The sequence below is a fragment of the Proteus cibi genome, from assembly GCF_003144405.1.
Classification (GTDB): domain Bacteria; phylum Pseudomonadota; class Gammaproteobacteria; order Enterobacterales; family Enterobacteriaceae; genus Proteus; species Proteus cibi.
Map to the genome: position 1 here is coordinate 1 of NZ_PENW01000013.1, position 54834 is coordinate 54834.

Genomic DNA, 54834 nt, shown 5'->3' on the forward strand with positions numbered 1-54834 from the left:
ATGAGCCTCATAATTTGAAGGAGCCCGCCGTATGTCCCCAAAAATAACCTTTTGGCGAATTTTCCCCAAGCTTGTCTCACTCTTAATTATCTCTTTTTTCCTTTCCGGTTGTGCCAATGCGAGTGCTTGGAGGACAAAACCGGAAAACTCCATATTGGGAGCGGGGCTTCAAGGCTATAACCACACACAATTTGAAATTTCAGGATTTTCAATTAATGAAGGTTACGGCAGTATTGGCGGCACAGTCTGTTGTGTGATGATCCCCGAAAAATGGCGCCCTAATTTAATCGCACATATTCAATGGAAAAAGGTCGATACCACAAAATTCCCACCACCTCCTGATTTTGNCGAACCTTGTAGTGTTAAAGTCCATTTTTTACCTTGTGACGAAGTGAAAATCACCACGTCTTGCTATAGCTATCACGATCCTGAATACCCAATCACTGAACCAATGAAAATGAAGGAGCCCACTGTATGTTCGAAGAAATAAAAGCAGAGCCAGTTTGGATCCCTAATCACTTCCCCGATAAAGGTCGGTTAAAATTAACGCAACAACAAATAGAGAACAACTATAAAATACGAGAACAAGAGAAACGAAATCATAATTCCAGCCTTGTTAGTGTAAAAAATAACTGCTGTCGTAATTTACATATTAGTTTCTTTTTCGATGGCACCAATAATAACCGTAAAGCGGATATGGCAATTGAGCCTAAAACCGCTACTAATATTACCCGTTTATTTGAAGCTACTAACGAAGACTCTGAAGATAAAGCTAAAAAAGAAAGAGAGTATTTTAAATACTATATGCCTGGAGTTGGTACCGCCTTTCCTGAAATAGCAGAATATAACTTCACTAATATGGGCTTAATATTTGCAACTGGCGGAGAAAATCGTATTAATTGGGCATTATTAATGTTAGCAAATACATTAATTATTGCTTCAAATCAAAAGGAATTAGTAACGTCTGAATTACGTACTCACTTAAAAGATATGGCAACCCCAACATATCTTCCTATTAGTGGTAAAGGGCGTCGCCGTGCCGTTATCCACTCTTTAGTTAATAAAAAAGAGATTATTGAAGGATTACAACTTAAACCTAACACATTAACGATTAAACTTTATGTTTATGGTTTCTCTCGTGGTGCGGCGGAAGCAAGAACCTTTGTTAATTGGGTAACGCAACTATTTGATACCCCAGAAGGAGCCGATAAACCTGTTCAAAAATTATGTGGTATTGATGTAAAAGTCGAATTTATCGGTATTTTAGATACCGTACCCTCTGTGGGTATAGTGCATTTGGCACCTTTCTTTTCGGGTCATATGGATTGGGCAAATGGCACTCAACAACTCCCTAATGAAAGGCAATTTCCTCGTTTTATTAAATGTTGTCGTCATTTTGTTTCTGCCCATGAACAACGTTTTTGTTTTCCATTAGACACAATAAGACGTCCTTATGTTTGGGATAATAAAGATAATAAACATGGTTATTATCCTAAAATACCTGATATTGAAGAAGTGGTTTACCCCGGTGTTCACTCCGATATTGGCGGGGGGTATTTGGTCGGTGATCAGGGCAAGGCATTTGAAGACCCATCCATGTTAGTTTCACAAATCGTCTTACATGATCTTTATCTTTCAGCATTTCTTACAGGAGCACCATTAAATATTACTGGTACTTCACCTAAAAATAGTAGTGGGAAAGTAATGTGTAATAACATTACGAGAGAGATCTATGAACTTTTTGAAATCAACCCAATTCTAATTCAACGCTTTAATGCTTGGCGAAAAATTACATTAGGGTTACCACCAGTGGCTGCTACTAATTTCTCAGGAAGCTTCAATGCTTGCCGTGCAAATATGTCATTAGAAAAAATCGTCGAAAAGCAGATGGCATGGATGACGGCTTGGCGTATTGATAGATATGCCGATATGAATCTTTTTAATCAAGATTTTTATAAAAATGCAGTCCAGCATGGCACTGAAAAGATAAAGACAGATAGAGAACAATGGAATAAACAAAAAGATAAGAAAGAAGAACAACAAAAAGAAAAAATAAAAAATGGTACAGACACCATATCACCAGGAGATCTTGTGGGACCTCGTATTTATGAACCCATGCTGGGTAAAACACAATTAAGAGAAGGCGCTGAAGAATTTAAAGCGGACTATTATGATGAACGAAGAGAAATCCGAAATTGGAAACAATTTTCTGTCGATAATTTACTAACGAATATAATGTGCTTATTAAATACTGATGATGAAAAAGCTGAATATTTTTATATGAAAAAAAGTGGTGATGATATTTATAAAAAAGGTGATGGATTTCCTCTATTTAAAGAAAACAATACGCCAGATCCCGAGGAATTATTAACAAAAGATTTATTTGATAACCAATTTCATGATTCTCGTGCTTGGTTTATGCATGATGCATTACAATCTAGAGAACCTTGGGCAAGCTATTTTAGCTATCGAATGATTTATGCGGGCAGTGAAACTAATAAATTTTTATCACCTGTTGCAATTGCCGGAAAAATCATTGGTGTTGCCACATTTATTGGCGGTATGGCGTATGTAGTTAAACAAAAGAATATTAAAAATGCATTAGGTGCTTTTGCCGGCACATTAGGCGTTATGTCAATGGAATATGAAGTGGTAAATGCGGTAACTGGATTAACATTACCTATTAATCCAGAGGATGTTAAACCGACTAAAAATGCAGGGCCTGTACAATCAATTGCTGTAGCCCAATCAGTTATTGAGCAAACACAAGGTGTTATTAATAGTTTAACTCAAGTTATTGATACAAAAAAAATCTTACAGATTGCTTAAATTATTATTAACAATCCTATTTATTTAAATTCGGTCTTTAAAAAATCAGGAGATTTTTCGTGAGATACCCTCCGCGTTACCCTGAATTTTCACAAGATAAACCAATAAATTGGAAAAAGTTATTAAAATGGATGCTTATCCTTATTGGTTTATCTTTATTTTTTACCAATGTTATTTCATCAAACAGTAAAGTAGAAAATAAATATTTTATTTTAATATCCAGCATTTTCATTCCCATTTTTGTTTCATCATTTTTATTTTTAATTTATCTTTTTTTAAAAACATTAAATAATCACAACAATAACTTATTTAAAAAACAATTCGATGATGATAATAAAAAATGGTGGTTATACCATAGCGCTTCAATCCCCATAAAAAACGCAATTATTATCGGCTCTCTTGGTGAGAATCAACATAAATGGCATCAAGTTTTAAAAATTAGACCTGTTTCACCACTTCCTATAATAGAAGATGGTCAAGAGCGCATTCCTTGCTCTGCACTTATCGGAAATAAAAAAAATAGAGAAGAAATGATGGCTAAATTACTGGCAGATCATTTTATAAATGGAGAAGAAAACAACATAGACAATATTAAAATCGATAATATTTATTGGAAAGGGAGTCAATCCAGCCTAAATGAATTTATTGAGCATCTAAAAAGTCACCATATTTTACCACCACTAAAAACTATATTTATTGACTCAGTAAACACATTAGATACCATTATTGATAATTATTATCTTCACTATAAAGCTAAGTATTATAACCTTGTTGGTGGTTCTAATATTTTTGATGATATCAATACAGGTAGATTGGCTGAAACCGGTTTTTTATGGACAATATTTCCAAATAAAGATGCTTACTATTTACATCGTTGTGAAGTATCAAATAATGAAAACACTAATGAGTTAGCATCTCAAATAATGAAATATTCAGGGATAGAAAACTCACCAGAAGTAAATATATCTATTGATACTCAAGCATCTTATTCTTTTTTATCAACACAACTCTATTCAGCCGATAATATCGTACAAGATTACTTTGGTAACAGTAGTTGCTCATCACCATTTTTAGCTATTTCATTTTCTGTTCTACATTGTATGAATAACGACATTAGTAGCTGTGGATGGATTTCAGGATATTATAACGATCAATATATAGCAGGGGTTATTCATAAAGATGAAAATCAATGATAAGCTTTCTTCAACTCGGGATTTATTTATTATTTATACTGTTATTCTTACAATATCCCTTTTTACATTAAGTATACTTTATTATCTTTTTGGTAATGAGATCTTAGAAACAGATTACTCCCCTAAAGAAATTATATTTTTTACTTTTTCCAGTTGGATAGCTTTATTATTAGCTTTTCCATTTTTTATTTATGGATGGAAGAAAGTTATTCCATTACTCAGTAAACCTTTCTTATATAATACAAAAACATTACCAGAAATAAACAAACAAAATAATTCATTTATTGATGATATATTTAAACAATATGGTCATCGTAATTCAAAAAATTTAATACGCATACTCCTTATCGGCACGCCCCTTTCTGTCGAAAAACACACCCCTAACCTAACAACAGATATCTGGCAAGAAAACAATGGCACGTTGCTTATTTATGGTGGTGATATCAATCAAAGTATTGATGAAAGTTTAATTCAAGATTTAAAACAACTGCGCCGACGTCGTCCGCTTGATGCGGTTATTTGGGTCTCTGAGAACAGCTTATCGCAACAACCGTTGGGTCATTCTTTATTTAATCACTTAGACCCAGCCAATACAGACACCGCAAGCCGTTATTTCCACCAGCTCTTTCGTCAATTACGCTGGCAGGCACCTATTTGGCTATGGAGTGTCAGTAATAACGGTGAAATAATTACAGATGAAACACCTACAGTGCTTTATTCAGTCCCCTTAAAAGCCACTTCTGAAACACTTTCCAATGACTTAAAAACACTTTTACCTGCATTAGTGGAACAAGGTACACACGCGGTATTACACAATCAAACACACACTTATTTATTGGCTTTAGCCCGTTTTTTACAGCATGAAGGATGCGAAAAACTCGCCAATAGCTTGACTCCGCTATTATCGGGTTATCGCTCTTTACCGTTTGCTGGCATGCTCTTTAGTACACCCACTTACAATAACGTGTCTGCAACTTCATCACAAAATAATCAATGGATTTTAAATCACCATTGGAAAGCACTCCTTACCACAAATTCACAACTCCCCTCGCAGCTAAAAGCCTCACCTTTGGGGCTAAATTCAAAACGCATTTTACAATATACTGTCGCAACAGCAATGACGTTGTGGGGTATTGGTATGGTGGTCTCTTACTTTATGAATCGCCAATTAATTACCCAAAGCCAACAACAAGCGCAATTAGCAACGGACAATCATCAATCTGAATTGGCTCGCTTACAAGCCCAATATGGCTTGCAACAAACCTTAGGGTTATTGAGTTATCGAGAACAGAATGCGGTACCATTTTGGTTACGCTTTGGCTTAAGTAGTAATAGCTCATTACTTAGTCATCTCTGGCCAGTTTATAGTCAATCCATGTTACCGTTATTACGGGATTCAACTCAGCATCATCTTGAAACTTATCTTCAAAGCTTTGTGCAACTTCCACCTGAAAGTGCTGAACGCATAGAAGGCGCTCAATCTGCTTATCAAACACTGAAAGCCTATTTAATGATGAGTGATCCGTCTCGTATCGAACCCACTTTTTTTACTGAAAGTGTACTCAATATTTGGCGTCAAAATGAAGATCTAAAAGAAGGTGAATGGCAAACATTAGGCACAGAGCTATTAACCTTCTATGCCTCTCAATTACCGTATCATAATGAATGGACTATCAAGCCTAATCGCAATTTAGTCGCCGGAAGTCGCACTATTCTTATTCGCCAAATTGGTCAACGTAATGGCGAGTCTGCGCTTTACCAAAAAATCTTACAACAGGCACAACATAACTTTGCAGAGATGACATTAGATGATATGACGGGGGATACCGATGTCAGTTTCTTACTCAGCACCTCTGAAACCATACCGGGTATTTTTACGCGTAAAGCCTGGGAAGAATCGATTGAACCGGCGATTAAAAAAGCCGTTCATGAAAGACGAGAAGAAATAGATTGGGTATTAAGTGACACACAAAAAGAGACGGAGATTGATATCTCACCTGAAAAACTGCAACAAAATCTCACCGAGCGCTATTTTAATGATTTTTCGGGCAGTTGGTTAAGTTTTCTCAATGGCTTACAGTGGCGAGAAACACAAAATTTATCCGATACGATTGATCAACTTACACTCATGAGCGATGTCAGACAGTCCCCCATTATTGCGTTGATGAATACGCTTTCTTATCAAGGTAAAACGGGTCGTCAGCAAGAAAAGCTCGCTGACTCTTTTGTGAACTCCGCCAAAGATTTATTAAACAAAGAGCAACAACCGATAATTAGCCAAAAAGCAGCGTTCACCGGGCCTCTTGAGCCTGTTTTTGCACCAATACTGGCTTTTACTGATCCGCAATCTTCAGTACAAAATAGTGATGCATTAAGCCTTCAAGCCTATCTCACACGTGTAACGCGAGTGCGTTTGAAACTCCAACAAGTGGTTAATGCACCTGATCCACAAGCGATGTCACAAGCCTTAGCCCGCAGTGTATTTGAAGGAAAAACGGTCGATTTATCAGAAACACAAGACTATGGAAGTTTAATCGCCGCGAGCTTTGGTCAAGAGTGGAATGGCTTTGGGCAAACACTGCTTGTACAACCCCTGTCTCAGGCATGGCAACAGCTATTAGCGCCGACTTCACAAGGCATCAACACCCAATGGCGAAATGCGATTGTGAATGATTGGAATAGCGCCTTTGGTGGACGTTATCCACTCAAAAATACACAAAGTGAAATCTCACTGCCTCTTATGGCGCAATATTTACGCCCTGATAATGGACGTATTCAACGTTTTCTTGAGACTCACCTTAATGGTGTTTTACATAAAGAGGGGACACACTGGGTACCCGATACCACCAATGCCCAAGGCTTAACATTTAACCCCGAGTTTTTAAAAGCCTTAGATAAATTAAGCTACTTAGGGGATGTGGTTTTTGCGAATGGTGAAGCACGTCTTTATTTTGAATTACGTCCGGGCACATCACCAAATATTATGCAAACCCATCTTATGATAGATAAACAGTCTCTTATTTATGATAACCAACAACCACAATGGCAACGTTTTGTCTGGCCAGCGGATACCGTTGCCTCTGGTGCATCACTGAGTTGGATCACAACCAATACAGGCACACGTATTTATGGCGATTATCGTGGCGTCTGGGGCATTATTCGTTTATTGGAAGATGCCAATATCACCCCTTATGCCGGTAGCACCAGCAGTTATTCTGTCAGTTGGAAAACCTTAAATGGACAATCTCTTAACTACACCTTAAGAACAGAAATGGGTGATGGTCCAATTGCACTCTTACAACTCCGTAATTTTGTGTTACCAGAAAAGATTTTTTTGGATTAAATAAAAATCACATCCCTAATATCTCAAAAGGAAATACGCTCACTATGTCCTTATTGGATACCTTAATCTCATCATGCTTTGCTGATGATACAAACAAAGTGCAACAACTTGCTCAACAACAAATCAGTTTATGGGATCGTTGGCTATTACCCATTACGCCTAATCAACCTGTGGGTGATGATCCCTGCTATGAAGATGACTTTGAGCGCATGAAAGAAGAAGTCAATAAACTCTCAGGTGCCGATACGGAGCTCATTTGCTTACTTGCTGAAAATTTACTGCTCAATTCCTGCAAAGATGTGCGCGTTGTAACTTATTATATTTGGGCTCGCTTGCACAAAGAAGGTGAACACGGACTTGCCGATTCTTTGGGGCTTTTGGCTGGATTGCTTATTCGCTATCACGACACATTATTACCGAGCCGAGCCACTAGTCGGAAATCAGCTTTAGAGTGGTTATCGGGGCAACGCGTTTTAGATAGTTTATCGCTTTATCCCGAAGTCGATCATAATGAGTTCTCTCGTATTATCGCCTTATTAGCCACCCTCGAAACAGAGCTTGAAACATGGAATGAAGCTGAAAAACCACAATTAGCAGGATTATATCAAGCACTCGAAAAACGCCTAGCTCAATCAGGCGGAACAAATTCATTAGTCCCACAAAATATTAGCCGAACTGAACCCACTTACAACAGCCCCACCTCTCCTTCGATTTCACAGAGCACACCAATAGAGACCATACAATCAGGTCGTGAATTATTAGATCAATCCAAAATGCTCGCTAATTATCTACGTAATCAATCTAATGGTTGGTTAGCAGGTCATAGATTAATGAAAGTGGTGAGATGGGATACGCTTCATCAACTTCCGCCACAAGATCAGCAAGGTTGTACTCGCCTTTCCCCACCAAGAACCGATGCAAGGGCACAACTTAAGCGCCTCTATTTACAACAAAGTTGGGGTGAACTGGCGGAGCAAGCGGATAAGCTTTTTGCAGAAGGTGTTAACCATTTTTGGTTAGATGTGCAGTGGTATCTCTATCAAGCACTTAGTAAATCCCCTGCACCTTGGAATGCATGGTCTGATATTATAAAAAACGATTTAAAACAATTTCTTACCCGACTTCCTGATTTAGAGAAACTCTCATGGGAAGATGGCACACCATTTGCCGATGAAGTCACATTAAGTTGGATAAAACAACAGGTTATGGAAGAAAACTTTGATGTCATGCAAGGGATATCAAATCATGACCCTAATCAATCTGAGGATCAATCAATACTGGCATTAGAAACCGAAGCTATCACACAAGCTGATAATGAAGGTATAGATGTTGCATTAAAATGGCTACAGCATCGCCCTGATATCAGCACTTCAAGACAAAAATGGCTATTAAACCTTATCATGGCGCGAATAGCAGAACAATTTGCTCGCCACGATCTGGCATTAAATTTATTACGCGAACTCGATAAAAAAGCGCTTTCTATGTCGTTAACACAATGGGAGCCCAATTATATTTTTGAAGTGAAAGCACGACAACTTCATCTTTTCCGAGCAAAAATTCAACGTAACACCTCAGATAAAACCCGTATAGAACAACAAATGGAGCTGTTACTCAGTGAATTAACTGCTATCGATCCCGTTCGCTCTGCAATTTTATATTCCTAATCTTTTACTCGACAATTCAAGGTATCAAATTAATGGATGATTTAACCCTTCGCTATTTTGATGCAGAAATGCGCTATCTTAGAGAAGCTGCCAAAGAGTTTGCACAAGCACATCCCGATAGAGCGGCAATGCTCGATTTAGATAAAGCAGGTACGCCCGATCCTTTTGTTGAGCGTTTATTTGAAGGTTTTGCTTTCTCAATGGGGCAATTAAGACAAAAAATTGATGATGATTTACCTGAGTTAACAGAAGGTCTTGTCAGTTTATTATGGCCTCACTATTTACAAACAATTCCATCATTATCCATTGTTGAATTAGCCCCTGATATTCAAAAAATGAAAATGACGGATAAAATACCGGCTCAATTTGAGGTTCTTTCTCGCCCTATTGGTCCTAAAAAAACGATTTGCCATTATCGAACAACACAAGATTTAACGCTTAATCCAATAAAAATTGCTGCTGTAAATTTAACTACCGAGCCAGATGGACGTTCGGCTATTCGGTTAAAATTTAAATGCAGTGAAATGATTAATTGGTCTGAAGTGAACCTTCATGCACTCTCATTTTATTTATCTGGCGATATTCCAACAACCAATGCACTGCATTTAGCATTAACTAAACAAGTTGCCAAAACCTATCTAAAGCTTCCTCAGTCAAAAGATAGAATAGCAATCCCTCTCTATTTCTCACCGGGAGGGTTTAAGAATACAGACACTCTTTGGCCTAAAGGAGATACCACATTTAGTGGCTATCAATTATTACTCGAATATTTTTCTTTTCGTGAAAAGTTTATGTTTGTTTCACTTAATGGATTAGATGATATTCATTTTCCTGAAGAAACATCTGAGTTTGAATTAGATATTGTTCTTAATACATTGTGGGATAACACTCTTACATTAAATGAGGAAAATATACGTCTACATTGCGTCCCCGTGATCAACCTTTTTAATATAGAAGCCGATCCACTGACTGTTAATAGATTGGAAAGCGAATATTTATTACGACCTCGTCGAGTTCAAGATGGGCATACTGAAATCTATAGTGTTGATAACGTATATGGTTCTCAACGTACAAATGAAGCGGTTTATGTCCCCTTTACTAGCTTTCGTCATCGTGGTGGTATGCTACGGCATAATGCACCTGAACGTTATTATCACACCCGAGTGAAACGTGGTGTTGCGGGTCTTCATGATACTTGGCTTATACTAGGAGGGGAACAACAAGAGATTGATTTAGCAACTCAAACAGAAACCCTATCATTGCAACTCACTGGCACGAATGGGCAATTACCTCGCAAAGCACTGCAAAGTACCTTACTTGATAGAACAGAACAAACCTTACAAATCCCATTAACGGTATGTAATTTGTGCAAGCCAACACTTCCTCTTTATCCTCCTTCAGAAGATCGCTTCCACTGGCGAGTACTCAGTCATTTAGGCTCTAGCTTTCTTAACATGATGGATAATGCTGAAGTGCTACGAGGCACTCTCGCACTTTATGATTGGCGAGATGATGATATGAACCATAGAAAACTCGATGCCATTATTCATGTCGAACATCATTTAATTGAACGCTTTGAGAAAGGTTTTCTACAGCGAGGTATTGATATCGAAGTCACGATTGATAGCAATGGTTTTAATGGTGAAGGTGATATTCATTTATTTGGTGAAATGCTTAATCGCTTTTTTGCACTTTATGCTGATGTTCATCTTTTTAATCAATTAACACTGATTATTTTGCCAACAGGAAAACGAATTCAATGGAAAGAAAGCCACAACCCACAGCTACCTCGCTAATTGAGACGTTAGGCGAACAATTACCTTATGTGAATTTCTATCGCTTTTGCCAATTACTTGAAAAATCCAACCCCGAATTACCTGAATTAGGAAGTTCTCATGATCCGAAAACTGATCCTATTCGTTTTCGCCCACATCGTGGTATGGGGTTTCCTGCCACAGAGATCAAAGGAACTGATCCCCTAGACAAATATCGAAAAAGCACAATACCAAGCTTACATACAACTTTTATGGGACTTTATGGTATTACATCACCACTGCCAACAACTTACCTTGACGATATTGCACAATACCGCGATGGTACAGATTCACTTACTGACTTTTTAGATATTTTTAACCACCGTCTTACTACCCAGTTTTATCGTATCTGGCGCAAATATTCTTATCCTGCGACGTTTGGAGAAGGAGGATCAGATAAAACATCGCAATATCTTTATGGCTTAATTGGTTTAGGTATTCCAGGTTGTGCTAATCATGTGCAATCACCTTTATCTCGCTTTTTAGCGCTATTAGGGATCTTACGTTTACCAACACGTACAGCCGAAGGTATTAGTGCATTAGTAAAATTATTAGCACCATCAACAAAAGTCAGTATTGTACCTCATGATCCCCGAAGAATTGCACTCGACACTCCCACAATCATGTCGTGCTCACAACCTACAACATTAGAAAATAAACCCGTTTTAGGTCGTTATGCTATAGATGTAAATAGCCAAGTATTAATAAAACTACACACTGAAAACAAGGAAGAAGCAAAAGGTTGGTTACCTGATGGCTGCATTTATCAGGATTTTATGGCATTACTTCGTGTTTATTTGGGATCAAGAGTTAATGCGAGGCTACGTTTAACATTACCTAGACATTTATTACCTGATGCAACATTGAGTACCTCTAAAAATCAAGGGGTACAGTTAGGTAGAACCGCTGTTATGCGACCTCACAGCCAGATTAAAAAAACGCGTCCCACGTCTTTTATCACCATTGGACTTGGTTTCTATCAATATCTAATACCCCGCACTCAACATTATAAAAGTGATGAATATGGCAATTATCAATTTTAAATCGCAAACATTTATTTCTTTCGCCCGCCGATTAGCACTACTATTTATCGTAACGTTTGCAATTGTAGGCTGTGGTTTAACTCAAACCATCAGTGATGGTACTGTCTCTTTAACAAAATCTATTTTTTATAAACAAATAAAAATATTGCATTTGGACTTTACCGCAAGAGAAGCACTTAATACTGATGATAATGGTTCATCACTTTCTGTCATTGTTCGAGTATTTCAACTAAAATCAGCAGATACTTTTAATAATAGCGATTATCTTTCACTGTTTAATCAAAATGATGATGTTTTAAAAACCTCTTTATTAGCACAAAAAGATTTACGTATTCGCCCGGGTGAATCTATTGCTCTCGATATGCCAATGGAAAAAGAAACTGAATTTGTCGCAATTGCTACCATGTTTCATACACCTGATGAAGCTAAAAACAACTGGCGAATTGTTATTCCTAAAAACGCACTCGATCCTGATAAAGCACGTAAAATTGTACTTGCTGAAAACACATTAATATTACGACCTTTGGATAAAAAATAACGATGTCACAACCTTCTCTCTATGAAATGCTAACGGGTTATTTTTCGGGAGGATTACCTGTTGATTCTATATCAGAAGAAGATCAAGTTATTCTTTCTGTTATGGATAATATTCGTCGAATATTAAATTCACGAGCAGGAACATTAAAACATCTACCTGATTATGGGTTACCTGATATGAGTAAAATAATTCAAGGACTACCTGGAAGTTCACATAAGGTAATGTCTATATTATCAACAACATTACTAAAATATGAACCTAGAATAAAATCAGTCACGCTCGGTATATTACCTGAAAATGAATTTGGAAAATTATGTTATTCTTTAGATATTGAGTTACATGAAAGAGGACTTATACGCTATGGTACTGAATTTTCACCTGATGGAAGAATATTTCTTCACCATTTAAAAAAGCAATCTTATTTATCATAATGTTATTTCTTGCTATTTATTCTTAATTTTCTTTATTTAGATTTGTTTTTATATTATTAAGATCGTCAGAGACCTTGAGGAAAATATGAATTCTTACTTAGATTCACTTTCAATTGGAAGTGATCCTCGTGTATTTAATCAATTTATTGCTATTAAAGAAGAACTTGATAAACGTTTTCATCCAGCTCGCCCAGATATTAATTGGCAATATGTCCATGAATTATGTATTTCTTTATTTAATCAAAATGGTGTCGATCTTCAAACCGCCTCTTGGTTTGTTGTATGTCGCCAGAATCAAGCTGGACTTGATGGTTTAAATGAAGGACTTTACCTTACTCATAAAATATTGACCCAACATTGGCAAACGTTATGGCCAGTACAAACACATACTCGTATCAATATTCTTTCGTCCTTAAGTCAACAATTAGTTTCAGGTATTCGTGGAACAGCTTTTGTTTATTCTGACTTGCCTATCCTTTATCAAATTGAAGAATTATTAAAAAGTATCAATCACCATCTTCAAATATTAGAAATTAAACATCTTGTCCAATTTGATTATCTAGAGAATTTAATTATTTCTCAAGCTAGACAATTAGAAAATGCAGACACTTTAGACAGTAATTTTAATTCTCCAGAATTACCTTCTACTATCAATAAAGAAGATGAGATACCAACTAAAATGATCGATGCCATTTTATCTACATCATCTACCACGCTTAATACTAATGAAAGTATTGCGTCACCCAAAACTTATATATCCTCCTCCATATCACTGCAATCCCCCATAAAAAAGACATATCGACAAGAGCTATGGCGCGGTGTTTTAATTGGCATACTCACCAGTAGTTTATTCTTTTTTATCCTATTTTACTTTTGGTTATCTGAATTAAAAAATAACTATCTAACAGATGCTTTTCCTTATATTCCACCCATTAATTTTCACGCTCCCTCTCTGATTGATCAACAAACTGGAAATAGTAAAAATATAGCAAAGACGCTCAATGCTGAGCAGATTGAGGTGATCCAACAACGTTTAGATGAACTCACATTACTTTCTCCCACATGGGCTCAAAGTTATGGTCTCGAAGTCATCAGCTATTTAAACGATCAGTATGACGATAATCCAGAGCTTTTATCGTTTACACAGCTTTGGAAAAATAATCTAAAAATAAATGCCACCACGGATGAACAACTCAATCAATGGTCTAAAGGTATGACTGAACTTGATGGATTAAGTCAAAGATTAGATAGCTTTGATGGCAATCCTAAAAATTACATTACAGGCTCTGAATTAAAATCTATCATTTTCAAAGCTCGCCAACATTTCAATCAAGCTAAACCTTTAGAAGAAGAGCTACGCTTACTTGAGAAACAACCAACACAAAACTCAATTTCAGACTATGAGTATCAACAAATAGACAATCATTTTAAACAATTATTAAATCGATATTCGTTATTACGTTCTAAATAAGGAAACAATATGTGTTTGATTAGGCGCTTAATACTTATTGGCTTTGTTAGATTATTAAGGGGTTGTCTTATAGATTTATCTTATTAAGCCATAATTGTAGACATAATTAAACTATCATATAAAGACAAAAAAGAATAATCCTCATTATATTCAAAAAAATGCAAGTAAAATCCCGTATATTTAATCAATAAAACGATAAATCAATTAACAAATTAATAAGATTTATCTTTATTACAAATACGTATTAATAAAAAACGTCTTACTTACATTCTGTTTCAATTACCAACACTAATAAATATTAAATTTTAATAAACTAATTGCAATCGGTTTTGTTAATTATTTATATTTTAAGGTGTTTAAATGAATATAAAAATGTTTGTTATTTCATTAGCATTAGTTTCTTTTCACGCACAAGCATGGATTATTAATGAAAATAATCCACCCGAGTATCAATCTTTTAAATCAAATTATTCTGATATGATTGAGTTAGCTAATAAATCGCGTTTGCCACATCGGGTATTCTATACTTCACCAAGCACAGGTAAAAATGCACTATGGTTTGATGCTGTAAAACAGGGTGATTTAAATGAAGTAAAAAAGATGCTTGCCAATGGCCAAGATATTGAAGCAAAAGATACAGGTAGCTTAGACCAAACAGCACTAGGCTGGGCTGCATTTATTGGTGATGAAGAGATGGTTGATTATCTTATTTCTCAAGGTGCTAGTTTATGGGCTACAGATAAAGATAATGTTTATAATGTCTTTAAGTCAGCCGTATTAGGAAACAATGTTAATGTAGTCAAAAAAATTCACACCCTAATGAGAAGCGATATAGAGCTCAATAACCAAAAGGTAGAAAGCGATGGTGAAACATTTATTATGATTGCAGCCAGTAATAATCGCCTTGATACCGTAAAATACCTTATTTCTGAAGGCGCTGATGTTAATCTTGTTACGACAACACAAGATAACTCATTGTTTTCTTATAATCACAGTGCGTTAAGCTATGCTTGCCAAAATAATCTTAAAGATATGCAGAAATTATTGATTAAAAACGGCGCCATAAATCCTATAACAGGTACAACACTCTGCCATTAAATACACAAAAGCCATCCTCAGTAAGATGGCTTTTGTGCTATTAATTATTGAGCTTTGAAAAATAGAATTTTAATTAAAACAACTAAAAAATGACTCAATATATTTATCAGAACTCAATATTAAAAATATAATATACCAATGCTATTTTAAAGCTATTTTCTTCTTTCTAAATATAACTATTTCACTTGGTTGAGTTATCGACTGTTTATCCTCAAAAACCATAAAGTCTGTTTTTTTAGCCTCTAAAATAAGACTTTGAGGAGTAACACCAAGTATATAAGAAATAGTAATCAATTGATCTACAGTTATTTTTAAATGCCCATCCTCTAATTGAGAATAATGTAGTATACTTATTCCCAACCTTTCAGACATCTCATTTTCTGTTATTTTCAATTGTCTTCTTATCATTTTTATTCTATTCCCAACTTTGGTGTTAATCATCCCTTACTCTCCTTCTTTCACTAGATGATTACATCGATAAAACACCGAATTATAGTTTATAAATCATCAAACGATAACCTTAAAACACTTAACCATTAGTTATGGAATAACCGTAACATTACTTATTTTCACTAATTCTGTTAATAAGGTTATTCCGATATTTAAAATTTAAAATAATTTACATTTCTATATGTTATTTTAATATACATCATATTTTGATTGGATTTTTAGTATTAAATACTAAAAATATAATCAATATATCAGTAAGTTAGATGATTTTCAGTTTTAATTTTCAAGAAAAGTTAAAAATTTACAAAAATAACATTGAAAATAGATTTTATTATTAAAAATATATATAAATATTTATTTAAACAAATCCATCTTAATTAATGAAATTTAATTTTCATCGTCTGTTTTTAAATTACTGATGAATTTTGTCATTTATTTTCATTAGCTTACAGTTTTATCAGAATAAAACACTCGTTATTTATTAAAAAATCACACGTATAAAAATATTAATTTATAATTTAAATTAGTCAAAAAAATAATTTTGGTAATAATAAAGAATATACAAAAAAACCCTCGATTAAGAGGGTTTTTGCATTTTTGCCTAATTAGAATCTGTAAAGGCTGAATGGTTTTGGATCTAAAACAGGTTTTTTGCCCAGTAATAAATCCGCTGTTAATTCTGCTGATACTGGGCTTTCCGTCATCCCCCAACCTGTTGCAGTATTAATCACTAAGCCTGGATACTCTTTAACTTCTGAGATAATAGGGTTTTCATCTGGTGCGATAGCCATTGCACCACTCCATTGATCAATTAATTTCGATTCTTTAAAGGCTGGGAATTCTGCTTTTAATTTTTCTAATGAAGCATTTAACTCAGGTAAATCTGGCAATGCAGTCATATTTCTAAATTGCTCAAACGGAGAAACTTCATCTAAGTTCCAATGCGTTGATTGCATAAATGAATTGATTAATTGTTCATTTAAAGAAATATGCACAGGGAAATCAGGTAAAGCCAATAATGGCAGATATTTATAACCGTAAGTAAAGGACTCTTTCACCACTGGAGCCACAATAACACGAGGAGAAGTTGCATAAGTACCATCCGCTTGTTCACGGAAGAAAATACCGCCCGGTAAAGCGACATTACCCCCCGGTGCCGTTGGTGAACCACTGATTAATTGTTGAGACTGATATGCAGGCAGTGTTGGAACATCAACATTGAGGTTTTGCATAAATAGACGCGACCAAACACCACCAGCAACAACAACTTGAGAAGTTTTGATTGCACCTTTCTCAGTCACAACGTCAGAAATCACACCCGCTTGTGTTTCTAAGCCACGAGCCGCACATTGAGTGTAAATTCTAACACCCATTTTTTTAGCGTATTCGGCCATAACAAAGGTTGCAACTTCTGGATCGAAGCTACCAGAATCTTCTTCAAAACCCGCAATTTTCCAATCTGTTGTCGCGCCACGAAGACGTTGATTTAATTCAGCACCTTCAATAATTCTAGTTTTAAATGGAATATCTGAGCCAACATTCTTACTTCTTTCATCAATCCATTTTCTTACATTGACTAAATCTTCTTCATCAAGAGGAACTTCTACACGACCTTGTGTACGATAAGTGGTATCAACACCGACTTTCGCATTCATTTCACGCCAGCGATATTTACCTAAATGGTGTAATAAAAATGTTTCGTCCGGCATTTTATAGCTAATTGCTTGACCGTAGAATCTTGAAGATTGCTCACCTGCGATATTGCCTTTCTCAACAATCACAACAGATAAACCACGTTCTACAAGGTTAATGGCTGTCATAATACCAAGAATACCAGCACCAATAACAACGACATCAGCTTGTTTTGGTAAAGCACCCTCAGTGCCTTCAACAAAGCCATGCCTTGGCGTACCCGGGACAAAACGCCCTTCGCGAGTTAACATTGGTGTCAGAATACCCGCACCAGCAGCGGCTGCCACTACTGTTCCACCAATGATAAATTTTCTTCTTGATATCGCCATTTTACACGTTCCTTTTACTCAATGAATTATTAGCATTAAAATAATCACTCTATCTTATTTCATTTGTAAACCATTAGTAAAGTATTTGTAAATCACTTCATCTGCTTTTTTCTTAAAAACCCGTATTATTTAATTTGCTTATACAAAAAAGGCGATTAATCATCATTTTGATTTTTATCGATTATTTAAGTGCATTAAGTAAAATAAAAGTATATTAAGCTAGTTGTTTTATTGCCCTTTTCATCAAAATATAAAATTTTTCACTATTAAAGATCTGCGACCCATTTGTTAAACAAGGGTTTATAACTCATTCAAATTACAAATAGATAAGTTAAATCAAATAAATTGATTAACAAATAATCCACAAGATCACCAATATTAGTAAGACAATAAATTGAGCATATAAAAAGGAGGTAATAATCAGAAATATAACAATGGATTGGTCATTGGATGCTGATTCAGAGGAAAATAAGGTGGTAGTTAAAATGGTCACACTTATAGTGATATTTATCTCTCTATATAACTAAATTTTAAGTGTTCATTTTTAAATCAATATCAAAATAAATCTTTTTTACATTACAATTATAAAAACAGCATGATTTTTCCCTTACAAATCAACGCTGTTACAATTTGAAACAAAATACACATTTTGTTACATATTAAAAATCCATGTACATTAGAACAGACTGGCTTTAGCGAGATTTCGGACATTTACGAAAGTGAATAATGTAAGTAAATACACTTATTATAAGATTCGAAAGCAGTAAATATCGTGTGAACAATTATTTTACGCAAAGTCACTTATCCTACGAGGATACAACGCCCTTTCTCTCTGCCCCTTCCTTTACTTCTTTTTGAAATTACTTAAGCTACTCTTATCAAATCGCAGTGCGCACTGGCTGATTTTTATCGAAAGGATTTCAACAAAATGATTTTGTTGATAAACGATTATTCACTGTAAATTAAGGACTTGCCATGCCAACTCCATGCTATATCTCTATCGAAGGGAAAACTCAAGGTAACATCACTGCGGGTGCATTTACCGCGGAATCCGTCGGTAATATTTATGTTCAAGGTCACGAAGATGAAATGTTGGTGCAAGCATTCTCTCACGTTGTGACAGTCCCGACTGATCCACAATCCGGTCAGCCTTCTGGTCAACGTGCTCATAAACCCTTCCGTTTCACCGTAGCATTAAATAAAGCGGTTCCTCTGCTGTATAACGCCTTAGCGTCGGGCGAAATGCTGCCGAAAATCACCTTAAAATGGTATCGCACTTCGGTTGAAGGGAAACAAGAGCATTTCTTCACCACCACATTAACCGATGCGACTATCGTCAACATCGATTGCCAAATGCCTCACTGTCAAGATCCCGCTAAATCGGACTTTACTCAGTTAATCGAAGTTTCCCTGTCTTATCGCAAAATTGATTGGGAACACACCGTTGCAGGCACTTCAGGCTCTGACGACTGGCGCGCCCCTCTCGAAGGTTAATCCTTCTTTTCACCTACACGCCTTGGTGTGTAGGTGTTTCTTTGCGTTTTTTTGATGGATACAACAAGCGGTAGCTTGCTCAGTGGATATTGGAGCGGATGATGTTTGCGAAAGATAAAAATAATAATTCGACCTCTCAACTTGGTGGATTAAAAAAGAAGGCGCTCGACAAAGCGCAAGCGTTAGCGATGGCTAAAGCAACATCAACACTTTCAGACTCCACTCAGCAAGCCCTCGCCACAGCACAAACGGCACAACAAGGGCTTTCGCAAGCCTCATCAATGGCCTCTCAAGCCTCAGCGCTTATTCCTGGCGGTGGTTTTACGGAGGGAATAAAAAGCGACGATATGCCCGGGCTCACCTTCTCTGAAGGCTTGGCTAAAAATAAAGCCTATGCACAACTGTTAGATTCGCTATTAGGTGCGGTATCACCTTCGGGTTTAGTGTTTACCTGCCAAATTGCCGGCTTACCTGAAAGCACTTTTCAAGTGACGGAATTTAATCTAAATGAAGGGTTATCACGTTTATTTTCGCTCTCTATTAGTGCGGTGACCACCTTACCTTTTATCGATTTTCAGTCGCTGTTAGGTGTCGCGTCCTCGTTAACCGTTAAACGCAACGGTAAAGAAATCCGCACCGTGCGCGGAATATTAGCCGGCGCGGTGCAAGGCAATACTGATGGTGTAAAAACGTGGTATCACTTTGATATTCGTCCTGAAATGTGGGTAATGAACCTGAATCAAGACAGCCGTATTTTTCAGCATAAAAAAGTGCCTGAGATTTTAAAAACGCTGTTAGAAGAAGCCCATATTAAAGCAGACAGCAAATTCTATCGGGATGATTTACACCAAAAACGCCCTTATACCACGCAAAAACGGGAATCCGCTTATGCGTTTTGGTGTCGTTTAGCCTTTGAAGAAGGGATTAACTTTTGGTTTGAAGAGAACCAACTGTTTTATAGCGATGAACATATGGGGATGACGGCGGGCATTAACCTGACCTATAACCCGCAAGCGGAAAGCGATATTACGGATAGCACAGCGACCACATGGCAATACGGCGAATATCTCTGTGTGGATGAAACCATTCAAAAAGACAATAACTTTATCCGTCCTTCTTACCCGTTAGCCCATCAAGCCAAATTAGAGAAAGGCGGTCAGCATAGTGTGTTTGAAAGCTATGGACGCTTTCAAGAAGATGCTCAAGCAGCACCTTTCACCGCCATTCGTTTTGAACAACTGCGCAACGGCAGTCGTGTTGGACGCGCCAGTACCAACTGTTTCGCCTTAATGCCGGGTAAGATTTTCTCGTTAAGCAACCACCCTAGTTTGCAGATGAATGATAACTGGCAAGTTATTCAAGTTTCACATCATGGTGTACAGCCGTTAGCAGATAATGGCGGTGGTGAAGGGACTCAACTGTCTAATAGCGTCGAATTTATTCCCGGTACGCAAGAATGGCGCCCGCCACATCATTACAAACCCACTGCCGATGGCGATGAAGTTGCCACGGTGGTAGGCCCTCCGGGTGAAGAGATTTACGTCAACGAAGTGGGTGCAGTAAAAGTCTATTTTCATTGGGATCGCTATGGTAAACCCGATCACAGTGCCTCGTGTTGGGTGCGTGTGGCAATGGGGTGGAATGGTAATGGCTATGGCTTTTCAGCCGTACCCCGTATCGGGCAAGAGGTGATTGTCTCTTATTTAAATGGCGATATTGATAGACCAATTATCACGGGTTGCACCTATAACGGGCGTAATGCGCCACCGTTGAAATTCCCTGAAAATATGACCCGCACCACAATCAAAACCAAAACCCATAAAGGTGACGGCTTTAACGAACTGCGTTTTGAAGATGCGGGTGGTAAGCAGGAGATTTTTATTCATGCGCAGAAGGATATGAATACCGTGGTGCTCAACAATCGCAGCACGCATGTCCTTAATAGCCACACTGAAATTATCGATAAAAATCAAGAGATGGTGGTGAAAGGGAATCGCACTGAAACCATCAATGAAAATAACACTGAATCGGTTGGTCAACATAAAAAAATCAGTGTGGGTAATACGTTAGCGATTGATGCAGGCGATGCCCTTGAACTGCGTTGCGGTGCCAGCGTGTTAAGAATGGATAGCGCAGGCCATATCACTATTAATGGTACAGAGTTTAGCTTTGAAGCCTCAGGTCCGGTGCAGATCACGGGCAAAGATGTCGATATCAACTAGGGGTTTCGGATGCTAACACACGTGATTAACCAGACTCCTTTTCCTCATTTTTCCTTTGAAAAACTGGGGTATAACGATGAGCATTGGCAAACTATTGCGGTAAAAGTGACTTGTGATTTTGATCCTCTCACGGGCAGATGTGACATTGCGGATGAGCAAAAACCGCTCATTATGGCGGATGTTTACCGCACAACGCCTGAAAATAGCAGTTTATTGCACGAAACAGATCTTGTGTCTTATAAGCCTAATGCTGAAATTTATCTTGTGGGTACCGCCCGAACATTAGATGAAACGCCTTTAGCTCAGTGGGAAACCGAGCTCTCAATCGGTCAAATACACAAAAAATTAACCCTCAGTGGTCCTCGTTATTGGGAACATCACCATGATTGGCAATTAAGCACTCCACAGCCTATTTCCGCCTTACCGCTTATTTATGAGAATGCTTATGGTGGCAAGAATAGCCTTCAAGAAGCTTATGAGAAAAACCCCGTTGGTTTAGGTTGGTATGAGAGTCGTTATCTTGATAAAGCGCTTCAATACCCAGCTCCACAAATTCACTCTCCCTTTTCAGAACAGGCATTCCACCTGAATAAACCGTGGAATGTTGCAGGCTATGGGCAATATAGCCGTTGGTGGCAACAACGCTCACAATTTGCAGGTACCTATAACGACAAATGGCTCAATCAAATAAAGCCTTATTATCCTGATGATTTTAAGTCTGATTTCTTGATGAGTACGCCAGAAGATCAGCATCAACAAGGCTTTTTTGTGGGCAATGAAACCCTCTCACTAAGCGGTTTTTTTGCTGAAATACCTCATGTAGATCTTACTTTGCCTCATATTGGTTTTGTCGCTATTCCTCATTTGTCTCATTCAAAAGCGCCCTATGAGTTATTAGCGCTAGACACAATATGTGTATCACTTGATGAACAAAAGTTATATCTCACTTGGCGTTATCGCCAATTGATCTCGACGACGGAAAGCACGCTACAACTTCAGGCTTATAAGTTGTAATAAGGATATTACTCATGACAAAAAAAATCGTCGGGAATAAAAATGCCGATTACTGCGTTATTGCCACAGGCCCTGATGTTTGCCAAGTGGGCAATGTTGTTGTTCCCTTTGACAGTTTTCAACAACTCAGTGCAGAAGAAACTTATGTTTCCACGGTACGCGTGAATGGTGTACCAACATTAACAGTAGGCAGTGTGATTAAAGGAACACAAGGCAACGCAGGCTCTGGCATTGTCTCAGGCACCAGTTTAGGACGTGGAAACTGCGTTATTACTAGTGGCTCACCAACAGTGCGTTTTTGTGGGCAATCGGCGGCTTTTCATGGCTCTGACGTTATGATGAACAACAATAATGTGCCGGGTCGCCTCTATTCTGAAGAAAAAGCCCTACAAAAAGCCAATGACGCCGCGGAAATTTCTGCTGAAGCACCACAAGAAAAAAAACGCCCAGACCAGATGACCTATCGAGAACTGAAGCACTTGATAGACGATACAGAGCATGAAGCAGAATTAATCGGTGGAAAAAACTTACCCGATACCACCATAGGCGCAGGGAAAGGCTTTTTAAATGGTTTAATTGGGTTGGTTGAAACCGTTGCCAAAGCCAATGCCGTCAGTGCCTCCTATCAAATGGGATCGCAAGCCTATGGCCCCGCGACATGGTTTATGTCAGAAGAAGGGAAACAACAATACGCTGAGACAATGACGTCACTTGCTCATGAAATGCGCAAAGAAGAAAATTTACCCCAATTTGAACGCCTTGAGTACGACAACCAAGCGCAAAAATCAGGTGCCTTAATAGAAGAAGTGGGTGAATACGTTTTTCTCACCAAAGCGGCAGCTGGCTTACTACAAAATGGCATTAAAGCATTACCTCGACTGATTAGAAAAGATCCACCTCCGCCGAAAGAAGTCACGGTATTAACCAAACCGCAAGGTGAAAACAGTGCCAATATAAAACCCAATAAATCCTGCAACAATAAAGCGGTCTGTGAATCCGATCCTGTGAACGTTGCCACAGGTGATTTTATTCAAGTTTGGGAAGTGCTCTCTCTTTCAGGGTTGTTGCCCCTTTCATTACAACGAACCTATCGTTCAACAGGTACGGCATCCGGCTTATTTGGTCCCAAATGGACAGATAACTGGTCGATATTCTTAGAAATTCGATCGGATAATATTATTTATCACAATGAGGAAGGGACGCAAATCACCTATCCTTATACAGATACTCACCTCAATATCCGTAATACTTATTATCCCCATGTTCTGCTCTCTGGTGATATAGAGGCTAACATTGGTTTATTCGATAATCGCACCCAGTTGACGCATCATTTCAACCATATCGAGGGATCTTATCGACGACTCTCCGCCATTACAGATAATAATCATCAACGCATTGATTTTATTTATAACGAACAACATCAATTAATCTCTGTGTCACGTAATGGTATTACAGCGCTTTATTTGGACTACCATTCTCATCAATTAAGCCAGATCACCTTAGCCAATAAGGTTATCTCTCAGCCTTTAGTCACTTGTCAGTATGATAAACAAGGTTATTTAAGTGAATGTAATGCCTACCAGCAGAATCACTTATGGCATGAATACACCGTCGAAGGGTTTATGTCTCGTTGGCATGATACAGACCAAACGGATTATTACCTTGAATATGACAAATATGGCAGAGCGATAAAAAACAGCTCACCCTCCGGTTATTGGTGTGGTGGTTTTATTTATGATGATGTTCATAAGATGACCACCTATTTCAACGATGAAGGGGAGCAAGCTTACTATTATTATAATGATGCAGGTCTCGTTACACATGCGATTGATGCCTTAGGGCGAGAAACCAAAACACAATGGCATAACAATCAAAAAATAAGTGAAACCAATGCATTAGGGCAAACGACTTCTTATCTCTATCATTATGATGGCAATATTGCACAAATTACCTTTCCTGATGAGCGCTCCATTGAGTATCAATATAATACTCAAGGTCAGTTAATAGAATATATCTCCCCCTTTGGCGATAAATGGCAACTGACCTACGATGACAAAGGTAATTTAACCACTGTCACTGATCCGCAAGGTCGCCAACAAGCCTATGAATACAGCCAACATGGTGAACTGCTTAAAGCTATTCAGCCAAATGGTGCACAGTGGAAGTATGAATATAACCAAGCGAATCAATTAATAAAGAGCACCAATCCTTATCAACACAGTACCGAATACCAAAGTGATGAGCTAGGTCGCTTACTGCAAGTCACCAATGCGCTAAACCACACCACTCGTTATCAGTACAGCAAAGAGCATGATGGTGTTAACGGCAGTCTCAGCGATATTTTACTGCCTGATGATATTCATCAACATATTGAATATGACAGCGAACGTCGAGTTGTTGCTGTCACCGATGGCGAAGGCAAAACCACACGCTATCGCTATGGTCCCTTTGATTTATTACTCGCCACAATACGCCCTGATGGCACGGAAATTCGTTTTGAATATGACTCACTCACACGACTGAAAAACGTCATCAACGCCACAGGCGATGTCTATTCTTATGAGCGTGATAAAGCCGGTCAAATCATTCGTGAAGTAGATTTTGCAGGACGTGAAATTCAATACCGTTACGACCGCTTAGGGCGACGTATTGCGACTCGTTATCCCGATAATCATGAACTCCGTTATCACTATGATGAGACAGGGTTAGTCACCGAACAAAGCATTTGGCTGGCTGATGGCATTGAGCATAAATGCCTTTCTACCACCACGTATCAATACAATGAACGTTTGCAGCTTATTCAAGCAACCAATCCCGATTCAGCGGTGGAATTTGAGTATGACGACCAAGGGCATTTGTGTTGTGAACGGATAAACGGACAAGAGATTCAGCATCAATGGGATAAAGAACACGATATCCTCACCCAAACCCGCTTTGGTGAGCGTGAACTTCATTATGCTTTCGGTCAACTCCATGAACTGACCTCACTGCAAGTCAATCAACATGCGCCCTTGCAATTTAGCTACAACGCCTTAGGGCAAGAGTTTTTACGCCAAAGCCAAGCAGGGTTTGCTAATTCGAGCCATTACACCGCCACTGGCTTATTAGCCCATCAACGTGCAGGCCGAGGAACGGAGTCCTTTTTACAATCATTACACGATAATCCGCTTCAACCGCCAATATCGACCGATGTTCACCGAGGTTATCAATACGATAAAGCCTTTAATCTGGTCAATATCGACGATGCTCGCTGGAACCGGACGCAATATCGCTATAACACTAACGACCAAATTGTTGAAACCCAATACAGCAACCAGTTTGAACGCCAAAGCGAAAAATTCCAGTACGATAACAATCTCAATATCACCGAACATCAATTTATTCCGTCTGATGCACAAGGTGCGTTTTTACAACTGGCGCAACAGCAACAAAAAGGCCGAGTCACACGTCGTATCACTGCCAAAGGTTATCAAGATTATCACTACGACAGTAATGGTCGATTAACGCAAAAAGTGGTTCATCAACACGGTTTTCGGGTGAAAACGTGGTATTACCAATGGAATACACTGAACCAACTTATTGCCTGTTTTAATCCCGAGGGGGAATGCTGGCGTTATACTTATGATGCTTTTGGCAGAAGACTCAGTAAACACAAAGTAGTCGATAATCGCCCTACACCACCGTTAAATTCGCCCTTTAAAGATAAACGTGTTCAACGTGTCGATTATTTATGGTCGGGTAACCAGATGGTGCAAGAAACCCCGATTTATGCCGACGGCACACCCGCTTATGATTCACAAATTCAGTGGCTTTATCAACCCAATGAAATCACCCCAACGGCACGTTATCAACGTGGAAAACTGCATTATGTGGTGACTGACCACCAAGGCACCCCGCGAGAAATCTTTAGTGAAAAAGGCATTGTCAGTTGGGCGGGACGGTTAAATACCTGGGGGCAAATAGCATTTTGGCAATCCCATGATAATTATGCCGATAACGACCTTGAATATACTGAATGCCATTTTCGGTTTGCGGGACAATATGAAGATAAAGAAAGTGGCTTGTATTACAATCGCTTTCGCTACTATGATAAGGACACTGGGCAATATATTTCGCCTGACCCCATTGGATTATTAGGTGGCTTTAATCCGTATGGGTATGTGCATTGTCCAACAGGATGGGTAGATCCGTTTGGGTTGACTCCATGTCCTCTACCAGTAATAAAAGGTACACAAGAAGGACTGCGTGCCCCCCAACAAATAGATGGTATAAAAAGAGATATGCTTAATGGAACCTTTGAGTTTGAGGAAAAAAGAATTGGCGGTTGGTTAGATTCTAAAGGAACTTATTATATTGGTGAAGGGCATCATAGAATGGCAGCAGCTCAGGAAATATATAAAAAAACAGGTGATCCTAAATATATTAATAGATTAATAAATGATGGGCAATGGACTAAAACAATCTCACCACCTGTAGATGCTAGACCAATGCCATCACGAGATTTTTTTGGTAAATTAAGAAATAAATTAAGGTTTTAATTATGAAAAAAGTTGAGATATATTCTAATATGTTATGGAGAACACTTTCCTATATAAGGAACGTGCAAACACGTCATTATTTAAGAAAGGCGTTCGATAAATCATGTTATTATGAGGCAGAGCTATTACATAATGTAGTAATGTTTATTGCTAATGAGGAAATGACATCTAATGATATATATTTCCTGAACAATCAAGCTAGATTCTATTTAGAAAAAACCAACAATGAAGAATGTGTCAATTATTATTCCCATCAAGACGATATAAAAAAGCTATTTAGCATTGTTCCAGAACACTTAAAAAAAAATCTAGAATGGGATGGCCCACAGTGAATTTAAAATATTGATAAAAATGAAAAAATTAAGCTATAAATATGATAATTAACTTTCACATTCATAGCTTAATCACATCGTATAATATATCTTGATTTTTTCTTTCATTATTACAACTAAACCTTTTAACAATAAGCTTATTTTATAGTTTTTTAAAAAAATCATTTATAAATCACTTTGTTCTCTGGCAACCAAATGGTGCAAGAAACCCCGATTTATGCTGATGGTACACCCGCTTATGATTCACAAATTCAGTGGCTCTATCAACCCAATGAAATCACTCCCACAGCCCGTTATCAAAGTGGAAAACTGCATTATATGGTGACTGACCACCAAGGCACTCCGCGAGAAATCTTTAGTGAAAAAGGCATTGTCAGTTGGACGGGACGGTTAAATACCTGGGGGCAAATAGCGTTTTGGCAATCCCATGATAATTATGCTGATAACGACCCCGAATATACCGAATGCCATTAAATCCAATAAGTTTAATCCATTGTGATATTATCTAGTTATAATAAAACTATTCTTAATAAATAATCATTGGATTAATATGGAAAACAGAATTTATAAGATTAAAGAAAAATGTGATGAAATTCTTTCAATTAATATGTAGCTTAATTTAAATGGATCTTTTTTTGCTGATTATAGAATTAATAGATATTGATAGTGGTTTCCTTATAAATTTATATAGTACAGTTGAAGATAAATATCTTGAACTCTTATATCACAACTCTGTTATCATCTCTGTTATAGGATCTACTCAAAGTGAAAGTTTTGTTAGATACATAAAAAATCAAAAAAAAATAGAATTTTATAAAAAACACTTATCAGAAACTTTTCCAAACCGTTATTTTTAATACTCTATAAATTATGAAAAAGTCGACTAATACACTAAAAAACAAATGGATAAATAATCAGCTAATCGGATTAGATCTTATTTATGCAACCTCTGGATTGATAAGATTTATCGACATTGGTTTTATTGAAAATTCTCAATTGATACATTCGTATCAGAAGGAGTATTTCCTTTCATACAACGGTGAAACAACTGTCGATAATTTACTTCAAAGTAACGATGAACTTTGGTCTAAAATTCAAATCAATAACAAAATATTGATTGATGATAAATACACCCTATTATGTGGTGAAGGTGAAATGGGCAGTGATGGTTTTATTGTAAAAACAGATATAAATAATAATATATTATGGTTTTTATATTCAACAACATCAAACCCATTTATAAGTATAGAACGAAAAGAAAATATAATTTACTTTCAATCAACTTTAAACTTTTACATTGCATTAGATTTATCTAATGATGATATTTCCATTATTAATCAAGATATCATCATTAATTAATCATTATTTTACTCACCATTACTTTTTAAGATACGCCTCATAGCAATTTTATTCTTTATTGATTAAATTACATTAAAATTATTAGCGAAAAAATACCTTATGATGCTCTATGATTAAATATGCAAAAAACAATACGATTATTATAAATAACGATATTTACTTAACCCCAACCTGTACCCTGAATGATATCATAACTTCCCTTTACCCTTGGGAAAAATGGATAACTCACTCACAGGGTGAAACTGTCGCTTATCGATTAATTTTAGGTAAGGCTAAAAACCAATACGGTCGGCTGTTTTTAATCGTTAATTTTACATTCACCTCAAATGAAAACGCCTTACTAAGCTCATGGCATCTAGCACCCGAAAAATTAATGGATGGAATACAAAATAACCCTAAAGGGAAAATAACCCACAATCTAAAACAATGGTTTCACCAAGAAACCGGAATGAAGCTCCCGATAACAAGTCAAAAAATGCATATCGGTGTCTCTTACGATCCGTGGAACTATTCAGGGTCTATCGTTTGCCACTATCGTTCAAATTTCAATAATGACATCGAGTGGAAAGCATTCCATAAACGAAATAAAAGATAATAATAACGAATAAATGATCCTCTATTAAGTAAAATAACATTATCTCTAGAAGCTATAGATAAATAATATTTTATTCCACGTTTTATCAATCATATTCAAAGTGACATAAGAGTTCTTTTTTGTTTTTATTAAATAATTTCACTTAACATCACCTCCTTATATTAAATTTAAATTTCAAGCATAACAATAACGCTATGTAACATTATTATCACTTATAATTCTGTTCTATTTTTCATCATAAAAAAAGATTAATTAAAAAAATAAAACGATTTAAACCACCATAACATAAATAAAATTATCATTAAACATCAATAAGATACGCATAGTCAAAATAAATAATTCACAATGAAATTTCTATTTTTCATATTTGCAATTTAAATTAAATATGAATTAATTTATTCCTATCAAGTTGCATAATATGAGTAAAATAGATGAAAAAACTTACTTATAAAGTTAAATCGTTATATTTAAATTAAATTCAACGCTAATTAACTGTAAAGAAAATTAAAGAACGTTAAATATTTCTTATTGACTCAAGAGCGGTTTTATATAAAACTAAATGCATATATTAGAAAAAATTACTTATTATTTTATTTTTAGTTATTATTTTATTTCTACCAGGAAAATTAAACTCATATAAGGTAATTATATTATTGCCTAGGATAGGTATTTCTTAATTTAAATTATTCATCAAGACGCTGAGTATTTAATTAAGAACTTAAGCTAAATAAGGAGCTTAGTTTAAATGAGTAAAAATACTCTTGGTAGTGTTGCGCCCAAAGAACGTATTAATATTAAATACATCCCTAATGATGGTGGTGTTCAATCCGAAGTCGAATTGCCTTTAAATATGCTTATTGTGGGCGATATGAAAGGAAAGACGGAAGAAACACCCATTGAAGATCGTAAAACCATTTCAATTAATCAGAACAACTTTAATGCTGTTATGGAAAGCGCAGGTATTAATCTTAATATTGCCGTTCCAAATGCACTAGATGAAAAAAGTGAGTCTGATCTTAACGTCAATTTAGAGATTAAATCACTACAAGATTTCTCTCCAGATAGTATTGCACGCCAAGTTCCTGAGCTAAAAAAATTATTAGAACTAAGAGAAGCGCTCGTTGCGCTAAAAGGTCCTCTCGGCAATATCCCTGCTTTTAGAAAACGTCTGCAAGAGCTTCTGGAAAATGAAGCCACACGCGAACAGTTACTCAAAGAGCTCGATATTGCTAGCCAAAAATAATGTTTACAGAGGATGACCTTATGTCTTTAGTTAATGAAGCATCACAAGAGCAGGTGACAACGTCTGGCGGTTCTTTACTTGATGAAATTATGGCGCAATCAAGAATGTCGCCAGAAACCGAAGCTTATGATATTGCCAAACAAGGTGTTGCTGCGTTTATTAGTAATATTTTTGCTAACCCATCTGAAGAAGAACCAATCAATAAGTTACTGATTGATAAAATGCTTGTTGAGCTAGACACTCAATTAAGTGCGCAAGTTGACCAAATTTTACATGCACCAAAATTTCAAGAAATTGAATCATCATGGCGTTCATTAAAATTACTGGTTGATCGTACTGATTTCCGTGAAAATATTAAAATCAATATCTTACATGCGACAAAAGAAGAGCTATTAGAAGATTTTGAGTTTTCACCTGAGATTGTACAATCCGGTTTCTATCAGCATGTTTACTCATCAGGCTATGGTCAATTTGGTGGTGAACCCGTCGCAACAGTGATTGGTAACTATGCCTTTAATAACACCACGCCTGATCTGAAATTAATGCAATACGTCAGTGCTGTGGGTGCAATGGCTCATGCGCCATTTATTTCATCCGTTTCACCTAATTTCTTAGGCATTAATAGTTATGCTGAATTGCCTGCGATCAAAGATTTGAAATCCGTATTTGAAGGTCCTGCTCATACGAAATGGCGTTCACTGCGAGAATCTGAAGATGCACGTTATTTAGGTTTAACAGCACCTCGTTTCTTAGTGCGATTACCTTATTCACCGACTGAGAATCCAATTAAGTTATTTAATTACTCTGAAGATGTGAAACAAGATCATGAACATTACTTATGGGGTAATACCGCTTTCTTATTAGCAAGTTGTATTAATGATAGCTTTGCAAAATATCGCTGGTGTCCAAATATCATTGGTCCTCAAAGTGGCGGAACCGTAAGTGATTTACCTGTTCATAATTTTGAAGCGATGGGTGAATTACAAACTAAGATCCCAACAGAAGTGTTAGTCACTGACAGACGTGAATTTGAATTAGCAGAAGAAGGTTTTATCACCTTAACCATGCGCAAAGGTAGTGATAATGCGGCATTCTTCTCTGCAAACTCAGTACAAAAACCGAAAAATTATCCTAATACGCGTGAAGGAAAATTAGCAGAAACTAACTATAAGTTAGGAACTCAGCTTCCTTACATGTTTATTATCAATCGTTTAGCTCACTATATTAAAGTACTACAGCGCGAACAAATTGGCTCATGGAAAGAGCGACAAGATCTTGAGCGTGAGCTTAATATCTGGTTAAAACAATATATTGCGGATCAAGAAAATCCACCAGCAGATGTTCGTAGTAGACGCCCTCTTCGCTCAGCGCAAATCCAAGTTCTTGATGTGGATGGCGATCCAGGTTGGTATCAAGTGGCTATTCAAGTTCGCCCTCATTTTAAATATATGGGTGCAAACTTTGAATTATCACTCGTTGGTCGCTTAGATAAGGAATAAGTGCGATGACAGCTCTATATAATTTGGAAGATAACCCCGCTTCCAGTTTATTTGAGCGCATACAAGGGAAGAGCGTAGGCTCTTCCCAACGCGCAAAAATCCAAGCGTTACTCATGTCAATTAAGCAAAATTTAAATCAAGTTTTAAACAGTAGACCTTTCGGTTGCCAAAGTACTCCCGCTTTAGGCATTCCTGATTTAAACGATGCGACATTAACAGGAGTCGATTTCAAGGTTCATTTATCCAATATTATTGCGGATTGTATTACGACTTATGAACCAAGAATAACCAATGTCACTGTTCATTTCATAGAAAATGAAGCAGAACCACTGTCACTGCAATTTAATATTACTGCTTTTATTTTATTAGAAAATCAAAAGCAACGTATTGAATTTAACGTGCAATTAGACAGCAACCGTAGATACCAATTGACACAATTTTAATATGTCTTCAAATCACTATTTTGATAATGAACTAAGCTACCTTGATAAGCTTGAACAGTATGTTGCAACTGAAAAACCGCAGCTTATTAATCAAATATCTGAAAGGGTACGTGATCCTGATGCCGCGCGCCTTTTAGACGGTATTGCTTATTTATCAGGTAACCTACGAGAACAAATAGATAGACAATTTCCTGAACTAACAAACAGTTTAGTCAATATGCTATGGCCTGCTTACGCGCGTCCATTTCCTAGCATGACAGTTATGGAGTATCGTACTGAAGCCACTCAAAAATGTGCGGTTAAAATAGCAAAGGAGCAACCTTTTGTTAGCCGCCCTCTCTATATTCAAAATGAATTAGCTGAAAATGATGAAGATAATTGGCATCAATGCCAATTTACACAGTGTCGTGATTTATGGGTACTTCCAATACAAATAACACGAGTGACTCAAAATCAAGATACATTGGATATTCATTTTTCTCTAAACCAATTACAGTCACTATCAACAGTTGGCTTAGAGAAATTGTGTATTTATCTTAATGGACTTTCTTATACAACAACGCAGTTATTTTATTTATTAAATAGCAAAGTCAAAAAAGTAAAAATAACAACCAATCAGCATCAATTTATCTTAACGCATTTTGCTGTTGAGCCTATTGGCTTTCATGCTGAAGACTCTCTTTTACCCTATCCTAAAAATAGCTATGAAGGATATCGCTTATTACAGGAATATTTTTGTTTTCCTGAAGCTTTTTTATCTCTCGCCATAAAGGGATTAGACGATATTCCTCCCGCGCTGATCTCAGATGCTTTTACATTATCCATTCAATTTGATAGCGATATTCCAGAAGCCATGTTGATCACGGAGGATTGCATAAAGATAAATTGCGTACCCGCTGTTAATTTATTTGAATCGGAAAGTGAGGCGATAAATTTAACGGGAAAAGAAACCGAATATGTTCTAAATAAAAGTCATAAAAAACAAGATTGTTATGATATTTTCTCAATAAATACGATCCAAGGTTTACGCTATATTCCGAATCAGCGTTCTTATAGTACACGTTACACGGCTTTCGAAAGTTTTCATCATCAAAATAATCAAGAAAATCCGGAAAGAACGGGTTATTACCGTTTAAAAATAGCACATCATAAATCACATTATGGTTATCAGCATACCCTGTCATTTGTGCGGAATAATGAACCTGACTTACTAAACTGTGAAGAAAGTATTTCAGTATCGATGAACTGTACTAATCGTACATTAGCTTCTTCATTATCTTCTCATTCGATAAAGCTTGATGAAAATAGTGTTATTTCCGGTGTTTTATCTGCCAGTAATATAATTAAACCAACAAAAGCACTTTATCCTTTATTAGGAAATACGTTGTATTGGTCAGAACTTACTAATTTATCGATTAATTATCAATCTTTATTAAGCTTAACTGCACTCAAACAAATTTTACAGTTATATGATTTTAAAGCGACGTTCTATCAACAATCGGCTCGCCAATCTCAAAAATGCCTCGATGCAATCACAAATTTAAAAACAGAGTCTATTGAGTATTTATATAAAGGTTTGCCTGTAAGAGGGGTAAAAACAACATTATCGATACATCAAAATGCTTTTATTTCAGAAGGGGCAATGTATCTATTTTGTTCTGTATTAGCACAATTTTTCACTCTTTATACCAGCGTTAATATGTTTCACGAATTGGAAGTCATTAATTTAGATAATAAGGAAGTTTATCTTTGGCCAGCAAAAATAAACCAGCAAATACTCAAATAACAGATATTGAGAAAATACAACGCTGGCTAAATAAAAAAGCGGGCAAATCTGTTACTGAATATAGCTTCTATCAATTAGTTGAATTGCTTAATAAACTGCATTTTCAAAAAACAGCGTTGAATAATGAAGACGCTATTCAGTTTAGATCAAGCGCTAATACAGCATTTCCAACTCGTGATGTCGTTTCATTACGCCAAGATGAAAAAGGTCAGTTTGATCTAGAAGTCTCTTTTTTGGGGTTACATGGTAGTCAATCGCCACTGCCGGGTTATTACCTTGACCATTTCGCATGGGAAGATGCTCAACAAGCCAATCAATTAACAGATTATCTTAATCTATTTAATCACCGCTTAGTGACTTTACTCCATCGTATATGGCGTAAGTATCGCTATTACATCTGTTTTGAAGATGGTGGACTCGACGCATTTTCTCGTCATATGTTCTCTTTGGTAGGACTAGGAAGCGAAGCCAATCGTGGCATGATGAATATCAACCACAGCAAAATGCTGGCTTATGCCGGATTACTAGCCAGTCCGAGCCGCTCTCCTGATGTGATTTGTAGCTTAATTTCTCACTGTTTTGATTTAGAAAAAGTTGAATTAATCGGATGGGAAATACGCAAGATCCCTATTCCTGAAGATCAACAAAACCGTTTAGGTGTTGTTGCCCATCATGCAGGACAAAAATCACGCCCAAAAATGATTTTAGGTGAGAACTTTAATATTGGATCTCATATCTATGATTGCAATGGTAAATGCACGATTGAAATTAGTGAATTACCACTCGATCGTTATATGTCGTTTCTTCCCAATGGCAAAGACTTTTTGTCACTTATTACTTTTGTTTCTTACATCATGCATGAACAACTTGCGTGGGATTTACGCCTGCGTATCGCAGACAAACAGGCAAATGGGATCTGCTTAGGTAAAGAACAACACAATCAATTAGGTTGGCAAAGTTTTCTAGGAAACCCTGAAGCCAATCCTAGTGTGACAATGACTATTTTGGAATAATATTATGGATAACTATTTACCCACAATCTCTTTTCGCTTAATCAATAGTGAGTTGCTTGAAAGTGGCTATTTACCAAATAGTCAATTCACACAACTTGGTGGCACGATTGGCAGCAGTAAACAATCACACTGGGTAATACAAGATACTCAATCATCTATTGCATCCACACAGTGTGCTATCGCTTGGCAAGATAAACAGTTTTGTTTAAAAACACTGGTTGAACCTGTTTATATTAATAACGCGCTGATCCCCGTTCATATTGGAGCAGTCTGTTTATCTCAAAACGATCAAGTCAAAATTGGGCAATTAGTTTTATCCGTTAATATCAATTTAACACAAAACAATAAGCAAGATCTTATGGCGATGACGCCACAATCGTTGGTCGAGACGGATGACAATCCACTAGATCCCTTGCTACAAAAAAACGCCCTTTCTCTCCATAAAACAGAAAATCCTGTGCCTTTAGCGCCGACAGTTTCTGGCTCAATGACGCATGATCCCTTAAAAGCTCTAGAGAGCGAAAGCTTAGCGCTTATTCAAACATCATCTTCTAACGCACATCATTACTCTCTTTCTTCGCCTCGTTCAGATAACCAGGGAGCTCTCATGGTTCAGGAATTTATGGATTTACCAGAAATAATTTCTCAAGATAATGAAACAAATACAGACGTAGACTATGTCGCCATTAATCCATTAATGAAAGGGCTGGGCGTACACCTTAATTTACAAAACTCACAGCAAGCGAATGATTTTCTTATTGAATTAGGCAAAACCACACAATCTGCAATTAAAGGCTTGTTAGCATTACAACAGCAAGAAAATTTACAAGATAAACAGCTACGCCCAATTGAAGATAATCCGCTTCGTTTAAATAATGAATATGACAGTGTAATGCGTTTAATGTTTACGGATGAACGTAGTCCAGTACATTTATCTGCACCTTCTGCTGTCGCAGAAAGCTTGCATAACGTCCAATTGCATTATCATGCTAATCAAGAAGCCATTTCCGCTGCATTAGCCACATTATTAGAAGCATTCTCTCCAGAGCATTTATTAAAACGGTTTTCTCATTATCGTCGAAGCTACGACAACACCCCAAGTGATAGCGCTTGGGCTTGGGATATGTATACCAATTATTACAATGAGTTAGCATCATCTCGCCAACAAGGTTTTGAGAAACTGTTTTATGAGGTCTATACCCACGCTTATGACCGAGCCTTAAGAAAAGGGCTTGATGAGGTGTGATATGTCGATAAAAACATTCATGACTTATCTCTTTTTTATTTTTGCAGCCACTCAACTCAGTGGGTGCAGTGGCCCTATTGAAGCCATATCAAAAATAGGCAAAGTCATGTGGGACCCATCAACACCTGTAGGTAAAGAAAAAGAGCAACCTTCAATTGTCTCACTCACGTTATTAGCAGAGCCTGAAATCAATCCTAACCATCAAGGCGAGGCAACACCGGTTCAATTACAAATCGTGTATATGAATGAAGATTCGATCTTTGCCTCTTTAGATCAAGACCAAATTATTGAAGAAGATTGCGATCTGAAAAAGCTATTAAAGCGAAATTATATCGATCATCAAGACTACACCCTTTTACCCGATCAATATAAACCGCTCGATCCCATTGAGCTAGATAAAAAAAATAAGTATATCGGGATCATTGCCTATTACTCTGATGTCAATATTACTCAATGGAAGAAAGTATTAAAAATCAATGGGATTGGTCATCATTATACTCTGCTAGTCCATATCAAAGAAAATGAAATTGAATTTAGAAAAGAAGAGGATCAATAACAATGTCTACGAAAAATAAAGTGATATGGCATGAAGGGTTGTTTATTAAACCTCAGCATTTTCAGCAACAGCAGCGTTACCAAGATTATATTATTGAAACGCTGATAAAAACCTATCACGCTCATTACTATGGTTTAAGCCAACTGACGCTGAATACTGAATTATTAAACCTTGGTCGTATTGGTCTTAAAGAAGCCACTGGTATTATGCCTGATGGCACGCTGTTTTCTATTCCACAACAAGATAACCTTCCTTCACCTATTGATATTTCACAAATCAATGAAGGCAGTGACAATGTGGTTTATTTAGCACTGCCGTTACAAAACAATACCGTCAGTGAAATCTCTCATTCCCATAATGGCAATCATTTATTAGCCCGTTATAGCGATGTATTAACACAAGTACGTGATTTACATACTGAGAATGGGGATATCAGCCAGCTTAATATTGCAAAGCTTAATCCTATTTTGAAATTAGGAAAAACAGAGCTAGACGCTTACGTCATGTTGCCAATTTGCAAAATAAGAGAAATTAGCGCTGATGGCCGTTTAATTCTGGATAAAAACTACATTCCTACCTGCTTAAACTCAAGAATCTGCCCTATTTTGGCTGAATTTTTGACCGAAGTTGAAGGTGCTTTATTTGAGCGAGGACGCCAAATAGCCGAGCGTATAGGTTCTCCCGGTCAACAAGGTATTGCCGATGTTGCTGAATTTATGATGTTACAGCTACTCAATCGCGCTTATCCTCAATTTTCACATTTATCTAAACAGACTGTCGTTCACCCAGAACAACTGTTTAAAGAGCTACTTCAATTTAATGGTGAAATTCAAACTTTCACTAATGGCTCTCGTTTGCCGGATAAGTTACCGATTTATCGCCATTATGATCTGGCATCGGGTTTTTTACCTCTGATTAAATCCATTCGACAAGCGCTAAGTGTCGTTCTAACACCAAGAGCGGTACCCATTCCATTGCAAAAACAAGAGCACGGTATTCGTGTTGCGACAATTCATGACAGGCAACTTCTGCAAAGTGCAGAATTTATTATTGCGGTGCGCGCTCAACTACCTCAAGAGCAACTGCGTCGTCAATTCGCACAACAAGCAAAAGTCACTTCTGTAAATCAAATTCGTGATTTAGTGAGTGTTCAAATGCCCGGAGTTGGCTTTATTCCGTTATCAACTGCACCTCGTCAATTGCCATATCACTCAGGCTATACCTATTTCCGCCTAGATCCTCAAGGCGAGTCATGGGCAGATATACAGAAACACGGAAATATTGCATTCCACGTATCCGGACAATTCCCTGAACTTGATATTCAACTTTGGGCAATAAGAAGTGGAACACAACATGAGTGATTTATCATTAATACAAGCGCTGGCTGAAAAAAAAGTGAGCCATAAATCATATCAATTGCCATTACGTGGCAACAACATCAATCCAATGATTGATGTTGCAACACCATTGCTGGGTATGGTGATCAGAATGAAATCCATGTCAGCAACTGCGCTATCAGAAAAGCTTTTTCAACAAGTGGTCACTGACATTCAAGCCATTGAACAACAACTTCAGACTCACGGCTATGAACCGGGTGCCATTGTTTCATTCCGCTATGTGTTATGCACATTTATTGATGAGGCAGCGTTAGAGCTCGGTTGGGATCAAGATAATGATTGGGTAAAACAGTCCCTATTAGTTCATTTTCATAATGAATCATGGGGGGGTGAAAAGGTTTTCGTATTAATAGAACGCTTATTAGGTGAGCCTAAACGTTACCTCGATTTATTAGAGTTTATTTATCTCTGTTTATGCCTTGGCTATCGCGGTCGCTATAAAGTCAGCAATGGCTATGGAGATGACTTTAATAAATTACTTCGCCAACTTCAAAAACAGATCCAACAACTTAAAGGCGGATCTCAACCCATTGTTTTATACAAAGAAAACGGCAGTAAATCGCATCAATATCGTTTAGGACAACGTTTTGGTGTTCGTTATATCGCCATTGGCTCGCTGATCTTCGCCACGATTATTTACACAGTTTATGCTTCTAGATTGAGACATCAAACTCTCAATATTTTGGAACAGCTTAATACACTTCTTAGCTAGGACGCCCTTATGATCCAGATTGATCTCTCAACATTAGTTAATAGACTTCACCCTATTGCTAAACACGCTTTAGAAAATGCGGCTGCGTTTTGTGTAAGCCACCAGCAATTTGAAATCACCGTAGAGCAATTTTTACAACAACTGCTGGAAACACCATTAACGGATATCCGTACCATTTTTAATCAAGTTGATATCAATCCCACAGCATTAACCACGCTGTTAAATCTTAACGCTGTACAGCACCAAAGCGTGGCGCAAAGTTACCCCAATTTTTCCCCACTCTTAGTCGAATGGCTTAAAGATAGTTGGCTACTCGCTTCAGCAGAGCTTAGTCATAAGGCATTACGTTCCGGCGTTTTATTACTTACTTTATTACAAATGCCTCATCGTTATTTGCCCAACTCAGCCGTTGAATTGCTCTCACAAATCAATAGAGAGCAACTCAAACTTAACTTTGATGAATGGACTCTGACATCAGCAGAAACGCCAATAACAGAAGCGAATAAATCATCCAATAACCAAGTTCAATCAGACTCTATGCTTGCGCGTTTTACACAAAATATGACGCAACAAGCAAGAGATAATCAGTTAGATCCTGTTTTATGTCGTGATCATGAAATTGATTTAATGATTGATATTCTCTGCCGTCGTCGTAAAAACAACCCTGTGGTTGTTGGTGAAGCAGGAGTGGGTAAAAGTGCCTTAATTGAAGGGTTAGCCTTACGTATTATTGCAGGCGACATTCCTGAAAAACTCAAAGAATGTGAGTTATTAACATTAGATTTAGGCGCTCTTCAAGCGGGTGCCGCTGTTAAAGGAGAATTTGAAAAACGCTTTAAAGGCATTATGCAAGAAGTAGCTCAATCTCCCACCCCTATTATCTTATTTATTGATGAAGCCCATACCTTGATTGGAGCAGGAAATCAGCAAGGGGGATTAGATATCTCTAATTTGCTAAAACCTGCATTAGCACGTGGTGAATTAAGTACTATTGCAGCAACCACTTGGAGCGAATACAAAAAATATTTTGAGAAAGATGCTGCATTAGCGCGTCGTTTTCAACTTGTTCAAGTGAAAGAGCCCACTGCCGATGAAGCGATTATTATTATGCGTGGGTTACGCTCTATCTATGAAAAAGCGCATCAAGTTTTTATTGATGATGAAGCGCTCTGTGCGTCAGCACAATTAAGTGAGCGTTATCTTTCTGGTCGCCAGCTTCCCGATAAAGCCATTGATGTCCTTGATACGGCTTGTGCTCGTGCGGCGATCAATCTTTCAACGCCTCCTAAACAACTATCAGCATTAAAAACACAACGCCATCAAACCCAAATGGAGTGTGATGTATTAACCCGTGAACAGCAACTCGGTTTAAACGATCACTCAGCGCGCTTAGCGATATTAGAAAATCAGTCCATTGAAATTGAAACACAAATTGATGAGCTTCAACAGGCATGGGAAAAACAGAAAAATATTGTTCGTGAAATTATCGAATTACGTTCACTTTTATTATCAACATTAACGAAATCTGTTGACGAAAAAGCAAACGGTGAAAATGTTGAAAATAATAGTGATGAGCTAAAATCTCGATTAAAGGCGCTAAATAAAGAGTTAAATGAATTACATCAACACTCTTTATTAGTCTCTCCTCATGTAGATAAAAAACAAATTGCTGCTGTTATTGCTGAATGGACGGGTGTGCCCCTTAATCGATTATCACAAGATGCACTCTTAGTGGTAACGGAGCTCCCGACCTATCTTGAACAATGCATAAAAGGGCAAACTCTCGCCATTAAGCATCTTCATAAGCACTTATTAACAGCGCGTGCCGATCTACGCCGTTCAGGTCGTCCATTAGGGGCATTCTTGTTAGCAGGACCGAGTGGTGTGGGTAAAACAGAAACCGTTATTCAAATTGCTCAGTTAATGTTTGGTGGAACACAGTATTTAACCACGATCAACATGTCTGAATTTCAGGAAAAACACACGGTTTCTCGCCTGATTGGTTCACCGCCAGGTTATGTGGGTTATGGCGAAGGAGGCGTATTAACAGAGGCTATCCGTAAAAAGCCTTATTCTGTTGTATTACTTGATGAAGTAGAAAAAGCCCATCCTGATGTTTTAAACCTGTTTTATCAAGCCTTTGATAAAGGGGAATTAGCTGATGGAGAAGGTCGTATTATTGACTGCAAGAATGTCGCCTTCTTTCTAACCTCTAATTTAGGTGATCACATCATTATGGCTAATGCCGATAAGCCGGATGAATTGCATGATGCGCTCTACCCAGAATTAACCACCTTCTTTAAACCCGCTCTTTTAGCACGTATGGAAGTCATTCCATTCTTACCGTTAACGCAGGCTATTCTCAAAGAAATTATTACTCACAAACTAACACGTTTAACCGAGTTACTGACACAACGCTTTCATGCAGAAATCAGACTAGAAGACGCCGTTTCAGATGAAATATTGCAACGTGCTTCACGAGCCGAAAATGGAGCAAGAATTTTAGAATCCATTATTGATGGCGCACTACTCCCGCCTCTTTCGCTCCTTCTTTTGCAACACAATGCAAGAAATGAAGATATCAGGACGATACGGTTATCCGCGCAAGATAACCAATTTATTGCAGAGGTAAATGTAGCACTATGAAGCACAGACTGAAAAATGCGCTCTCTCTCTTAACTTGCTTAGATGTGGACTCACTGATCAGCCAATTTCTTGAGCTCAGTATGCCTCGCAGTCCATTCAGCGCACTTATTGTGTCAATGATTAATAAATCAGAGAACCGCTTAGAGAGCTGGAGCATTGATCTTAATGAAAAAGTAGAGAAAAAACATTTGGATGTCGATATTACAGAAGCGGATCACCCGTTGATCCAGCTTCTATCACACTCCCAACCTGTACTTTGGAATGATCTAAAACAAGGCAGTTATATTAGCGACTATGCCTTACAACAATTTATCGCCAAACAACCTGTGCATTGTGGATTGTTGAGTATTCCTTTTGCTGATCTGAATAATAAACCTTGTGGGTTAATTATTATGTTAGGTCAAGATCTGGAGGAAACAGTTTATGAACAAGGGATCTTCTCTATTTACTGCAATATTTTTCATCATCAACTAAAAAGTATTTTAGCGTTTTCTCAATCACAACAGAAAATTGCTGATCTGCAATATCTATTGAAATTACAGCAAGAAAAAGAAGAGAAAATTAATCAGACGTTACGTTCATTATCCGTCTCTAATTTAACTTCAATGCGAGCATCACCGCACTCTTTTGCCGAGGTAAACGATCTTACTTTAGCCACCGAACACTATGAAGCGGCAATTCTGCGTTATCAACAAGAAAGCAGTAATGACGATCTCAATTTAATCGCTGAAAACTTAAATATTTCAAAGCGATCTCTTCTCTATAAATTAAAAAAATATGGATGTCTTGAATGATTTATTCACGGACTATTTATTTCATTTTTCTGGCTTTCTTTTCACTCAACAGTGCTTTTGCACAAGAGGATGAAGTTAACCTCACTGAACAAGCTCTCTCTCAATGTCGTGAAGAGGTATCTCAACTTATTCGCTTATCCTGTTATGACCAAATTAATGTTGAGAATAAGCAAACTTCTACTTTTGACATTAGTGCAATGGGCGATATTTGGCGCTTAGCGGTAGAACATGAAATGAAGCGTGAAAATTATACGGCAGGATTTATAGTAACAACTCATAACACCGGTACTTATCCCGTCATTATGACGATCCCCGCAATGGGATATCAACCGCCCCACCCTATTTTAATGCTCAGTTGTATTGACAACATTACCCGTATGCAAATTGCGTTACCGAAAAAACAAACCGCAGGAAATATCCAACTCATCACGGATAAAACCCAATTAAGCAGCGAATGGTTTCTACGGGAAGACGGTTATTTGCTGGAAGCAAGTCGCGGTATACCCGGCATTGATGAAATCAAGCAGTTGCTTTCCAGCACAAAATTAACCATCAAATTAGCAAATGATGAGCAATTAACTTTTAATATTTCAGGCATTAACGAAGAGATAAAACCTCTGCGTTCAGCCTGTCATTGGTGATAAAAATGACAACTAAAACACTCGGTACATGGCGAGAACAACTTTTAGCACCTTTGGATGAGGCTAAAATACGTAGCCAGCTTGATGAAAATAGCACTGATTGGGAATATATCGAAAGTGAAATGATAAAATTTGGCTCACTAAGCCATGGCACTTTAGATATTGATGATATTCAGCGTCGCGCATTGCAGTTGTTCGCAACACAAACCAAAGACTTTCGCCTATTGGTGCATTTTCTAAGGACACTACAACATGCAGCCATTCCTGAAGAACTCGTTATTGCAGCCACTGTTGCCAGCACCTATATGCAACATTATTGGGATATCAGTTACCCAAGTAATCCGCGCTTAAAGCTACGCTTAGCACAACAAATTCTTCAACGTTTTGGATCAGTCAAAAATAACTTTTGCCAACAAGCCACGCCTGAACAACGTGATGATATTTTGGGTGAGTTCGCCTATTTAGCACAATTTTGGCACACCTGTCAGCCAAGTTTATCTACGCAAATGGATGAATTAAGCCTAGCGTATCAACATATAGAAAATACACCCAAAGCGACCATTATTGTTGAAGAAAGTGTAAAAGCAGCACCTATTAATGAAGTTAAAACACCTACCCAAACACCCGTAAACGTGACTTCCGAAGCAAAACAACATCACGTTGAAATTAATCAAAGTGATGATCGCCAATGGAAACAGACACTATTAAAAGTGGCGGGCATGCTTTGTGAACAAGCACCTCATGATGCTATTGGTTATCGCCTACGCCGATATGCCATTTGGCACAATATTCAAACACTCCCAATAAGTGATAAGCAAGGTAAAACCCCGTTAGCTGCGGTGGATATTGATAGAGTGACTGATTATAAAGCACAACTCACGCAACCGACGCTCACTTTACTCAATCAAATTGAACAGAGCTTAACCTTAGCTCCTTACTGGTTAGATGGTCACTATATTGCTGCTCAAGCCGCTCAATCATTAGGGCTAACGGATATTTCATCAGCCATTGCTCAAGAGCTTTCACGATTTTTAACGAGATTACCTCAGCTTAACCACCTCTATTTCTCTGATATGACACTTTTTATTTCTGAAGAAACTCATCAATGGCTCTGTCGCTTAGAGAGCAAAACGAATAATAAAGCGAGCCCGCCATTATCGTTCCAACGTGAGCAACAAGAAATTATGACTTGCTTTGAACAAGAAGGTCTTAATGCGGCGTTATTGATGATTGATAATGCCATTTCAATCACAACAGAACCCCGCCAGCGGTTTTATTTGCAGTTACTCTCAGCACAACTTTTTGAAGCGTCAAAGATGAGTTCCATCGCAAAAGTTTATTTTAATCAGCTTTATCAAGATGCACTTCGATATTCATTATCAGAGTGGGAACCCAATTTATTAAGTCAATTGGCATCAAAAGCGGAATACCAACAGAACGCATCTTCTCATAGGGAATAATAATGAATTGGTCATTTCTTTCTGGAAAGAAAATAACGGATTTTATAAAAAAAATTTTCTTTGCTGATAAATCAAAAATTAAATCCTTCATTTTACTTTTTATTGCCTTAATTCCGGCGCTGTTTGTCATGTGGATTTGGTGGTGGGGAGCTAATTATGAATTTAAAGGTGATTACCCATTAAGATCGCTCAGTGCGCGCTGGCTAGCCACTGTTATCACTATTTTGGTCGTTGTCAGTTGGGTTGGCATCGCAACATGGCTTCGTGTAAGAAAACTTGAAGGCCTAAAATTAGATATTGAACTCGCTATTGTCGATCCAGCACTTAATGATATTGAGCATCAAAACCGTTATTTGAACTATTGGAAATCGCAATTTATTAAACACCAAAATGGGCATACCAACGCGCTTTATCAAAAGCCTTGGTATTTTGTTCTAGGCACCGATGAAAGTGGCAAAAATACATTATTAAAAAATAGCCTCAATACATTAGATATTGCGCCTATTGAAAATATCGTTAGCGAACAAAAATTACCTTTGCATATAAAAATGTTATTGGCTGATCAAGCCATATTATTAATGCCAGAAGGTAAATTAATTACACAACCTAATCTTATTTTAGAAAAGCCGAAACTTTATCACCGATTATGGAATGAGTTATTAGTCTGGCTGAATGAACATCGTTCACGCCAACCAATGAATGGCATTATTCTTACTATTGATACACTACAACTACTGACAAACGATAAAGAGAAAAATAGCCAATTTATTACCTCATTGCATATGCGGCTACAAGAAATCCGTATCGCTTTTAAGAGTCAATTACCTATTTATATCGTGTTTACAAAGCTCGATTTATTACAGGGATTTGACGCAATGTTTCAGTCACTAGAAACCAAGCAGCGTGATGAAATATTAGGTGTGACATTCCGATTAGATAGTGAAAATAATTGGGAAAAAGATCTTAATGCATTTTGGGAACAGTGGGTAAGCCAAATGAATAGCGCCCTTCCTGAGATGATGCTAAATCGCGTTGATGAAAGCCAACGTACTAAGTTATTTAGTTTTATTCGTCAAATCCAAGGGCTAAAAACTAACGTTATTAGCCTGCTTACTGCATTAACATCCAGTCATAAAGAGCAAGATATTCAATTAAGAGGGGTATACCTCACGTCAGCAACACAAGTCGGTCAAGTTGATAATATCTTTAGTCAAACAGCATCGGTTCAATACCATTTACCAACAGCGCCGTTAGCCACTTGGCCCATTGCAGAAACTCATAGCTACTTTACGCAATCACTGTTTCAAAATGTTTTGTTATCAGAGCCGAATCTTGCAGCTGAAAGTCAATTTTGGCTTAAAAAACATCGTAGAAGAGTGCTATTAGCTTCCGCTATTAGTGTTGTTGGTATTATCGCTTTATGGAATGGCTGGAGCCATTATTACAGTAAAAACTATCAATCTGGTGAAAATGTACTTAATGAAGTTAAAGCCTTTCGCTCTTCAGAAGCAACCATTACCACGAATACAGCGGGAAAAGAGCAACTTGCGGTATTAAATCCATTATTAGATGCCACATTAGCTTACGGTAATTATCGCGAAAAAAGTGATATTTTTTCGGATCTAGGGTTATATCAAGGAAAAAATGTCGGCCCTTATGTCGAAAATGTTTATCTCCAATTGATAACAGAACATTACCTGCCTTCAATTATGAATTCTTTATTGACTGAATTAAATAAAGCGCCAACGGGTAGTGAAGAAAAGTTAGAGATATTACGTATTATGCGCATGCTTGAAGATAAGAGTGGGCGCAATAATGAGATTGTTGAAAACTTTATGGCTAATTATTGGAGTCGCTTATTTACGGGACAGAGAGATATTCAATCTCAATTAATGTCACATCTACAATACGCATTGAAACATACCGATTGGCAAACTCAGCGCAAGGCAGGTGAGGTAACGGCTATTAATGCTTTTACACCATTTACTCAGCCAATCAATACAGCGCAAAAAGAGTTGAGCCGCTTGCCTCTTTATCAACGTGTTTATCAAACATTACGTCTTAAAGCGAATCAAGTTCTCTCATCACCACTAAATATCCGTCATCAAGTTGGTCCTAGTTTTGACGCTATTTTTACTGCGATTAATGAAGACAAACTCCAAATGCCTCAGCTTCTAACGTGGTATGGATTAACAAGCTACTTTACTCAACATAATGATGAGCTGGTGGATCTCACCTTTTTAGATGCATGGGTATTAAATTTAAGTACAAATACTCAATACAGTGAAAGCGACAGAAAAGAGATCCAACGTCAAATCACAGAGCAATACCTAAATGATTACACGGCTCAGTGGCGCGCAGCCATGAGTAATCTTGAAATAAGAGAATTTGAATCACTACAAGATGAGATTAATGCATTAGAGCAAATTATTAGCGGTGAACAGCCCATTCGTCGTGCATTACAGGTACTAAGAGATAATACAACATTACCGAAAATAGACAGTTCATTACCAATAGCTGATCAAAAGGCATTAATGGAGGAATTAAAATATAAATTACTCACTCGATTAGATAAAGAATTTGCACCTCAAACTGAAATTCTTGTCAGTAATAATGGTGAGAATTTGCAAAATCTCAATCAAAAATTAAATGAACTTCATCGTTATTTATTGGGTATTTATAACTCACCAATACCGGGAAAAGCAGCATTAAAAGCGGTCACATCTCGCCTTGAAGATAATAATCGCGACATTATTTTTGAATTATCGCAATCGGCTAAAACATTACCTGAACCAATGAATCGTTGGGTAGGACAATTAGCAGATCAAGCGTGGAATGTTGTACAAAAAGAAGCCATTCGCTACATGGAGGTCGAATGGAATGAAACCGTCGTTAAGCAATATCATACTTACATTATAGGTCGTTATCCATTTAATGCATCGACGACACAAGATGTTCCTTTAAGTGAGTTTGAACGTTTTTTCAAGCCAAATGGCACATTAGATAGCTTCTATCAGCAAAATCTACGCCTTTTTGTTGAAAATAATTTAATTGAAAATAGTGATGGTCAATCACTTATTCGTCCAGATGTATTAGAACAACTTGAAATTGCTAATCGAATTAGAAATACATTTTTTAATGCCCAAGGAAATTTGGAAGCACAGTTTGCCATCGAAGCACTGTCTCTAGCCGGCAATAAGCGTCGTAGTATTTTAAATCTTGATGGACAATTACTCGATTATGCACATGGTAGAAGCCATACCGTACATATGGTTTGGCCTAATTCAATGCGTTCAAATGTGGAGAGCAAGCTGACCTTAGTGCCTATTTCTGGAGACAAATCACCACGCGCTATTTTATTTAATGGACCTTGGGCACAAATGCGGCTCATTAATGGTGGCAAACTGACCAATATAAAACCGCACTCTTTCGATGTGAAATTTACCCTTGATGGTGGTGATATGGCATATCGGATCACAATCGATGAATCTAATAATCCTTTCTTTGGTGGGTTATTTACTCGCTTCAAATTACCAGAAACCCTTTATTAACTGATTTCCCCTCATCTTTATGAGGGGAGAGGATATTTCATGAATACGCCAAACGAAAAATTTGTGATAAAAATTGCAGGCTCTCCCTTAGATATCCCTGAATTTATCGCATTAAAAGCGGAATTTAATAAACTTAATCATCCTTCTCAACCTGAGATCAGTTGGACACTTATTGGCTCTCTCTCATTAACGTTATTTAAAACGCATGGTATCGATTTACAGAGTGGCACTTATTACACTCTGGCTCGCCTGCATCTAGATGGATTAAATGGTTTTACGGAAGGATGCGAGTTACTGGCTAATATAGTCGTGAGTCAATGGGATAATCTTTGGCCTACTCAGCCAAATCATCGGTATGAAGTTTTAAATTGGTTTAATACTAAAGCTAGCGCTTTATTACGCCAATTAACCTTTTCGCCTGTTGATTTACGTTTAATTTATCGTTCAGAAAGAGCCCTACAATTAATTATCAATCAACTTGCCCATACAGATTGGCCTAAATTACCCAAGCTAGAAAATTTACTTTGGTTTTTCCAAAATGTGGCGAAAACCTTAGAGCAAAATACAAAAAGTTCAACTCAAAATAGTAGCAACAATACCATTAAGATCCCGCCTATTGTCTATATCAGCGCATCCGATAAACCTAAAGAAAATAATATTTCTAACCCTATCACGGAAGTGATTTTATCTAACGATCCGCCTATTGAGAAAAAACCAATGAGTGCAAAAAAAGGCTTTTTTATTGGGTTATTAAGTAGTAGTACTATTTTTATTACTGTTGGTACTGTTCTTTATTTACCAATGCAAAAAGAGTTGTCTGCCATTACAGCTCAACCTGAAGGCGCCATTACACAGTGGTTATATCAACCCAATATCAGTTCATACGCAAATAACCTTATTTTAATGGAAAAACAGTCTCCTATATTTACTTTAAGAAAATCAGAACAAATGTTAGACGTCGCTAAAAAACTTTGGCCCAATAATGCAGATCAATCTTATGCAACACGACAATGGCAAAATATTCTTACTACACGATTGGAAAATGCACCAATTGACAGCAGTTGGTCTGATACGAATAAATTAATTCAACAACTTTCCGATAGGATTGTTCAACAAGAGCGTAATAGAGGAAGTTTCACACTTTCTTATTTAAAAACGGCTATTTATGAAATACAAAAAAGCCATAACAAATCAATTCCTATTGAAAATAAACTGTATGCTTTTTCACAAGAAATAAATAAAGAGCAGTCTATTTCTCCTGCATTAATTAATAATCTCGATACCGATATTAATGGATTATTGGCTCGATATTATCTCCTTCAAAAAGAAGCTGAAGAGTTAGGATTAAAGCCTTATTCATATTAAAAAATAAAAAAATTATGGCAGATATTATTTATTATTAAAGGATAGATATTAGATTAACATGAGCGAAATTAAATATTTAAAAGAAAGACAATACCTGCAAAAACTGGCTAAATCCTATGCGCAAAAAAAACCGCATTTAGCGGAAGTATTAGAGCCAGATGATCCTCAGACTAGCTATTTAATGGAGGGGTTTGCCTTTCTTTCTGCTCACTTGCAAGAAAAAATTGATGATGCTTTTCCTGAAATCACGCTCCCTTTATTACAACGCCTCGGCTCTCAAGCAATAAAAGGACTGCCATCAACATCTATTATTCAGATCAGTTGTGATAAGGAGATTAACTACCGCTATTACATTCCTAAAAACAGTAGTGCTTTAGGCAATAATAATGCGTGTTTTTCAACTTGTCGCGATTTATATATCGAACCCTATTCTATTATTGAGAAACAAGTAACACATCAACCTAATAAAAGTTGTATCTCGTTAACGTTTGCTTACCTTGGTGATATAGAGCAAATGCAATCTTGCTCGCTAAATTTATTTCTTAGTCCGATCAAAAATATTGCAGATACTCTGTTACTTGGGTTAACGCAGCATTTTGACTATATTGAATTAAAACATGCCGATCAACGTTACCATGGCGATAATGCAACGTTTTGTTTTAAATCACAAATTGGTAAAGATCACCCTATTTTTCCACAATCAGAAAATACCCCCAAAGCGCCACAACAATTATTAGAAGGTTTATATCTTCCCCATGTTCATCATTTTATCAGTTTAGATATTCCTATTATTATCAAAAAATTAGATTGGGGGAAAAGCACTCAATTTACAGTTAATATTTATTTAAATAAACAAATTTCATTAACCGAAGAACAATGCCAAGACTGTTTTTTGCTTAACTGTATACCTACTGTTGATAAAGAAAAAGATCATACCGTTATCATTGATTTCCAAGCGAATAAATCATCTTATTTACTGCCTATTCCAGATAACCATTATCTTTCAAGTTTATCTGAAATCATGCTTTCATTAGAGCCTCATGAAAAAGAGCGTGGTATTTATTGTCATTTTTATTCGATAACTGAATTAACATCGGCATCTCGCCTATTACCTCAATATCAAAACTCGCTTTTTTATTCATTAACTATCGATAAAGATATCACAGGGAGAACATTCTATACGGTTCATTTCTATGACAATAAAGGCGAAGAACTTATCTCTCCACCAAGTCTACATTTTTCCTGTACTTATATTGGCTTTGAAAGATATAAAGATAACAGCATTGGTGTGTTGAATGCACATAGTGAAAATATGCCTGATAATTTATTACTCAAAAATATCACACCGTTATCAGAATGTTTTCCACCTATTGTTGATGATAAGTGTTATTGGCATTTGTTGTCACATTATAGTGCTAATGCTTTTATGCTAATGTCTATTACAACAATAAAAAATATGCTAAGTGATTATTTAATTTATGCCGAATTAGACAAACAAATCACAAGAAAAATAAAAAAATCCTTGGATGGCTGTATTGATTTAAATAGTCATACCTATGATTATATTTTAAGAGGTAAACCACATCGTTGTTTATCTTTAGTATTAACACTAGATGCTGATTATTTTGACAATGAAGGTGATGCATTTATTTTTGTTTCTCATCTTTATCATTTTTTTCCATTTTGTTTATCAGAGAATATGTTATTAGAAATGAAAATTAAATTTAAAGATGATGAAAAGATAAAATGGTTTTTATCCCCTTCCCCATTAAAAGGTTATAAGTCATTATTATAACTATAAAAAAGCCCTCAAAGGGCTTTTTTATAGTTTATTTTTCAAGTCAGCAGGAGCTATATAATGAGTAGTACGTCCTTCTTTTATTGAAATAAATAATTTCATTTTCTCTAGATCTCTAAGTAATTTTCTTGCCGTATTCTCACTAACACCATATATGTTCATAATAGATTTAACTGTAAATATATGTCCAGGTTCCTTAATGCCTTTTTTAATAAGATCTTTTTGAATAAAATTAAATTTAAATTTAATTTTTGATTCATCTAAGATATTAGAAACATTATAGAATTCTTGTGTTTTTATTCTTAAATATTCTTGTAATTCATCAACTGCATTTAGAATAACACTAACATTGAAATCAATAAAATAAGTCAAGTCGCCATAATCTTTTTGAACACTAAGATATGACATTCCATAATCTTTATGATTTTCTTTGATTATCTTACTTATTGATATGTATTCAAATATATCATACCCATTTTTCAACATGAACCAGTAAAATATCGCTCTCGCCGTCCTACCATTACCATCTCTAAAGGCATGTTCATAACCCAGCATGAAATGGAGAATAATCGCTTTAATAACAGGAGGTATGAATTTATTACTATTCTCACCATTATGTTCTTTATTAGCAAAATCACATAATAACTCTAGTCTCGTTTCTAATTCTTTATAGTTTGGTGGGTAATATAAGGGATTATCATCATTTCCTATATAAATATCATTACTACATCTAAACTCACCCGGAATATTGTCATTTTCTGATACGCCATGAGTTGCAATACTATGAAATTCTAATAATAAATCCCTTGTTAATGGTTCTTTTTTTCGCTTATCAGCGAGTCTTAATAACATATAGTTATTAAGGATCATTCTTTCATCAGGGGTACTAGGGGTTAATTCTTCCTCTAGCATTTTTTTTGCATCAGCTCTCGTCGTAGCAGCGCCTTCTAATTGAGCACTTGTAATGGCTTCTTCCATAAGCAACGAAGATACCAAATAATTTTCTTGAATGTTGATTGATGCTTCAGGATCTGCAATCGCAGTCATTTTGCTAGTACCAAATTGCACAATTTTATGAAGCTTTGGTTCTAGTAAGTCAGGAATACAAAAGGAAAACTCATTGCCATTCTTATCAAATAAGCCTATTCCTTTTTTTATTTGATCTCTGAGAAATTTTACTGCATACCAAATATTTTGAGCTTCTTTACTTGGCACTCTCCATTTCAATTTATACCAAGGCAAGTACCTTCCTTTTTCATCAACAATTCCATATTTACTGAGGTATGGACTGATTTTAGAAAAATCAAAAGTCTCATAGTCAACTCTAGGTGATTGTTCTACAGGATGTTTTGTCATAATACCTCAATTTTTAAAATTTGATGTGAATAAGTATGGCAGTAAATATCCTTCAAGGTCAATACGTAAAAACAGTATTCCATACTCTAGACCTATAAAACTTAATAATATGACAAACAAGTACTTGGTTATGACATTAATATCTTAATACTAACAATTAATATCCAGCATAATTCTCAGAATAACTAACATATAAACAATTTTCATATTTATATATTTGTAGGTATTGTTCATCATTCCTTATTTTAGGTTTGCCGTAATAAACAGGGATATTCAATTTATCTGTATATTCTCTTATTTGTTGATAGGCTTTGTTCCAGTCATTAATAGAACAAAACACCACATTTCCATCTCTAAAACCACGATCAATAATTCCATCACCAGAAAAATAAGAATCATTTGATATTTTAGGTATTGATTTAATCACTGATGAAGTATTCAATAAATATGAAAAGAAATTATACCTTGTATAACAAAAATTTCTTTCTTTTGTTTTCTGAAGATCAACAACAACCAATAATATTAAAATAGATAATAAACTCAAAAAACACAGTACAATCCTAACCCCATTTCTCATTGCATTTTATCTTATTAATAAAACCTGCGATTAGTTTACTTCAAACACCTTAATAATCTCCATTCGTTTTATTAAAAATAAGGAGCCCCCCATGCAATAAAACCCTTTTTACGCGATATAACGTCAAATAACCTTATCTTATTCTTAATTAACACTTTTATCACATCATCAAAAAACTAAAAAACTATTAAATAGTGACATAATTTATCCAATTATTTGATTTAAGTAAAACTGCTTAAAACTGTTAATAAACAACAATTGATAGATTTTAACTATTAATATTAAGATTTCGATCGTTTTTATCGATCTATTGATTTTTTTACGTTATCATTTAAAAAATAGGAGATATTTATATGAGCGAAATTAACACCCTTGTTGGACAGCGAATAAAACAGAAAAGAAAACAACTAAAATTAACGGGAATTGAAATGGGGCGACGCCTTGGTATCAGTCAACAACATTATTCACGCTTAGAAAACGGACATATAAAAATAACAGTAGACCAGCTTATTACCATTTCTTTAATACTTGGTGTATCACCGCAAAGTTTATTACTTACCTCTGAAATAATGTCACCGATGCTTAATGCTTTGGCAGAGAAAACATTATACTCAAGTGATGTTATTGTATTAAGAAATAAAAAAAGACGTCATCTAAAATAAGGAAATATAAAAATTATAATCTTATATTTAACTTAATTTTATAGATAAAAAAACAAATGTAACCTATTGAAATAAAAGTTTATTATTCACACAATACAATAATTAAGATTATAACCTTAAGCGTTAGATTATTTTTTATACCGATTTACCTATTAAAATAAGAATACATTATTATAAAATCAATCGATTGATTATTTACTTATTCCACAACATAAAAACCACAAAAAATTAACAATGGTCTTTTATTAATCTAATATTCATTATTAATTTACACCGCTACAATACCAAAATAAAAGCATTATAATTTTTTTATTAATTAATCTTTTTAAATGAAATATTAAAATAGTTATATATTATTTAATTTAAGTCTGTCATTAAATAAAAAATTTAATAGCGGAATACTTATTTTATAGAAACAAGATAAGCGTTTATAAACTTAATAAAATGCGCTCACTTAATAGAACATGCACGCAAATCTGAAGACGTTTTTAGCAACAACGACACAAATCCGTCCCACTTAAGAAAAGTAGAGAATTTGAAATGATGGTAACTTATTGAGTTTAAATGGTACGCCCTACAGGATTCGAACCTGTGACCTACGGCTTAGAAGGGCGTTACATACTGATTTCATTGAGTTTTA

General features: G+C 36.4%; 40 protein-coding genes. 36 read left to right on the forward strand and 4 right to left on the reverse strand.

Annotated features, from left to right (window positions below; translation table 11 throughout):
- Nucleotides 1-31 precede the first annotated feature (31 nt).
- From DK865_RS07375 to DK865_RS07425, 11 genes are all read left to right on the forward strand, one after another.
- A complete protein-coding gene (locus tag DK865_RS07375) occupies nt 32-490 on the forward strand; it encodes a DUF3304 domain-containing protein (protein ID WP_109391564.1) in 459 nt (152 codons plus the stop codon).
- Nucleotides 475-2829, forward strand: coding sequence for a T6SS phospholipase effector Tle1-like catalytic domain-containing protein (locus DK865_RS07380; RefSeq protein ID WP_109391565.1), 2355 nt, complete (start codon nt 475-477; stop codon nt 2827-2829). The genes DK865_RS07375 and DK865_RS07380 overlap by 16 nt, the downstream gene beginning before the upstream one ends.
- Before the next feature lie 59 nt (nt 2830-2888).
- The gene (locus DK865_RS07385) at nt 2889-4022 is read left to right on the forward strand and encodes a hypothetical protein (protein WP_109391566.1); all 1134 of its coding nucleotides are present in this window, start codon (nt 2889-2891) and stop codon (nt 4020-4022) included.
- A complete protein-coding gene (locus tag DK865_RS07390) occupies nt 4009-7365 on the forward strand; it encodes an ImcF-related family protein (protein WP_109391567.1) in 3357 nt (1118 codons plus the stop codon). Before DK865_RS07385 ends, DK865_RS07390 begins: the two co-directional genes overlap by 14 nt.
- Nucleotides 7366-7409: 44 nt before the next feature.
- Nucleotides 7410-9029 (forward strand): type VI secretion system protein TssA, encoded by a 1620-nt coding sequence (gene tssA, locus DK865_RS07395; protein ID WP_109391568.1) that lies wholly within the window; start codon nt 7410-7412, stop codon nt 9027-9029.
- A 32-nt stretch (nt 9030-9061) separates the two neighbouring features.
- Nucleotides 9062-10825 carry a type VI secretion system baseplate subunit TssF gene (gene tssF / locus DK865_RS07400; RefSeq protein WP_109391569.1) on the forward strand — a complete coding sequence of 588 codons (1764 nt, stop codon included), beginning with the start codon at nt 9062-9064 and terminating at the stop codon, nt 10823-10825.
- Nucleotides 10789-11886, forward strand: a complete 1098-nt coding sequence (gene tssG, locus DK865_RS07405; RefSeq protein ID WP_109391570.1) for a type VI secretion system baseplate subunit TssG — start codon at nt 10789-10791, stop codon at nt 11884-11886. Before tssF (DK865_RS07400) ends, tssG (DK865_RS07405) begins: the two co-directional genes overlap by 37 nt.
- A complete protein-coding gene (tssJ, locus tag DK865_RS07410; protein ID WP_194295185.1) occupies nt 11861-12424 on the forward strand; it encodes a type VI secretion system lipoprotein TssJ in 564 nt (187 codons plus the stop codon). The genes tssG (DK865_RS07405) and tssJ (DK865_RS07410) overlap by 26 nt, the downstream gene beginning before the upstream one ends.
- A 2-nt stretch (nt 12425-12426) precedes the next feature.
- On the forward strand, nt 12427-12855 hold the full coding sequence (gene tssE, locus DK865_RS07415) for a type VI secretion system baseplate subunit TssE (protein ID WP_109391572.1): 429 nt from the start codon (nt 12427-12429) through the stop codon (nt 12853-12855).
- An 85-nt stretch (nt 12856-12940) separates the two neighbouring features.
- Nucleotides 12941-14326 carry a VasL domain-containing protein gene (locus DK865_RS07420; RefSeq protein WP_109391573.1) on the forward strand — a complete coding sequence of 462 codons (1386 nt, stop codon included), beginning with the start codon at nt 12941-12943 and terminating at the stop codon, nt 14324-14326.
- 360 nt (nt 14327-14686) lie between these two features.
- On the forward strand, nt 14687-15424 hold the full coding sequence (locus DK865_RS07425) for an ankyrin repeat domain-containing protein (RefSeq protein ID WP_194295186.1): 738 nt from the start codon (nt 14687-14689) through the stop codon (nt 15422-15424).
- A gap of 141 nt (nt 15425-15565) precedes the next feature.
- Here the strand turns inward: DK865_RS07425 and DK865_RS07430 are convergent, their stop codons facing one another.
- Both DK865_RS07430 and DK865_RS07435 read right to left on the reverse strand, forming a co-directional pair.
- Nucleotides 15566-15865 carry a helix-turn-helix domain-containing protein gene (locus tag DK865_RS07430; RefSeq protein ID WP_023583740.1) on the reverse strand — a complete coding sequence of 100 codons (300 nt, stop codon included), beginning with the start codon at nt 15863-15865 and terminating at the stop codon, nt 15566-15568.
- A gap of 614 nt (nt 15866-16479) precedes the next feature.
- Nucleotides 16480-17895, reverse strand: a complete 1416-nt coding sequence (locus DK865_RS07435) for an NAD(P)/FAD-dependent oxidoreductase (protein ID WP_023583739.1) — start codon at nt 17893-17895, stop codon at nt 16480-16482.
- A gap of 975 nt (nt 17896-18870) precedes the next feature.
- Here DK865_RS07435 and DK865_RS07440 point away from each other — a divergent pair.
- From DK865_RS07440 to DK865_RS07555, 24 genes are all read left to right on the forward strand, one after another.
- Nucleotides 18871-19389: an Hcp family type VI secretion system effector gene (locus DK865_RS07440; protein WP_023583738.1), complete on the forward strand. Its 519-nt coding sequence runs from the start codon at nt 18871-18873 to the stop codon at nt 19387-19389.
- A gap of 101 nt (nt 19390-19490) precedes the next feature.
- A complete protein-coding gene (locus DK865_RS07445; RefSeq protein ID WP_109391574.1) occupies nt 19491-21611 on the forward strand; it encodes a type VI secretion system Vgr family protein in 2121 nt (706 codons plus the stop codon).
- Between the two features lie 9 nt (nt 21612-21620).
- The gene (locus tag DK865_RS07450) at nt 21621-22625 is read left to right on the forward strand and encodes a DUF2169 family type VI secretion system accessory protein (RefSeq protein ID WP_109391575.1); all 1005 of its coding nucleotides are present in this window, start codon (nt 21621-21623) and stop codon (nt 22623-22625) included.
- Nucleotides 22626-22639: 14 nt separating this feature from the next.
- Nucleotides 22640-27163: a DUF6531 domain-containing protein gene (locus DK865_RS07455; RefSeq protein WP_109391576.1), complete on the forward strand. Its 4524-nt coding sequence runs from the start codon at nt 22640-22642 to the stop codon at nt 27161-27163.
- Between the two features lie 2 nt (nt 27164-27165).
- Nucleotides 27166-27495 carry a hypothetical protein gene (locus DK865_RS07460; protein ID WP_109391577.1) on the forward strand — a complete coding sequence of 110 codons (330 nt, stop codon included), beginning with the start codon at nt 27166-27168 and terminating at the stop codon, nt 27493-27495.
- 195 nt (nt 27496-27690) lie between these two features.
- Nucleotides 27691-27969, forward strand: a complete 279-nt coding sequence (locus DK865_RS07465; RefSeq protein ID WP_109391578.1) for an RHS domain-containing protein — start codon at nt 27691-27693, stop codon at nt 27967-27969.
- A 396-nt stretch (nt 27970-28365) separates the two neighbouring features.
- Nucleotides 28366-28854: a hypothetical protein gene (locus tag DK865_RS07470; RefSeq protein ID WP_109391579.1), complete on the forward strand. Its 489-nt coding sequence runs from the start codon at nt 28366-28368 to the stop codon at nt 28852-28854.
- A gap of 109 nt (nt 28855-28963) precedes the next feature.
- Entirely contained in the window at nt 28964-29449 is a 486-nt protein-coding gene (locus tag DK865_RS07475; RefSeq protein ID WP_109391580.1) for a hypothetical protein, read from the forward strand.
- 745 nt (nt 29450-30194) lie between these two features.
- Nucleotides 30195-30692 (forward strand): type VI secretion system contractile sheath small subunit, encoded by a 498-nt coding sequence (gene tssB / locus DK865_RS07480; protein ID WP_023581416.1) that lies wholly within the window; start codon nt 30195-30197, stop codon nt 30690-30692.
- 20 nt (nt 30693-30712) lie between these two features.
- On the forward strand, nt 30713-32191 hold the full coding sequence (gene tssC / locus DK865_RS07485; protein ID WP_109391581.1) for a type VI secretion system contractile sheath large subunit: 1479 nt from the start codon (nt 30713-30715) through the stop codon (nt 32189-32191).
- Nucleotides 32192-32196: 5 nt separating this feature from the next.
- Complete coding sequence (gene tssE, locus DK865_RS07490) at nt 32197-32634, forward strand: type VI secretion system baseplate subunit TssE (protein WP_109391582.1); 438 nt, start codon at nt 32197-32199, stop codon at nt 32632-32634.
- A 1-nt stretch (nt 32635) separates the two neighbouring features.
- The gene (gene tssF / locus DK865_RS07495; protein WP_109391583.1) at nt 32636-34420 is read left to right on the forward strand and encodes a type VI secretion system baseplate subunit TssF; all 1785 of its coding nucleotides are present in this window, start codon (nt 32636-32638) and stop codon (nt 34418-34420) included.
- Nucleotides 34384-35433 (forward strand): type VI secretion system baseplate subunit TssG, encoded by a 1050-nt coding sequence (gene tssG, locus DK865_RS07500; protein WP_109391584.1) that lies wholly within the window; start codon nt 34384-34386, stop codon nt 35431-35433. Before tssF (DK865_RS07495) ends, tssG (DK865_RS07500) begins: the two co-directional genes overlap by 37 nt.
- A 4-nt stretch (nt 35434-35437) precedes the next feature.
- Nucleotides 35438-36679: a type VI secretion system-associated FHA domain protein TagH gene (tagH, locus tag DK865_RS07505; protein ID WP_109391585.1), complete on the forward strand. Its 1242-nt coding sequence runs from the start codon at nt 35438-35440 to the stop codon at nt 36677-36679.
- Nucleotide 36680: 1 nt separating this feature from the next.
- Nucleotides 36681-37235, forward strand: coding sequence for a type VI secretion system lipoprotein TssJ (gene tssJ, locus DK865_RS07510; protein ID WP_036912344.1), 555 nt, complete (start codon nt 36681-36683; stop codon nt 37233-37235).
- Between the two features lie 2 nt (nt 37236-37237).
- Nucleotides 37238-38596, forward strand: a complete 1359-nt coding sequence (gene tssK / locus DK865_RS07515; protein ID WP_109391586.1) for a type VI secretion system baseplate subunit TssK — start codon at nt 37238-37240, stop codon at nt 38594-38596.
- On the forward strand, nt 38589-39344 hold the full coding sequence (gene icmH / locus DK865_RS07520) for a type IVB secretion system protein IcmH/DotU (protein WP_023581423.1): 756 nt from the start codon (nt 38589-38591) through the stop codon (nt 39342-39344). Before tssK ends, icmH begins: the two co-directional genes overlap by 8 nt.
- 9 nt (nt 39345-39353) lie before the next feature.
- Complete coding sequence (tssH, locus tag DK865_RS07525) at nt 39354-41990, forward strand: type VI secretion system ATPase TssH (protein ID WP_023581424.1); 2637 nt, start codon at nt 39354-39356, stop codon at nt 41988-41990.
- Nucleotides 41987-42784 (forward strand): Fis family transcriptional regulator, encoded by a 798-nt coding sequence (locus DK865_RS07530; protein ID WP_109391587.1) that lies wholly within the window; start codon nt 41987-41989, stop codon nt 42782-42784. Before tssH ends, DK865_RS07530 begins: the two co-directional genes overlap by 4 nt.
- Nucleotides 42781-43425 (forward strand): type VI secretion system-associated protein VasI, encoded by a 645-nt coding sequence (gene vasI, locus DK865_RS07535; RefSeq protein ID WP_109391588.1) that lies wholly within the window; start codon nt 42781-42783, stop codon nt 43423-43425. Before DK865_RS07530 ends, vasI begins: the two co-directional genes overlap by 4 nt.
- A 5-nt stretch (nt 43426-43430) precedes the next feature.
- Nucleotides 43431-44885 carry a type VI secretion system protein TssA gene (tssA, locus tag DK865_RS07540; protein WP_109391589.1) on the forward strand — a complete coding sequence of 485 codons (1455 nt, stop codon included), beginning with the start codon at nt 43431-43433 and terminating at the stop codon, nt 44883-44885.
- Nucleotides 44886-44887: 2 nt separating this feature from the next.
- Entirely contained in the window at nt 44888-48436 is a 3549-nt protein-coding gene (gene tssM / locus DK865_RS07545; protein ID WP_109391590.1) for a type VI secretion system membrane subunit TssM, read from the forward strand.
- A gap of 39 nt (nt 48437-48475) precedes the next feature.
- Nucleotides 48476-49801 carry a VasL domain-containing protein gene (locus DK865_RS07550; protein ID WP_109391591.1) on the forward strand — a complete coding sequence of 442 codons (1326 nt, stop codon included), beginning with the start codon at nt 48476-48478 and terminating at the stop codon, nt 49799-49801.
- A 58-nt stretch (nt 49802-49859) separates the two neighbouring features.
- The gene (locus DK865_RS07555; RefSeq protein WP_023581429.1) at nt 49860-51596 is read left to right on the forward strand and encodes a type VI secretion system baseplate subunit TssF; all 1737 of its coding nucleotides are present in this window, start codon (nt 49860-49862) and stop codon (nt 51594-51596) included.
- A gap of 27 nt (nt 51597-51623) precedes the next feature.
- On the opposite strand, the gene DK865_RS07560 is transcribed toward DK865_RS07555, so the two are convergent.
- Together DK865_RS07560 and DK865_RS07565 are read right to left on the reverse strand one after the other, a co-directional pair.
- The gene (locus DK865_RS07560) at nt 51624-52955 is read right to left on the reverse strand and encodes a Fic family protein (protein WP_109391592.1); all 1332 of its coding nucleotides are present in this window, start codon (nt 52953-52955) and stop codon (nt 51624-51626) included.
- A gap of 157 nt (nt 52956-53112) precedes the next feature.
- Complete coding sequence (locus DK865_RS07565) at nt 53113-53532, reverse strand: hypothetical protein (protein WP_109391593.1); 420 nt, start codon at nt 53530-53532, stop codon at nt 53113-53115.
- Between the two features lie 353 nt (nt 53533-53885).
- Here DK865_RS07565 and DK865_RS07570 point away from each other — a divergent pair, with 353 nt between their 5' ends.
- Nucleotides 53886-54194 (forward strand): helix-turn-helix domain-containing protein, encoded by a 309-nt coding sequence (locus DK865_RS07570; RefSeq protein WP_023581432.1) that lies wholly within the window; start codon nt 53886-53888, stop codon nt 54192-54194.
- Nucleotides 54195-54834 lie beyond the last annotated feature (640 nt).

Bases quoted from the DNA above. Each gene is read 5' to 3' on its own strand.
- DK865_RS07380 (WP_109391565.1), top strand. From the start codon at position 475: ATGTTCGAAGAAATAAAAGCAGAGCCAGTTTGGATCCCTAATCACTTC.
- DK865_RS07390 (WP_109391567.1), top strand. From the start codon at position 4,009: ATGAAAATCAATGATAAGCTTTCTTCAACTCGGGATTTATTTATTATT.
- tssA (WP_109391568.1), top strand. From the start codon at position 7,410: ATGTCCTTATTGGATACCTTAATCTCATCATGCTTTGCTGATGATACA.
- tssF (WP_109391569.1), top strand. From the start codon at position 9,062: ATGGATGATTTAACCCTTCGCTATTTTGATGCAGAAATGCGCTATCTT.
- tssG (WP_109391570.1), top strand. From the start codon at position 10,789: ATGGAAAGAAAGCCACAACCCACAGCTACCTCGCTAATTGAGACGTTA.
- tssJ (WP_194295185.1), top strand. From the start codon at position 11,861: ATGAATATGGCAATTATCAATTTTAAATCGCAAACATTTATTTCTTTC.
- tssE (WP_109391572.1), top strand. From the start codon at position 12,427: ATGTCACAACCTTCTCTCTATGAAATGCTAACGGGTTATTTTTCGGGA.
- DK865_RS07420 (WP_109391573.1), top strand. From the start codon at position 12,941: ATGAATTCTTACTTAGATTCACTTTCAATTGGAAGTGATCCTCGTGTA.
- DK865_RS07425 (WP_194295186.1), top strand. From the start codon at position 14,687: ATGAATATAAAAATGTTTGTTATTTCATTAGCATTAGTTTCTTTTCAC.
- DK865_RS07430 (WP_023583740.1), bottom strand. From the start codon at position 15,865: ATGATTAACACCAAAGTTGGGAATAGAATAAAAATGATAAGAAGACAA.
- DK865_RS07435 (WP_023583739.1), bottom strand. From the start codon at position 17,895: ATGGCGATATCAAGAAGAAAATTTATCATTGGTGGAACAGTAGTGGCA.
- DK865_RS07440 (WP_023583738.1), top strand. From the start codon at position 18,871: ATGCCAACTCCATGCTATATCTCTATCGAAGGGAAAACTCAAGGTAAC.
- DK865_RS07445 (WP_109391574.1), top strand. From the start codon at position 19,491: ATGTTTGCGAAAGATAAAAATAATAATTCGACCTCTCAACTTGGTGGA.
- DK865_RS07450 (WP_109391575.1), top strand. From the start codon at position 21,621: ATGCTAACACACGTGATTAACCAGACTCCTTTTCCTCATTTTTCCTTT.
- DK865_RS07455 (WP_109391576.1), top strand. From the start codon at position 22,640: ATGACAAAAAAAATCGTCGGGAATAAAAATGCCGATTACTGCGTTATT.
- DK865_RS07460 (WP_109391577.1), top strand. From the start codon at position 27,166: ATGAAAAAAGTTGAGATATATTCTAATATGTTATGGAGAACACTTTCC.
- DK865_RS07465 (WP_109391578.1), top strand. From the start codon at position 27,691: ATGGTGCAAGAAACCCCGATTTATGCTGATGGTACACCCGCTTATGAT.
- DK865_RS07470 (WP_109391579.1), top strand. From the start codon at position 28,366: ATGAAAAAGTCGACTAATACACTAAAAAACAAATGGATAAATAATCAG.
- DK865_RS07475 (WP_109391580.1), top strand. From the start codon at position 28,964: ATGATTAAATATGCAAAAAACAATACGATTATTATAAATAACGATATT.
- tssB (WP_023581416.1), top strand. From the start codon at position 30,195: ATGAGTAAAAATACTCTTGGTAGTGTTGCGCCCAAAGAACGTATTAAT.
- tssC (WP_109391581.1), top strand. From the start codon at position 30,713: ATGTCTTTAGTTAATGAAGCATCACAAGAGCAGGTGACAACGTCTGGC.
- tssE (WP_109391582.1), top strand. From the start codon at position 32,197: ATGACAGCTCTATATAATTTGGAAGATAACCCCGCTTCCAGTTTATTT.
- tssF (WP_109391583.1), top strand. From the start codon at position 32,636: ATGTCTTCAAATCACTATTTTGATAATGAACTAAGCTACCTTGATAAG.
- tagH (WP_109391585.1), top strand. From the start codon at position 35,438: ATGGATAACTATTTACCCACAATCTCTTTTCGCTTAATCAATAGTGAG.
- tssJ (WP_036912344.1), top strand. From the start codon at position 36,681: ATGTCGATAAAAACATTCATGACTTATCTCTTTTTTATTTTTGCAGCC.
- tssK (WP_109391586.1), top strand. From the start codon at position 37,238: ATGTCTACGAAAAATAAAGTGATATGGCATGAAGGGTTGTTTATTAAA.
- icmH (WP_023581423.1), top strand. From the start codon at position 38,589: ATGAGTGATTTATCATTAATACAAGCGCTGGCTGAAAAAAAAGTGAGC.
- tssH (WP_023581424.1), top strand. From the start codon at position 39,354: ATGATCCAGATTGATCTCTCAACATTAGTTAATAGACTTCACCCTATT.
- DK865_RS07530 (WP_109391587.1), top strand. From the start codon at position 41,987: ATGAAGCACAGACTGAAAAATGCGCTCTCTCTCTTAACTTGCTTAGAT.
- vasI (WP_109391588.1), top strand. From the start codon at position 42,781: ATGATTTATTCACGGACTATTTATTTCATTTTTCTGGCTTTCTTTTCA.
- tssA (WP_109391589.1), top strand. From the start codon at position 43,431: ATGACAACTAAAACACTCGGTACATGGCGAGAACAACTTTTAGCACCT.
- tssM (WP_109391590.1), top strand. From the start codon at position 44,888: ATGAATTGGTCATTTCTTTCTGGAAAGAAAATAACGGATTTTATAAAA.
- DK865_RS07550 (WP_109391591.1), top strand. From the start codon at position 48,476: ATGAATACGCCAAACGAAAAATTTGTGATAAAAATTGCAGGCTCTCCC.
- DK865_RS07555 (WP_023581429.1), top strand. From the start codon at position 49,860: ATGAGCGAAATTAAATATTTAAAAGAAAGACAATACCTGCAAAAACTG.
- DK865_RS07560 (WP_109391592.1), bottom strand. From the start codon at position 52,955: ATGACAAAACATCCTGTAGAACAATCACCTAGAGTTGACTATGAGACT.
- DK865_RS07565 (WP_109391593.1), bottom strand. From the start codon at position 53,532: ATGAGAAATGGGGTTAGGATTGTACTGTGTTTTTTGAGTTTATTATCT.
- DK865_RS07570 (WP_023581432.1), top strand. From the start codon at position 53,886: ATGAGCGAAATTAACACCCTTGTTGGACAGCGAATAAAACAGAAAAGA.